The organism is Aneurinibacillus uraniidurans (genome assembly GCF_028471905.1).
Taxonomy (GTDB): domain Bacteria; phylum Bacillota; class Bacilli; order Aneurinibacillales; family Aneurinibacillaceae; genus Aneurinibacillus; species Aneurinibacillus uraniidurans.
Genome location: NZ_CP116902.1, coordinates 237,844 through 295,514 on the forward strand (window position 1 = coordinate 237,844; position 57,671 = coordinate 295,514).

Sequence of the window (57,671 nt, forward strand, 5' to 3'; positions counted from 1 at the left end):
GCGGTCATTATGATCTCGTCTGGTGTTCTGATTAAGATCGGTGGCTATGCACTGATCCGTCTAAATGCGGGCTTCTTCCCACAGTGGATGAATGAATTGGCCGCATTCATTGCGGTGCTTGGTGTCATTAATATTTTGTATGGGGCTGTGCTCGCACTTGCACAGGATGAACTGAAACAAATGCTGGCGTACTCCAGCGTAAGCCATATGGGGATTGTGCTTTTGGGGATTGCAGCAGTCAATGCCCAGGGATTCCAGGGAGCAATCTTCCAGATGATCTCGCATGGTCTGATTGCTGCCCTTATGTTTTATCTTGTCTCGCTTGTTCATGAACGTGCAGGTACAAGCAACATTCGTGAGCTTGGTGGTCTGGCAAAATCTATGCCGATTATTAGTGGGATTTTCTTGACTGCTATGATGGCATCAGCTGGTCTGCCAGGAATGTCCGGGTTTATTAGTGAGTTCATGGCATTTGTCGGTTTGTTCGGTTCCGAACCAGCAATCGCAGCAGTTGGTGCGCTCGGGATTATTCTGACAGCTGTCTACTTGCTTCGGGCTACACTTGCGACAACGTTTGGTCCAACTCGCGCAGAGCATGAGAATCTAGCAGATGCACAGGCGATTGAAGTTGTTCCAATGGTCGTTTTGCTTAGTTTAATCATTCTGATCGGTGTTTATCCGGCTGTATTGAGTGAACCACTGCAGGCGACATTGCAAACTATTGCGTCAGGGATTGGAGGTTTCAGCCGATGAATAGTAAATGGGGGGTTCTGGCCGAATATGACTGGTCAGTGATGAGTCCTGAGTTTACCATACTTGGTGTTGCTACACTCCTGTCGCTGATTGATTTACTCATGGGCAAAAAAGCGGATCGTCGCATTCTCGCCTGGATTGGACTTGCGGGTGTCATTCTCGCCGGGTATTTTGTAATACGAAATACAGGGCATGATGTCGTATCGATTATGAATGATATGTACCGTCTGGATGGGTTTGCGAATGCATTTAAGCTGATTTTCTTGAGTGGCGTGGCATTCGTACTGCTGATTTCGATTAGCTACATTGATGAAGCACGGAATGTACCGTATTCTGGGGAGTATTATTATTTGCTGTTATCTGCCCTGCTTGGTGCTATGATTATGGCTTCATCGGCAGATCTGATTACGTTATTTGTCGGTTTAGAGCTGCTTTCGATTTCTTCTTATATACTAGTAGGAACGCGCAAGCATAATATTCAGACGAATGAATCAGCGTTTAAGTACGTTGTATCCGGTGGAATTGCAGCTGCGATTACGCTGTATGGTATGTCATTTATTTATGGGGTCACAGGCTCGACGAATCTGTACACCATTGCAGAACGCCTGCCGGATAAGTTTTCCGGTGGCTTTGATCTTCTAATCTATCTCGCATTCTTCCTGATGATTGTCGGTCTAGCTTTTAAAGTCTCTGCTGTGCCGTTTCACATGTGGGCACCGGATGTGTATCAGGGAGCGCCGACACCGATTACTGCGTTCTTATCTGTTGTATCCAAAGCAGCAGGGTTTGCGATTATTCTGCGTGTGTTTATCGTGATCTTTATCAACATTGTTACAGTGGATGCTGAACTGGGCATGTATCAGCGGCTTATTGCTGGGAAGCTGGCGATCTATATCTCGATTATTGCAGCAGCTTCCATGATTATTGGGAATACGCTGGCGCTTCGTCAGGTCAATGTGAAGCGGATGATGGCATATTCGGGAATTGCGCAGGCTGGTTATTTACTTGTACCTCTGGCATCTCTGACTGACCTTTTGCTGGATCAAACTGTATTTTATCTGGTTGCTTATTTGCTGGCGAATATGGGTGCCTTTGCTGTGATTATGATCGTAAATCGTGATCAGCAAACGGAAGAGCTAGCAGGATTTGCAGGCTTGTACCATCGAGCACCGTGGTTGTCGATTGCGATGACATTCTTCCTGTTGTCACTGGCAGGGATCCCGATTTCTGCGGGTTTCTTCGGGAAGTTCTATATCTTTATAAGCGCTGTTGGTTTAATGAAATACTGGCTGGCAGGGATTATGCTGGCAACCAGTGTAGTTTCGTACTACTACTATTTTGGTATCATTCGCCAGATGTATATGCGTCCGGGGACGACAGAATCGCCGTTGCGTGTACCAGCACCGATCGCAGTTGTTGTCTTGCTTACATGTATCGGAACGGTAGTCATTGGTGTGATGCCAGACCCGGTTATTCAGTACATCCATACGAATTTCCCGTTCCAGCAAATTCTTGAATCAGGTTCGAAGATGTAGGATAGCATAGTATGATTTCCAAAGAATGCCCCGTGCTTGTACGTATGGTACAATAAGCCGAGGCATTCTTTTTTCGAGAAAAGGAAGTGAAAGAGATGGCGATAGAGGGCGTGATTAATATTATGCTGTCGCTTGTGTTTATTGGGTTGAGTTTTTGGGCGCTGCAGGCGTTTCGCTTTGACCTGTTTTTGTCTGAGGCTAAGGGGGGCAGAGCCCGTCTGCTGCAGGTTTTTCTTGCGATTTTTATTGGGCATGGGGTAGCTAGATTTTTCACTGATTATTATGGCTGGACCCAGATGCTTCGCCAATTTTTTGTGTAGCATAAGCCGTATATAAAGCAGCGTGATGAGATGACGCTGCTTTTTTCATTGTATAAGAGCCTCCCATTCCGTAAACACTGAAGTAAAAAGAGAATTGGGAGAGGAAAGCAATGAAAATATATAAAATCTGGAAGATGACTCTGCTTGTTTTGCTGGGAATTTCTGCTCTATTGGTGTATCCTGTTATTGCCAGCATGAAGGAACTGTCTGACACAGATACAGCTATTACACATGCACGGGCTGATCTTGAACATTTAATACAGGCAACCAGAAAGACGGATGCGCAGGTTGAAACCGTTAGCCTGCGGGTCAAGGCTAGCCTTCCTGCTCTGAATACGGAAGAGAAGCAGCAGAAGTTTTTACGAACATTTGATATACCTGTATGGCAGCACGATGTAGGGAACTCGATTCATTCGTATGCAGGCGAGAAAAAGGTCGGGAACATTGGGGTGAAAATTAACGTCTCTTTTTCGGATAGTCAGGAAGGAAAGGAAAACAGCTGCCATTTATCTATGGAAGTGACGGGTGAAGCAAAGTATGTTGCAGAAATGGAGCAAGTGCTTCATACGCATTTGAAAAACAATGGAATTGGGTCTGAACTCCTGCAAATTATATCTTGTGTCAGAGGATTTTATAGTGGTAAACTGAAAAATGACTTGCAAATCGAGAGAACAAGTCAGATACTGGCCGAACTAAATGGAAAAATAGTGGAAAGTCTTACTGAGGAAACGATTCAGAGCACTTCAGCTTATTCACCCCTACTACACACCATGATTCGCACCAATCATCAGCCTATGAATGTACAGGTAGCGACACATTATAGCCAGTATCGAAACAGAACAACAATTACAGTAGGAACACCGATTATTACTACGGAATATTACTAGAGCAGGACGCGGGGGGAAGTAGTGTGGATAAGATCATCATCCGCGGTGGGCGACGTTTGTCGGGGAACGTTCGTGTACACGGCGCAAAAAATGCAGTACTGCCAATCATTGCAGCATCAATTCTGGCAGAAGACGGTGCTAGTACCATTCATGAAGTCCCTGGATTGGACGATGTGTATGCCATCAGCGAAGTTATTAAAGCACTTAATGTAGAAATCACATATGACGACCAGGGAGAAACCCTTTTGGTTAATGCGCAGGGCTTATCGGCGGTCGAGGCACCTTATGAATGGGTAAGGAAAATGCGGGCATCGTTTTTAGTAATGGGCCCTTTACTTGCGCGCAAAGGTCAGGCAAAAATTCCGCTTCCAGGCGGTTGTGCAATCGGATCACGCGGCATTGACCAGCACCTTAAAGGATTTGAAGCCATGGGTGCAAAAGTGGAGATCGGGCAGGGATATATTTTTGCTAGCGTAGCAGGCCGATTGAAAGGGGCAAAAATTTACCTGGATCTTCCGAGTGTGGGCGCAACGGAAAACATCATGATGGCTGCCAGTATGGCAGATGGTATGACCATTATCGAAAATGCAGCACAGGAACCAGAGATCGTAGACTTGGCTAATTACTTGAATGCTATGGGGGCACGTGTCCGTGGAGCCGGAACCGATACGATTCGTATCGAAGGTGTAGAACGGATGCATGGAGCTGTACATAACGTAATTCCGGATCGGATTGAGGCAGGAACCTTCATGGTTGCGGCGGCGATTACACGTGGCGACGTGACGATTGAGAATGCGATCATTGATCATCTGAAGCCGGTTGTAGCAAAGTTGCGAGAGGCGGGCGTAGAGATCGAAGAGGTGGAGAACGGTGTACGTGTATGCTGTAAGAATCCACTTAAAACGATTGATGTGAAGACTCTTCCACATCCAGGATTCCCGACAGATATGCAGGCACAGTTCATGGCGATGATGCTGTCGGTACCAGGCACAAGCTTAATTACGGAGACAGTGTTTGAGAACCGTTTTATGCATGTAGATGAGTTTAAACGAATGGGATCGGTCATCAAAATTGAGGGTCGGACTTCTTTTGTAACAGGTGGTATACGGTTAACAGGAGCGAAGGTAAAAGCAACAGACCTTCGTGCCGGAGCTGCCCTTATTCTAGCTGGCTTGATTTGCGAAGGGGAAACGGAAATCACAGAGCTTCACCACATTGATCGTGGATACGTGCGCATTGTTGAGAAGTTTAAAGCACTTGGTGCTGATGTCGAACGCCACAATACACCGGTTGTACAACTTGTCAAAGACGAGTTAGAACCGGAAGCAGTGGTATCTTCAACAGAAGCGTCGTTGGCCTAATTGTATAGAAATTTATAGCGGAGTCTGTGAATGTAATGTTCACAGACTCTTTTTCATTCATAACGTTTTTTTCTTCGGCATATTCTTCTGAAGAGGAAGTTGTCCAACAGGCATCTGGGAGGAGAATATAATGAAGACTATTTTGTATTTCGTCGTTGCTTTTATCGCGATTTTGCTTGCTGTTCCATCTATTCTTGTGCTACTTCATACAGAGCCTGAATCAGTGCCAGAAAAAGCTGCATCGATGCAGAAACCATCTACTGCTTCATCTTCACAAGTTGGAAAACAGAGTCAGCCCATCACATTTCCGATTAAAGTTCTTCGTGTGGAAACGGGAAAAGTAGAATCGGTTCCGCTCGAACAATATGTCGCAGGGGTCGTAGCCGGTGAGATGCCCGCTGAATTTGAAATGGAGGCATTAAAAGCACAGGCGTTAGCCGCCCGAACGTATATTACGCTTCGTATTTCTCAAAAAGATTTTTCTGATGTGCCTAAGCAGGGATACGTGACGGATACCGTAAAGCACCAAGTGTATCTTGATGATAAACAGCGCCGCGCACGCTGGGGCAGTACGTATGCCTGGAAGAATGAACGGATTGTACGAGCTGTACAGGAAACAGCAGGTCAGGTTCTAACGTATGAAAATCAGCCGATTAATGCGACATTTTTTTCTACGAGTAATGGGTATACAGAAAATGCAGAGGATTATTGGGGGAGCAAAATTCCGTACCTTCGCAGTGTCAAAGTACCGTGGGACACCGCTTCTCCACGATATGAGGAAACAGTCACCATTCCGATTGAACAAGTTGAGAAACGATTGAAAACCAAATTAACGATTCCAGCGGGTGGGGGCCCATCTTCCTGGCAGAAAGTGTTGTCTTACACTGCCGGTCAACGTGTGAAAGAAATCAAAATCGGCGATAAAGTATACACCGGGCGCAGCGTACGAGAGCTGCTTGACTTAAATTCCTCGCAGTTTACGCTTGCGATTGATAAGAAAAACGTTGTCGTGCATACACGCGGCTACGGCCACGGTGTCGGCATGAGTCAGTGGGGTGCGAACGGCATGGCAAAGGAAGGAAAGAAGGCTGAGGAGATTGTGGCGTACTTTTATCAGGGGGTGCAGATTCAAAGCGCCGGGAAGTGGCTGAAGTAAGGTTGGTGGTGGAGCGGGGGAATGAGGAATTTGTTTGCCTTTCCTTTTCGCAAGGAAGAGTATACTGTCCGTTCCGGAAGTGAAAAAGGGAAGGTGCAAAACATCTGGGTGATTCAGTGAGGGAGACAATTGCACCTTCAGATCCTTTTTCACTTCCTCCACTAAGCAACGAAAAGCCGGACAGCACAAATTCTCTCATTCTCCCGCTCCAAACCAGCTTCCTTGCCCTCCCTTTCATACAACATCACCAAGACTTTCAAAAATATTTTTGATAGGCGGAAGCTTTGTGGGTTGGGAGGAGGGAAGCGAGAAGATGACGCCGTCCGGCCCTCTTAACCCAGCGGAGCAGAAAAACGGCGGAAACAGGAGCGTAATTGTCTCCCTCATCGAGTAAGCCTAGATATTTTGCGCTCCCCGTCGTTTTTCTGCGGAGCGGACAGTCGATGCTTCTCAGGCAGAGGGGAAAGGCAAGGAATCTTTCGATTCCCTCCTCCCAACCCCCACTAAGCTATCGTTACACATCTCAGAAAGAAAATTTTGAAAATCATGTTTATCCCCTCTTTTTCCTGTCAAAGCTGGGTGATGAGGTGATAAACAATGAATGAAGATAAAAACAACCAACATGGTTCTTCTCCGATTAAAAAAGTGCAAACTAGCGGATGGAGACGAATGGCGAGTAAAAAGTGGATTTTTCCCGCTGCCTACATGGGAATTGCGGCTATCATACTGGCGGGAGTAATGTGGTACCAGAACAGCAAAGACTTCTCTTTCACGAAAGAAACACCAAATGCGGCTCCGCAGTCTGTTGAGCCGGATAGCGGAGCTGCTCGAACAGCCCAACTCCCAGAGGAACAAAAGGCTGTCCCAGTAAATGGAGATGCACCGTTTGTCTGGCCAGCAAAATCAGAAGCGAATACGCATAAAGTGATGAGCTTCTTCGATGATGCGGCTGACAAAAAAGAGAAGGAAGCTGCCTTAATTAAATTTGACAATTCCTACTGGCCAAACACAGGAATTTCCATTGCAGCGAAAGACAAAAAATCGTTTGAAGTAACAGCAGCTCTTGACGGGAAAGTAACGAAGGCAGAACGTGATCCAATGCTTGGCTATCAGGTCGAAGTGAAGCATGATAACGGGATGTCTACTGTATATGCGAGTCTTGATGAAATGAACGTCAAAGCAGGCGATCAGCTAAAACAGGGCGCGGTTGTTGGTATGGCGGGCCGTAACGTATTCGAGAAAGATCTCGGCATTCACCTGCATTTTGAAGTACACAAAGACGGTCATGCGGTAGCACCAGATCAATACTTGCCACCAACTCAATCTGCTGCTTCAGCAAAATAACAAGAAAATAGAAGAAAATGAAGAAAAAAGGCTGATTAGTACATGCTATCAGCCTTTTTTCGCATATATACGGCCTTGCCTCAATATACTGTATCAGACCAACGACCATAAGGTTTAGGAGGCGAGAGGAGTGCACGATTACATCAAGGAGCGAACGATGAAAATCGGTCACTACATTGTCGAAACCCGCAATACCGTTCGCAAGATTGCCAAAGAGTTTGGCGTGTCGAAAAGCACGGTGCACAAAGACTTAACAGAACGACTCCCGGAAATTAATCCTGAGCTGGCTAACGAAGTGAAAGAAATCCTCGAATATCATAAGTCTGTTCGTCACCTGCGCGGAGGAGAAGCAACGAAGATCAAGTACAAACGTAAAAGCAGAAGCTATCGGAAGGAGGAAGCAGAAGAATTGGCATGATGTAAAATCTCCTTGTTACAGTACAATATGCGTAGTACAATATTCTGATGATAGAACTGTTAATTACAGGGAGGCTCTTGTCATGTTAGGCAAAGATATAGGAATTGATTTAGGAACGGCCAACGTCGTCATTTATGTCCGGGGGCGCGGCGTTGTGCTTGATGAACCTTCAGTCGTAGCCATTGACAGTGTTACGAAGCGGGTGCTTGCTGTAGGGGAAGAAGCACGCCGTATGGTTGGACGTACGCCAGGCAACATTGTAGCGATTCGTCCGCTTCGAGATGGGGTAATTGCGGATTTTGACATTACAGAAGCAATGCTGAATCATTTTATTAAAAAAATCGGGATCAAAGGATTCATGGCTCGGCCGCGTATCTTGATCTGTACACCTACGAATATCACATCAGTAGAGCAAAAAGCAATTCGGGAAGCAGCGCAGCGATGCGGAGCAAGAGAAGTGTTCCTCGAAGAAGAACCAAAAGTAGCCGCTGTGGGAGCCGGTATGGATATTTTTCAACCGTATGGAAACATGGTAGTAGATATGGGCGGTGGAACAACCGATGTTGCTGTACTCTCTATGGGAGACATCGTCACCGCCTCTTCCATTAAAGCGGCCGGGGACAAATGTGACCTTGCTATTATGAAATACATTAAAGAGAAGTACAAGCTTCTCATCGGCGAACGCACAGCTGAAGATATTAAAATTCAGATCGGAACGGTATTTCCGGGATTGCGTACGGACTCGATCGATATACGCGGCCGCGACATGGTATCAGGTCTGCCACAGACTGTTACAATTACGTCAGAAGAAGTATGTACGGCGCTACAAGAAATTGCACAGGCTATTGTCCTCGCATCCAAAGGCGTGCTAGAACGCACACCACCAGAACTCTCGGCAGATATCATTGATCATGGAATCATGCTGACAGGTGGAGGCGCACAGCTGCACGGACTTGATCGTCTGCTAGCAGAAGAGTTGAAAGTGCCGGTAATGATCGCCGAACAACCGATGGCCTGCGTAGCAGTAGGAACGGGCCTTATGCTGGAAAATCTGGACAAGTCTCCCCAGAATAGGAGAAAGAAAAAGATTTTTTCATAGAGTTTAGTCTGCTATAATAAATACAAATAGAACCACTTCCTTTTTTTGCCTAACATGTATCTTATGAAAGTAAGGTGAGAGCTATGTTGCGCGGTTTAGACGCTGCAGCGTCCGGGATGATTGCGAATCAGGCGCGTCAGGACGCATTAACGAACAATCTTGCGAACGTGAATACGCCAGGTTACAAAACAGATAACGCAGCATTTCGCTCGTTTCCGGAAGTGTTAATTGAGCGCATTCGGGATACGGGTGGTGGTGCGATGGAAGGGCTTGGTGCCAAACAGGTTCTTGGTCAGATTACACATGGGGTGTACAATCAAGAACTCGTGCCGAATTTTGCGCAGGGCGATGCGTACGAAACGGAAGACCCACTGAATTTTTCACTGGAAGACGGGATGCTTGCTCCGCAGGTGATTGATGGTCGAAGCGTCCAGCCGCGTACATTTTTTAAGGTACAGAAGCCAGGTGAGAACGGTGGAGCACCAGAAATTTTCTACACGCGAAGCGGGAACTGGAAGATGAATGCGGCCGGATATTTGGCTACACCGGAAGGATACCAGGTGCTTGACGCCAATAACCAGCCGATTAATGTGCGGGCACTACTTGGTACGCAGCCGCTGTCGAAGAAGACGCTTGTTGTCACCCCTCAGGGTCAGCTAACAGCACCGCTCAGTCCAGGATCACAGCCGGTGCAGCTTGGGCTTGTACGGGTGGATAATCCAGCGCTTACCATGGTGAAAGAGGCGGATACCACGTTCCGTTACACAGGAGCAGGCCAGCCAGTCGCATTTAATCCGGTGCGTGATACTGCTGTTTCCATCAGACAGGGTTATCTGGAGCGTTCCAATGTGGATGCGGGTCGTACAATGATGGATATGATGAATGTGATTCGCAGCTATGAGGCGAATCAGAAAGTGCTGAGTGCCTATGATACAACACTGCAGAAGCTGGCTGAAGTGGCACGAGTATAAGGGCTGGAGGAGTAAACGATGAATCACGCGATGATCAATTCTGCATCCGGCGTGCGGGCGATGCAACTGCGCGTCGATACGATTGCGAACAATCTGGCGAATTCAGATACGGTGGGCTTCAAGTCGAGTGATACCACGTTCGCTGCGATGTTGACACGTAATTTGAATAATCAGCCGTATACAGAGTATGAGCAGGGGCGTCAGACCCCGTACGGAATTCGTCCTGGATTTGGTGCCAAAGAAGCGCTTCAGGTTGTGGATTATAAACAGGGCGCGATGAAGCAGACGGATTCTCCGACAGATTTGTTTCTACAGGGAGAAGAAGCGTTTTTCCGTGTGCAGCGAGCTGGTGTAAACGGGCGTCCGAATGAGACATATTTTACGAGAGCAGGTAATTTCTCGACGCTGCCGACAGCGAATGGGCAGCTTGCTCTGCTGACGGCTCAGGGAGATGCTGTAATGGATACAGCGGGTCGGCCAGTTCAGATCCCGTCTAATGCCACTAACTTTACAGTGAATAAAGATGGACAGATTGTATATCGATTGAATGGTGTGGAGACACAAGGTCAGCGTATCGGCATTTATACGGTCCAGAACTTGAATATTTTGAATCCGGCTGGTGAAAATTACTACCGTATACCGGTTGAGCAAATAGGTGGCAATGCACAGTGGACAGATTATGCTCGATTGGCGAACGGTGGGGCCACCCTGCCAGATGGTGTAGGGATTCAGCAGAAAGCGTTGGAAGCTTCTAATGTCGATCTACGCAAAGAGATGACGATGCTGATTGAAGCACAGCGCAGCTTACAGTTTAATGCCCGGGCCATTTCTTACAATGACCAAATGTCAGATATTACAAATCGGATTTATAAGGGTTGATATGATGCCAGAACAAAGCAGGCCATCAGGAGCTTCGACAGCGCAGGCCCGGCAAGCAAGTGCGGCACCGCAGCGTAAGAAACGTCGGGACTACGCTCCGCTGCTCGCACGAATTATGCTCATTCCCTTTTTGTTGCTTATTGCACTGGTTGCGGGAGCGATTACGGGCTATAGCATTTTGGGAAAAGGGTCTGCAGTAGATGTATTTGATCTGCACACCTGGAAACATATGTATGATTTAGTGTTCAGTTAAGCTGGAACACTTTTCTTTTTTTTTACTTATATCTTTCTAAATATTTCTATAAGGACTTTTACCAGAAGGGTTGGATGAAAATGGAGAGAGAGAAACAGCGCGAACTGCTCCATATTCTGGAGGAAAATGGGCGGCGTTCCGCAGAAACAATTGCAACAATGCTTGGTACATCGATTGAAGAAGTGAAGGAAACGATCGAAAAGCTGGAGAAGGAAAAAATTATTATTAAGTATCCAGCGATTGTGAACTGGGAGAAAGTTGACGAAAATGATCTCGTAACAGCTATGATTGATGTGAAAGTAACACCGAAGCGTGAAGTAGGTTTCGACGAAATTGCCGAACGCATCTACCGTTTTCCAGAAGTACAATCGGTATATTTAATGTCTGGTGCGTATGACTTATCGGTTGTAATCGAAGGGAAAACAATGCGCCAGGTTGCTCAGTTCGTATCCGAGAAGCTGTCAGCTCTTGATTCCGTTATTTCCACAACAACACACTTCATTCTCAAAAAATACAAACACGATGGTGTAATTCTTGAGAAGCCAGAAGATGACAAAAGGATGGTTGTAACCCCATGAGTATGCAGCAGATGACGACCAACCAGAGATTATCCCGTACCATTCAGCAGATCCCGCCGTCTGGTATTCGCCGCTTTTTCGAGCTGGCATCTTCCATGGAAGGGGTCGTGTCACTTGGTGTAGGGGAGCCGGATTTTGTAACCCCATGGCACATGCGGGAAGCTGCGATTACGTCGCTTGAACGCGGCTATACTGCTTATACGTCGAATAGCGGGATGTATGAGCTGCGCGAAGAAATCTGTCGGTATTTGTCCTCTTCATTCGGTGTCGGCTACAATCCGAATAACGAAGTATTGATTACCGTCGGAGCAAGTGAAGGCATCGATATCGCGTTGCGTGCCTTGCTTGACCCGGGTGATGAAGTACTCGTTGTAGAGCCGTGTTACGTATCGTATGATCCGGTCGTTCGCCTTGCAGGGGGCGTGCCGGTAGCGGTCCGCACCTCGCTTGAGGATCAGTTCAAGCTAACACCAGAGCAGCTCGAAGCACAGATTACAGACCGGACTAAGGCGATCATTTTCTGCTTCCCGAACAACCCAACTGGCTCAATTATGACAAAAGAAGAGCTGAACGCATTAGCGCGGGTAATTGAGAAGCATGATCTGATTGTGATTTCAGATGAAATTTATGCAGAACTCACGTATGACACAGATCATACAAGCTTCGCTTCACTTCCGGGGATGAAAGATCGGACGATTCTATTGTCCGGTTTCTCTAAAGCTTTCGCAATGACCGGCTGGCGTATCGGGTACGCAGCAGGGCCAGAAGATATTATTCAGGCGATGGTCAAAATTCACCAGTATACGATGCTATGCGCACCGATTATGGGGCAGGTAGCGGCTCTTGAAGCATTGCGCCATGGAATGGATGAGAAAGATCGCATGGTAGAAAGCTACCGTCAGCGTCGCAACTACATTGTCAAAGCATTCGAGCAGATCGGATTGACCTGTCACAAGCCGGAAGGGGCATTTTATGCGTTCCCATCGATTGCGTCATCCGGTATGACGGCAGAAGACTTCGCAGAGAAGCTGATTCTGGAGCAAAAAGTGGCGGTTGTGCCAGGAGGCGTATTCGGGGATGGCGGTGCGCTGCACATCCGTTGTTCATATGCGACATCGATGGAGAATTTAGAGATTGCGATTGAGCGGATCGATCAGTTTTTACAGAAGCATAAATAAGCGAGACGAATGAACGCGATTTTGCATTTATGTTTGTACTTTTGGGTAATCTGATATAAAATGAAGGCGGTACAGATTGTTCTGTGCCGTCTTATTTTGTATGTGAAGCGTGAAGCAAAGAATGGATGATTCAATCATGACTATACAGAAGCGGGTACGAATTCTGCAGGTGCCGTTCCTTTCGATGACGCGTCAGGAAACCGCAGACTATCTGGCCCAACGCATTCAGCAGGAAGACCGAATGCAGGTTGTAACAGCGAACCCGGAGATTGTGATGCTCGGGCGCGAGAATCCGTCTTATATGAACCTACTGCAGCAGGCAGATGTGATTACACCAGACGGGATTGGAGTGGTACTGGCCTCCCGCTGGATCGGGGAGCCACTTCCCGAGCGCGTGGCAGGCTATGAATTGCTGCATACGTTGATGGAGCATGCCAATGAGCATGGCTGGAGGTATGTACTCGTCGGGGCGTCTCCTGCATCGTGCACAGGAGCAGCGGAAACACTACAAAGAATGTATCCACAGGCGCACTGTGCAGGTCATTTTGACGGGTATTTCACACCGGAGCAGGAAGCCGATATTCTCGCAAGCATTCGAGAGGCCAGACCGGAGCTTCTGTTTGTAGGGTTAGGAGCGCCGCGTCAGGAAGAATGGATTGCTCGCCATCTCGCAACATTGCCGGTTAATCTCGCAATGGGTGTCGGGGGGAGTCTGGACGTGCTGTCCGGTACAGTAGCACGTGCACCAGAGATATGGCAGAAGCTGAATTTGGAATGGTTATACCGCCTGCTTTCTCAGCCGAAGCGGTGGAGAAGACAGCTGTTGCTGCCGAAGTTCGCTTTATCGGTGCTGTGGAATCAGGTCATACTACGCAAGAAATAAACGTAGAAATTTAAATAGTACAAGGAGAGGGACCATGGAGAGTTACATGGATTATCTGAACGGACTGTACGGGTTTATTGCCGCGCTTGTCGTGACGGTTGTTGCAACTCCGCTTGTGAAAGCTTTTGCGATCCGTATCGGCGCCGTAGATAAACCCAATCATCGCAAAGTTCACCAGCGATTGATGCCGCGCCTTGGTGGTCTGGCGATCTATATTGGTTTTGCACTAGCCTATATGTTTTTCATCCCTTCATCTAAAGAAACATTTGGCATCTTTCTGGGCGGCAGTATTATCGTCCTCGTCGGTGCTTTGGATGATCGGTTTGAATTGTCTCCGAAGGTAAAATTATTAGGACAAATTATCGCCGCACTTGTCGTTGTATGGTACGGGCTGCGGATTGAATTTATTAACTTGCCGTTTGAAGGCACACTTAATTTTGACTGGATTGCGATTCCGATCACGATTCTCTGGATGATTGGGATTACGAACGCGGTTAACTTGATTGATGGTCTAGATGGTTTGGCTGCCGGTGTATCCGGTATTGCGACGGCTGCAATGATGATCATGGCCCTGATTATGGGCAACACGATCGTTGCGATTTACTGTATGATTCTACTGGGTGGGATTATCGGCTTCCTGTTCTATAATTTCCATCCGGCGAAGATTTTTATGGGTGATACCGGGGCGTTGTTTCTTGGCTTTAACCTGGCGGCGCTTTCGATTATGGGCTTTAAGTATGTGACGCTGTTCTCGATTATCCCAATTTTGATTCTTGGGGTTCCGCTTTCTGATACGGCATTTGCGATGCTGCGACGCTTCTTGAACAAGAAGCCGATCTCGGTTGCGGATAAGGAGCACCTGCATCACTGCTTGCTTGCCCTTGGCTTGTCGCACCGCAATACGGTGCTTGTCATTTATGGCATCAGCATTATGTTTGCAACAGCGGCCATTGTTTTCTCGCAGTCAACGCTGTGGGGGGCGGGCCTGCTTATTGCGACGCTGCTGTTTGTACTGCAACTTGGGGCCGAGTTGATCGGCTGGCTGGGTGAGAAGAAGAAGCCGCTGCTGAATACGGCGCGGAGAATCCGGCAGATGAGAGCGGGTAAGTAAATATGCAAAAAAACACCGTGCACTTTTTGCAGGGTGTTTTTTTTGTGCAAGGGAGACGGATAAGATGAGAAAACGATGGATTGTAGTGGGGGTGGCGGTGATGATTGCTGTTATTTTTGTGTCATCGTCTATTCCGTATGATAAGCAAAACATTCAACCGCTGCTGGCACGCTTAGTGAATCAAGATCTGGTGACGCGCTGGTTTGGCTGGGTGAATTTTATGTATGGAACGAGAGAGATTAGTATTGCGCATGTAGGGGTTCCGGCTTTTTTGGAGTTTTTTATCCGCAAGGCGGCACATCTGATCTCGTATGCGTTTCTTGGTTATCTGGTCAGTCGTTTGCTGGGAGTGGTACGAGTATACGGATGGAAGAATGTGCTCTGTGCGATTGGGCTAGCTGTCCTGTATGCGGCATCGGATGAGATTCACCAGATGTTTACCCCTCATCGTCAGGGGACGCCGATTGATGTGTGTCTGGATGCGTGTGGGGCGGCTGTTGGGGTGTGGCTGGCATGGAAGCGGGTAAATCACAGGTAGAGATTCTTCTGCTAGAATGCCTCGCTTCGTGCTGTACAAAAAGAAATAGACACCCCTGAATTTTAGAGGGACAGAAGGAGATCTATTTCCCATAAGTAAATCCAATGAGTTAACCCCTTGAGGGTGGTTTGTTTGTAAATTGACCGTCTGGTGTTGGCGCATCAGGTGGTCAATTTTATTTTGTCGGTTTACAACATTAGTACCCACATTCCGCATGTCTAAAATTGCGGAAAAATCTTTTCTGCCTTTTACAACACTTTCTAAATAAATGGGCAACTCAAAGCTAGCTCATCGAACCATATCATAGGCTTGTGGATGTGTAGGTTCGGGAAGAATCCGGTTCCCGTCCACGATCAAAAGACAGATCGTATATAATACTTCAAAAATGGTTTGAAGTGTGGGAACTTTTGTTTTCTTTTTCCTAGGTAAATGTAATGATTTATCATGTTTTGTAAGTGTCCTTGAACACGATATTCCAGATACGATCCTAGTAATAGTACAAGGGAAAATACATAATGTAAACCTTATTTTTATGTGGCTAAGCTAATTTTAATTTGTTTCAAATCTCGTTGTTTATCTTTACTATAACCGTAGACGGCTGGGTATATCTAGTTTTTGTTCATAGGTACCCTGTACAGATTTTGATGTTGTATCTAAATGAACATGTAAAATCGTCAGATAGTGCGCACGTAATAATTCTAATGAAATCAAGCTGATGATTTTCTAAAGAATTTTAGCGGTGTGACATAATGAAAAAGCAAGAGGAACTGCACCAACACGAACAATATGAGAGATCTTAGAGCGAGTAGACATAAATCAACCCTCCACAAAAATAATCTTGTGTAAAGAAGATTCGTTGTTCATAAATGAATCCCTTTTCACCTTTGGTGAAATATAATTATCCATTAATTAATATGTGGAATGCGAGTTCTAATTCCATTTTATCTACTTTAAATACTCAACGTGCGTTCCCATAAGCAACGCAAAAAAGAGTGGAGTATAGTCACTCACCCTCATAATTACTAAATATTAAAATACCTTAATTTGCAAAAAAAATGATACATAAGGTTTCATGTTTCTAAAATTTGCATCAAAGAACAGTTGTATTAGGACATAGAAAATAGTGCTTTAGTAGTTTTTGAATGTTGTGTATTTTCTTACTACTGTGTAGCATAATATTCATTTTGTAATCTAATAAATAATTTGTTATAGTGGAAATTGATACTAAAAAAGGAGTGATATTTATAAAAAACAAACGTATTGAATGGATAGACATTGCGAAAGGTATCGCAATTATTCTTGTGGTAATTGGACATTCCCCAGCCACGAACGGTATAAAAACATTCATATATGGCTTTCACATACCACTATTTTTTTTCTTGTCTGGTTTCGTATTTAACCCACAAAAATTTAGTAATTCAACAGAATTTTTCAAAAACAAAATCAAGACAATAGTAATGCCTTATTTGATATTTTCATTAATAGAGTATTTAATATATGTCTTATGGGAAAATAGTATTTACAATACTAATTACTATGCTTACTCTATTTTCAAAGGCATATTATATGCGTCTGCCGATACACTTAAAATGTACCCAGTACTATGGTTTTTGCCATGCTTGTTTGTAGTTCAATGTGCCTTTTTCTTGCTCGTTAAGATTAATGGAAAAAAAACTTACTTAATCATAAGTCTTATCACGTTTTCAATTGTCGGGTTCCTTTATAGCCAATATTCTACAGTTAGATTGCCTTGGTTTATTGACTCCTCGTTAACAGCAGTGGTGTTTTATGGTATTGGTTTTATATACAAAACATATGATTTCTACCTCGAATCAAAATTATCAGCGTATTATACAGAACTGCTGATAGGATCCTTTGCATTGCTTTATTTTTGTACGTTTATGAACACTACTGTAGACATGTTCGGATTGGTCTATAATAATTATTTCTTTTACTACACATCCGCTATATCTGGAATTTTATTTTGCATAGTACTATCAAAGCTAATAAATCACTCAAAAACGCTAACTTACCTTGGTAAAAACACTATGTTAATATTTGTATTCCATGTAAATATGTTTAATATTGTTAATTATATATTGGGTTACATAAGAAACACTTACAGCATACAGTTTACAGTTGTACTTTCAGCAAAATGGTCGTTATTTTATACATCTCTTAGTATAATTTTATTGATACCTGTAATTATTATAACTAGTAAGTTATCACGTGCGCTCAAAAATTCTCGTACTACAAAACACGTTAAAGATATGGTCAGATTCTAGACTTTTAACTCCACAATATTTATTTTTACTCTTCATCAAATAAAGGCTCCGAATTGGTATAGATGAACTGTAACCTGAATAATGGACACTTCGAAAAAAGTCCATTATTCAGGTTTTTTTTGTATGCGGAAGTGACGGAGGCATATGGAGAGAAGTGCAGACAGAGATTGAGAAGCTGGCTGTGGATGATTCGGTGATTTGGGGATTAGTACTAAAATTAACAATAGAGCCAGCATGAGAAAGTGTGCAGGTGTTCATCTGAGAGTAGTATGGAGCGTCCGCAGAAGATCAGAAGTTGCAGTAACAAACCAAAGGGGAGGGGATTGCTTAGGTAGATCCTCTCCCTTTTGCTGTCGATAGACAAGAAATAACATGGATGGAAGATATCGCTAGTATATCATCCCTCCTCTTGGGAATTATGGTATACTAGCGATATCCAAATCACATCATAGAACATAAAGGTAGGCATAGAATGGTTTTCTTCGAGGGGAGAAAAAGTGTTGGACAAAAAAATCACATTTGATTACAGCGGTGCTATACCGTTTTTTTCACAACATGAATTAGATTTTTCACTGCCACAAGTCAAGCAAGCGCATGAGATGATCCACAATCGCACAGGGCCTGGTAGTGACTATCTAGACTGGGTAGAATGGCCGCTTACATATGATTGGGAAGAATACGAGCGTATCAAGCAGATCAGCACAGTAATTCGCGAACAAGCGGAGGTACTGTTGATTGTTGGCGTAGGAGGCTCGTATCTGGGCGCACGCGCTGCGATTGAAATGCTGTGCCCGGCTTTTTATAATCAACTTCCACGGGAAAAACGAAAGGGGCCAGAAGTTTATTTTATAGGCCATCATCTAAGCTCTCATTATCTCGCGCAACTGCTAGAAGTCATTCAAGATAAAAATGTATATGTAAACGTCATCTCCAAATCGGGAACCACGCTGGAACCAGCGCTTGCTTTCCGCTTGCTACGTGACTTCATGGAGAAGAAGTACGGGAAAGCAGGTGCACGTATGCGTATTATTGCAACCACAGATCGAAAGAAAGGTGTACTTAAGCAACTTGCTGACTTGGAAGGATATGAAACGCTCACGGTACCGGATGGAATTGGTGGACGGTATTCGGTTCTTACATCAGTCGGACTTCTTCCGATGGCGGTAGCCGGGATTGATATTGATGAAGTGATGCGTGGAGCTGCGGATGGGGTAGAGTCCTATCGGGAGGCAGATCTCACCTATAACCCAGCTTATCAGTATGCTGCGCTTCGTCAGCTTTTGTATCGTAAAGGAAAAACGATTGAACTTCTGGCCAGCTATACGCCTTCCCTGCAGTATGTAGCGGAATGGTGGAAGCAGTTGTTCGGGGAAAGTGAAGGGAAAGATGGGAAAGGAATGTTTCCGGCTAGCATTCAGTTCACCACCGATCTTCACTCGATCGGTCAGTATGTACAGGAGGGGCATCGTCACTTAATAGAGACTACGCTCTGGATAGAGAAGTCTGCTACACAAGTGACGATCCCTAGCTTAGGAGATAATCTAGACAATTTACATTATCTTTCAGGTACGACGTTTCATGAAGTGAATGAAAAAGCGTGTAAGGCGACGATTCAAGCACATGTCGCAGGCGGTGTGCCGAATCTGAAAGTGAGCCTTCCGGAAGCCTCGCCGTATTATTTTGGGCAGATGGTCTATTTCTTTCAGAAAGCATGTGCGATGAGTGGATATATGCTGGGTGTAAACCCATTTGACCAGCCGGGTGTGGAAGTGTATAAGGAAGAGATGAGGAATCTACTAAATAAGAATCAGGCCACTCTAAATAGGTAGTATTAAAGGGAGAGGAGTACCTCTCCCTTTAGTATGTCATTGACGTATATAGAACTAATGAGTAAAATTATTACTCGTAGATATAAAATATTGTGGTTTCGTGTCGATTGATCACGATACTGTTGGGGTGGAGAAATGGTTGTTAGAGTATCTAATCACATCAAAGACGCGTGTTAAGCTATTATTAAAATTTTTCTTAAACCCAGAGATGCGGGCTTACTTGCGTTCGCTTGCAGAAGAGTTTGGCGAGTCAACGAATGCTGTGCGTGTGGAGTTGAATCGTTTGACAGAAGCGGGATTGCTAGAATCAGAGAATGAAGGGCGAACTAAACTGTATCAAGCTAACCGCAAGCATGCATTATTTGATGAGTTACATAGTATTGTCAAGAAGTACATAGGGATTGACTGTGTGATTGAAGAGGTATTACGGAAGCTTGGAAATGTCGAGTTGGCATTAATTATCGGTGATTATGCACGTGGCATTGATTCAGGCGTTATTGAGTTAGTGCTTGCGGGCGAAATTGATACAGAATATTTAACAGCGTTAGTAAAAAAGGCAGAGAGTTTAATTAATCGGCACATTCATGTGCATATATCGACACTCCCTGACGTGAGGCACACATATTTGAAGTGTATGAAAGACAAAATACTTATTATTTGGGATCAGACAAGAGAGGGCTAGAATATGACACAGATGCTTTCATTTGGACGAGCGCTACTGCAGAGCCGTCGCTTGATTTGGGAATTGGCGAAGAAAGATTTTCAATCGCGTTACCTTGGTTCGTATTTAGGGATTATTTGGGCTTTTGTACAGCCAACGATTATGATACTGATTTTCTGGTTTGTATTTCAAGTTGGGTTCAAATCGATGCCGGTAGATAATTTTCCGTTCATCCTCTGGTTAATTTGTGGGATGGTACCGTGGTTCTTTTTTTCAGATGCGTTGAACAGTGCTACTAATTCTATTGTTGAAAATAGTTATCTCGTTAAAAAAGTAGTCTTTCGTGTAGGGATTTTACCATTTGTTAAGCTTACATCAGGTTTGTTTATTCACCTGTTTTTTATTTGTTTTTTGTTTATTATGTTTGCTGCGTATGGATACTATCCAAATTTATATAGTCTTCAAGTTTTTTATTATTCATTTGCTATGATTATGCTTGTACTGGGGTTATCCTGGATTACTTCTTCACTTGTTGTTTTTCTGAAAGATGTTGGGCAGGTTATTGCTATGATTCTTCAATTTGGATTTTGGTTAACGCCGATTTTTTATTCGCTAAAAATAGTTCCGGAAAAATATCATGCTTTACTGAAGTTAAATCCTTTATATTACATTGTTGAAGGATATCGGGATACATTTATCTATCATATCGGATTTTGGCATCATTATAAGTTGACAGCGTATTACTGGGGGGTTACAGGTATTTGTCTGGTAATTGGTGCTATTGTGTTTAAAAAATTACGGCCGCATTTTGCTGATGTATTATAGGAGGCTATGAGGTATGAGTACAGACAATGTGGCGATTCGTGTTGAGAATTTGACAAAAGTATATAAGCTGTATGATAAGCCTGTAGACAGGTTAAAAGAGTCTCTCCATCCACTTCGTAAAACGTATCATCAAGACTTTTATGCTTTGAATAAGGTCTCGTTTGAAATCAAAAAAGGAGAAACGGTTGGAATTATTGGGAAAAATGGTTCGGGTAAATCTACGCTACTTAAAATTATTACAGGGGTTTTACAGCCGACATTGGGAACGGCCCGAGTAAATGGCAAAATTTCAGCGTTATTAGAACTGGGTGCAGGCTTTAATCCAGAGATGACTGGAATTGAGAACATTTATTTGAACGGAACCATCATGGGATATACAAAGGAAGAAATGGATGAAAAGCTGTATGATATTTTAGCTTTTGCGGATATCGGCGATTTTGTGTATCAGCTTGTTAAAACGTATTCTAGTGGAATGTTTGCGCGCCTAGCTTTTGCGGTAGCCATTAATGTAGATCCAGAAATATTAATTGTAGATGAGGCATTATCTGTTGGTGATGTTTTTTTTCAACAAAAATGTTTTAACAGACTAAAGGAACTAAAAGAAGAAGGAAAAACCATTTTGTTTGTTAGCCATGATGTCGTGAGTGTAAGTACTTTATGTGATAAGTGTTTATTGATAAGTGAGGGTAGATTACTTTCCGAAGGACAACCAAGAAAAGTAATTAATGAATACATTCGAATTATTTCATCTGATGAAAGTAAAAGAACTACAAATAGTAATATTGCGTTGATGGAAAATGAAGCAAAAAGTGAAGATGTAGGGATTGAAGAGTATAGATATGGTAGCGGGGGAGCAATTATTAAGGGGATTAAGTTTTTTGGAAGTAATGATAGTGAGTCTTTAGTTTACACTTTAGATTATTTTTCAATTGAAGTCGATGTAGAATTTAGAGAAAGTTTTATGAATCCTGTGATAGGTTTTTATATAAAAAACAAACGAGGAGTAGAATTATATAGTGGAAATACCTATTATTTAAATCATAATATTGGACTTGTACAAGAAGGAGAAAAAGTAAAAGTAATTTTCAAGCAAAAAATGGTGTTATCTCCTGATGAATATATTCTCTCGTTCGGCTTATCTGATTATATAAATGGGATTAGCACACCTTTAGATAGAAGGTATGATTATATGAAAATAACGGTTAAATCGGATAGAACAATTATAGGTATTGTAGATATGGATGCAGAAGTAAATGTAGTTAAAGGGAAGTGAACAAATGCGTATAGCGCAGATAGGAACCTTCAATGTTGATAATCTAGGTGATTTGTTATTTCCAATTATGTTAGATTGCTTGTTAAAGGACATTGGAAGAAAAGAAAAATTAGATTTTGAAATTGATTTTTTTAGCCCTAATAATCAGGGGGTATCATCTTTTTATGATGATCAACTTACTATTAAAGATTTAGGTAGATTTGAGACTTTATATAATGATAAAAACCACGATTTAATATTTGTAGGTGGTGGAGACTTAGTACGTTTTGATGATTGGTCTATTAATAATATCTACAAAAAAAGCGAATTGAGTTTTACTCAGATTTTATCTCCTTTCAATATATCTGTAAGTAAGTTTTTTTCTATTGGTATAGGTGTACCTTTTGAAATAAGGGAAGCTGAAGGTCTTTTTTTGCAAAATACGTTCACTCGCTATAAAAAAATTTCAGTTAGAGATGAAATTTCCAAAAATGAATTGTTGAAAATAGGAATTGAAAGTGAGATTGTTCCAGATATAGTTATAACTATATCGAGATATTTTACAAAGGAACAAATGGGGAAAAGAAAAGAGAAGAAATTTTCGCATAGATTCCCAGGTAAATATTTGGTGTTTCAGGCTAGTTCTTATAATATAAAAGATGACGAAATTAGAATGGTAGTTCAATTTTTAGAAGAAATATCCAGAAAATTAGAATTGACCATTGTTCTTTTATCTATCGGTGAATGTTTAGGTGATAACGAACTATTAGAAAAGATAAATGAATTACTACCTAGGTCCATTCTTGTAAATAGAAAAGAATTCGATATAGAACTACTAGATAAAGTAGCTGTAATCGCAGGAGCAGATTTATTTATAGGATCAAGCTTACATGGTAATATTATATCTTTTTCATATAATATTCCTCATATCACTTTTGTTGGAGAGTATTCTCGAAAAATACAAGGGTTCTTTAGCTTAGTTGGAAATTCAATGTGTTTCTATACCTTAAGAGACTTAGTGAGTCAAAAAGATAAAGTGATTAATTATACTATTAAAAAATGTGATAATACTGTTTTGTTAACAGACTTGTTTGATAGTGTGAAAAGATTTGTTATGAGTGCAATTTGTGAAGTGAAAAAAGGTAAATATGAAGATATTCACTTTTCATTTTCGAGTGAAATAGATATGTTATTTAAACTTTCGCATAAACAGTTAGTTGATAGTGCTATGGAAAAAACAAATTTGTGGCAAAGGGTTCATAACGATGAGATGCTTTTAGAGGAATATAAGCGATCAAATGATGAATTGTGGCAAAGGGTTCATAACGATGAGATGCTTTTAGGGGAATATAAGCGATCAAATGATGAATTGTGGCAAAGGGTTCATAACGATGAGGTGCTTTTAGAGGAATATAAACAAATTAACGAGCAGTTGACTAGTGTTTTAAATAAAAAAGAAAATGAAATAAATAATCTATTGAAGGAAATAAATATGATTTCCTCTAGCTTTCTATATTATTTAAAAAAGAAAATTAAAAAAGGATAGGTTTTTATGGGAGAAGAAAAAGAAAAAATTAAATGTTCAGTCATTATCCCTACGAAAAATGGAGGTGGAATTTTTCAACAGGTTCTGAACAAAGTATTAGATCAAGAAATTGATGGTATTTTTGAAGTTGTTATTATTGATTCAGGATCAAAAGATGGCACGGTCGAATTTATTGAAAGTATAAGAAAGGAAAATAAAAAAGTTATTTTACGAAAAATTGCTCCAAATGATTTTGGTCATGGTAAAACAAGAAACCTTGGAGCTTCTTATGCGAATGGAGAATATTTAGTATTTATAACACAGGATGCCTTACCATTTGATAATGCTTGGTTAAAGAATCTTATTTCCATATTTGATGAGGATTCTGAAGTTGTAGGTGTGTTTGGGAAACATATTCCGTATGATGATTGTGATATATTTGAAAAAGATAATATAAATAGGCATTTTCTTAACTTTGGATTAGATACCACAATATTCTATTTAGATGACAAAGAAAGATATGAAAGAGATGAAGGGTATAGACACCTTTTATGTTTTTATTCGGATAATTCTTCTGCTATGAGGAAAAGTATATGGGAAAAAACACCTTATCCAGATGTAGATTTCGCAGAAGATCAATTATGGGCAAAAAAGATTATCGAACAGGGATATAAGAAGGCATATGCACCTCATTCTATTGTTTATCATTCTCATAAATATAGTTTGAAAGAGCAATTTCGTAGGTACTATGATGAATATAAAGGTCTCAATAAAATATACAACTATGTACCAGTGAAAAGTATTTTCTTACTTCCAGCCTATATTTTTAGGCATTGGAAAAGTGATATTCAGTTCATAAAAGAAAGTAAAAGTTTGACTTTAAAAGAAAAAAAATACTGGAGGCGCTTTTCGCTTGCTAAAAATATAGTTAGATATCTGGGAGCATATTTAGGGGTGAAAGGGAATTTATTCCCTTGGTTAAATATGGTCTTTTCTAGAGAGCATAAATTAATAAATAAGGATGGATAATAAAAGAATGGTTTATCAAATAGTAAAGAAGTTGAAAATATGTAAGGAGTTAATAAAAGCAGAAGGTTTCAGTAGAGGGATAAGAATTATATATCATAAGGCTAGAAGTATAAATAGAATGAAAGGAGTGATTAAAAGGGATATTTGTAAGTTTTATTCTTTTATGAATTTATCTGATAAGGAATGTAGAATAGAATATAAAAAAAGAAAAGATGGAATTATAAAATTAGCCTGGTTTATACCTGACTTTGGCATAGGATCGGGTGGTCATTTAAATATTTTTAGAACTATTAAGCTTTTGGAAAGCTATAATGTAGAGTCGGATGTTTATATTTGTGGAAATTCTCAATGGGGTGATGCTAGACAAGCTAAAAAGATAGTCGATAATTACTTTTTTAATTTAAATTCATCCTTTTTTATAATTGATGAAGAGGAAATTGAGAGTATAGGGAAGCAATATGATGGGGCATTAGCTACGTCTTGGCAAACAGCTTATTATGTGCGAGCATTCTATCAGTGTGCCAAAAAATTTTATTTCGTACAAGACTTTGAACCATACTTTTATGCACATGGTAGTTTATTTGCATTTGCGGAAGAAACATATAACTTTGGTTTTTATGGAATTACGGCTGGGAGTTGGCTAGAAAATAAGCTTTCTAGAGAATATAAAATGAAATGTAAAAGTTTTAGTTTCTCATATGAGAAGGACTTATACTATATTACAGAAAATAGAGAGCATGAGGTTAAAAAGTTGTTTTTTTATTCAAGACCACCGACAGAAAGACGTGGTTTTGAATTAGGTGTTTTAGCTTTAGAGAAATTCTGCGAAAAAAATCCTGATGTAGTAGTAATAATGGCTGGCTGGGATGTTTCAGAATATCATTTGCCATTTAAGCATTTTAATGCAGGTGTAGTAAAGTTGGAGGAACTTCCTGATTTATACAATCAATGCGACGCTGCCTTGATTTTATCTTGTACAAATCTATCTTTGTTGCCATTAGAGTTAGCAGCATGTGGTTGCCCTGTTATTCTTAATGAAGGTGAGAATAATTCATGGATTGATCCAGATAAAGAATTATTTTTATATGTTAAACCTACCATTGAAGACATATCTAAGCAGCTAGAAGTAGTTATGAATAATCGAATGAAAACAAAGGAAAGCTTTGTTTCAAGAACACGAGAATTTCTTTTGGATTCTTCCTGGGAAAAAGAAGCTAAGAAAGTTTATGGTTATATTACAGAATTTTTGGAGGGGAAATGAACGAGTTTCTAATTTTAGGATGTGGGTATCTAGGTTTTCATCTAGCCAATTATCTTTCTTCAAAGAATCATAGTGTGTTAGTAGCTGGAAGATATTCAGGATACATAGAGAAATTAAATGAAAAAGTATCTTTTTACTCATTAGATATTAGGGAAGTTGAGAAAATCCGACCCTTATTAAAATCGAATACAATTGTAGTATATGCAGCTAATACAATTAATGCTACACATAATTTTGGGTACCTAAAAGATGACATAGAACAAAATTATTTATCATTTATTGCCTTGCTCAATTTATGTTCTAGTGAAGGAATTGAAAAATTTATTTTTCTTTCATCTGCTGGAACAGTTTATGGAGATAATGAGGGACCTCATAAAGAAAATGATGTTTTAAGCCCTATTAATATATATGGATTACAAAAAGTATACTTTGAGTATTTATTGCAAGTTAAAGCTGCAGAAGACGATTCTTTTAAATATTTAGTTTTAAGAATCTCAAATCCTTATGGTGGATATCAAATTACAAATAAAAAACAAGGAATCATTCCAATATTAGTTGAGAAGGCAATAAAAAATGATGTATTTGAACTTTGGGTAGATGAAAATACATCTAGAGATTATATATATATAGATGACTTTCTAGAAGTAACCCATAGGATTATTGCCAAGTCTGAGAACATAAATGAAATTATTAATATTAGTAGCGGAATTAGTTGTTCTATTAAAGAATTGATAAGTATTGTAGAATCTGTGGTAGGAAAAAAAATAAAGATCATCAAAAAGGGTATAAGTGTTCCAACTATTAGATCGAACGATATTGACAATAAAAAGATGTTAATGTTGACTAATTACACTTTGCAAACAAGCCTTTATCAAGGTATAGAAAAACAATTTTCTATGTTGATGAAATAAGTGAGGATAGTATGTTCTGTTGAAATAAACCTTCATGGCTTTTCAGCCGTAACCCTGACATGAAAATTAGGGTTTTTCACAGAAAATAAAAGACTTTTGACAAGTAGAGAATATAAAAATAAAGCTGTTTACCTTGAATAAGTTTTTTATATTTAGAAGTTAAGTTATTCACTAAGAGGTACTGGTTACTGTGGCAGGTTTCCTAGCAAAGGTTTAGGTTGTTTACTAGATATTTATACGTTCGTTAAGTTTGGAACTTGGCTGGCTTTAATTTTTTGAGGAAACAGTTCAGGCAAATATAAAGGCAGACCACTTATTATCAAAAGAGGTCGTCTTAAATTGTATACTCTCCTTCTCCTATTTAAGAGTGTAATTTTCATTCGGCATCCCTGATTAAACATGTAGAATAATATTCATTTATTAGTGTTGTTATTGCTGATGCTGAAGGAATTGCGTTGTCATGCTAGCTGACATGTAGGATGACTAAACTCTATAAGTGAAACCTTTATATATAAATATAGAACAATTGAAAAAATTCGTGAGAGTATGGAGCAAACTGTTTGGAATAATTGGGCGGTCTTGTCTTAGGAACGCTCATCAGTTATACGTTGAGTTTTATCTAAAATTATTTTTGAAAAGGATGAATCATTATGAAAGGCATTATCTTAGCAGGAGGAAGCGGTACACGTCTTTATCCCCTAACTCGATCTGTGTCAAAACAACTGCTTCCTATTTACGACAAGCCAATGATTTATTACCCATTATCAGTCTTAATGCTTTCAGGAATTCGTGATATTTTAATTATCTCTACACCAGAGGATACACCGCGCTATGAGCAGCTTCTTGGTGATGGAAGCGAACTGGGTATTTCACTTTCTTACACTGTTCAACTTTCCCCAGATGGACTGGCGCAAGCCTTTATTCTTGGAGAAGAATTTATTGGGAACGACAGTGTTGCGCTCGTTCTCGGAGACAATATCTTCTATGGAGATGGCTTTACCCGCATGCTACAGCGCTCAGCTAAGCGTGAATCAGGAGCAACAGTCTTTGGCTATAACGTAAAAGATCCAGAACGCTTTGGTGTAGTAGAGTTTGACGAGAACGGTAAAGCAATCTCAATTGAAGAAAAGCCTACAGAGCCGAAGTCTATGTATGCGGTAACGGGTCTCTATTTCTATGATAACCGCGTGATCGAAATTGCGAAAAACATCAAGCCGTCTGCTCGTGGTGAACTTGAGATTACAGATGTAAATAAAGTATACCTGGAAATGGGCGAGCTAAATGTTGAACTGTTGGGTCGTGGGTTTGCTTGGCTGGATACAGGAACGCATGAATCGCTGCTTCAAGCTTCACAGTTCATCGAGACTGTCGAAAAACGTCAAAGCTTGAAAGTTGCTTGTTTGGAAGAGATTTCATATCGTATGGGATACATCTCAAAAGAACAACTTCTGACTTTGGCAGAACCATTAATGAAGAATGAATATGGTCAGTATTTAGTACGGTTAGCTAAACAGTTGTAGAGTATTAGCGAGGAGATTCGGCAATGAAAATTACAAAAAGTTGTTTAGAGGGTGTGCATTTACTAGAGCCAAAAGTTTTTGGAGACGCTCGAGGTTATTTCATGGAAAGCTATAACCAAAAAGTTTTGGATGAAGCAGGTATTTCCCTTTCCTTTATTCAGGATAACCAGTCGCTCTCCCGAGAAACGGGTGTACTGCGAGGACTTCATTATCAGCTTAACCCTAAAGCACAGACAAAGTTGATTCGTGTGCTTTCAGGTGCAATTTATGATGTAGTCGTAGATATTCGCAAGGGTTCCCCGACTTTCGGGCAGTGGGAAAGCTTTATTTTAAGCGAAGATAACAAGCGACAATTGCTCGTACCAAAAGGCTTTGCTCATGGCTTCTGTACACTTGTGCCGGATACACAGGTATTCTATAAAGTAGATGAATATTACTCACCTGAACATGACCGTGGCATTGCCTGGGATGATCCTGCATTAGGAATTCCGTGGCCGACATCCAATCCGATTCTGTCTGAGAAGGACAAGCATCATCCTGTGCTTGCAGAAGCGGAAATAAATTTTGAATAGGGGAAGAAAACTTGTGAAAATGCTTGTAACAGGCGGAGCGGGCTTTATCGGAAGCAACTTCGTCAACTATATGGTGAAGAAGTATCCTGATTACCAATTTGTAAACTTCGACGCTCTTACATACGCGGGGAATCTTGAGAATCTGGTAGAAGCGGAAAAAATGCCAAACTACCGTTTTGTAAAAGGTGATATTTGTAACCGTGAACTTGTTAATTCTCTTGTCGCAGATGGTGCAGATGTCATTGTAAACTTCGCAGCGGAATCACACGTAGACCGCAGCATTACAGAGCCGGATATTTTTGTGAAGACAAACGTAATGGGTACGCAAGTTTTACTTGATGCTGCGAAAAAGTATAGCATCAAAAAATATGTGCAAGTTTCTACGGATGAGGTATATGGAACGCTTGGGGATACTGGATTTTTCACAGAAGAAACACCGCTTGCACCAAACAGTCCATATTCAGCAAGTAAAGCAAGTGCGGATCTTCTTGTACGTGCGTACCATGAAACGTACGGATTGCCAGTGAACATTACACGCTGCTCTAACAACTATGGGCCGTATCATTTTCCGGAAAAGCTCATCCCGCTTATGATTATTAATGCGCTTCATGACAAGGAGCTACCAGTATACGGTGACGGAATGAATGTACGTGACTGGCTGTATGTTGAAGATCACTGTGCTGCCATTGATCTGGTTATTCATGAGGGAAAAAGCGGAGAAGTGTACAATGTTGGTGGCAATAACGAGCATCCAAACATTGAGATTGTGAAGTGTGTGCTAAAAGAATTGGGTAAATCAGAAGAGTTGATTCGCTATGTACAGGACCGCCCTGGACATGATCGGCGGTATGCAATCGATGCGACCAAGCTTATGACCGAACTGGGCTGGAAGCCGAAGCATACATTTGAGACAGGAATTGTGGAAACCATTCACTGGTACTTGAACAACCGTGAATGGTGGGAACGAATCATCAGTGGTGACTACCAGCAATACTATGACAAGCAGTACAAGCAGCGTCTGGAAGAGGTGTAAGATGGTCAAGGTTCTTGTAACAGGCGGAAATGGTCAGCTTGGTACAGATGTGGCACTCTTGCTTAAGAGACATAGCTATGACGTATATGCATATGGGCGCGACAGACTGGATATTACAAACCAAAGTCAGGTTCAGGATGTAGTTCGACAGATTCAACCAGATGTTATCATTCATACGGCTGCCTATACAAAGGTTGATCAGGCCGAAACCGATTCGGATATGGCTTATCTGGTTAATGCGGTTGGGACGCGTAACATAGCGGTTGAAGCGGAGCGTTATCAGGCAAAGCTCATCTATATTAGTACGGACTATGTGTTTGACGGAACGGCAGATACGCCATACTCTGAATTTGCGTCGGTAAACCCTGTCAGTATGTATGGGAAATCTAAGTGGGCAGGAGAGGAGTTTGTTCGGCAGCTCTGCTCGCGATTTTTTATTGTGCGAACTTCATGGGTATACGGGAAGCATGGTCATAACTTTGTGAAAACAATGCTTAGGCTGGCAGAGACACGGAATGAACTGCGTGTTGTGCATGACCAGATTGGTTCTCCAACGTATACAGTGGATCTTGCTTTGTTTTTGCTTCAACTTCTGCAAACAGAGGCGTATGGAACATATCATGCTTCGAATAGTGGGGTGTGCTCCTGGTATGAGTTTGCTTGTGCGATTTTCGAAGAAGCAGGGCTGAGTCATATTCAGGTGCATCCGATCCCGACTGCGGAGTATCCGCTGCCTGCGCCACGTCCGGCATATTCTGTGCTTGATCATATGATGATTCGCCTTCAAAACATGAGCGATTTGCGGCACTGGAGAGAGGGACTGCAAAGTTTTCTGAAGGAATTATAAAAGACCGGGTCAACTCCCGGTCTTTTTTGTTATCATAGAAAAAGGCAGGTGAAACTAGAGTGAAGGCTGTACAAATTTTATTATCAACATACAATGGCGAGGCTTTCCTTAGGGAACAGCTGGATAGCTTGCTGCTACAAACATATAAACCGGTTCATATTTTTGTTCGTGATGATGGGTCTACGGATCAAACAAGAGAGATCCTTGAACAGTATCGAGAACAGCACGAAAATATTGAGGTGGTATTTGAAAAAAATATCGGTGTAATCCCGAGTTTTTTAGAACTGCTACAGCAAGCTTCTGATCAGGCAGGCTATCTAGCATTTTGTGATCAGGACGATTACTGGCACGCTGATAAAATAGAGAAAGCTGTTCAAAAGTTGGATACTGTCGATTCTGCTATACCTGCGATGTATTGCAGCCGTGTAGAATTGGTGAATGGGGAACTCGCTCATATCGGAATGTACCCCTTGCATAAAAGAGGGCCCGCGTTTGAAAATGCGGTTGTACAAAATATCGCAACAGGCTGCACCATCGTCATGAATCAGGCGGCTAGGCGGTTACTTTTGCAGCATGTACCGGATGCGAGTAAAGTGATTATGCATGACTGGTGGTTTTATCTTGTCGTGTCAGCATTCGGCACTGTGATATATGATCCGGAATCGAGCATGCTGTATCGGCAGCATGCAGCTAATACAGTAGGTGCGGATCATACGCTAATCGGAAGATGGGTTACGCGCTTTCAGCGTTATATTAAAAAGAAGCAGTATAAATTTATTACCAATCAAAATAAAGAGTTCATGAGATTATATGGGGATAAGCTTGATCAAGAAAAGAAGGGAGTATTAACTCGTTTCTTACAGAGCAGAAGCTCACTATGGGGAAGAATTCAATACTTCATGTTTTCAGATACATATCGGCAATCGTGGAATGAGAATATAATTTGCCGTTTGGTTTTATTATTGAATATGGTCTAAAAAGATATTGGGGTAGATACATGGGAAGAAACATTTTTGTAAAACTATCAAAGGTGCTATTTGCCTGCTTTGACCTGCTGATTGTTAACATCGGGATTCTTCTGGCGTTTCGTGTGAAGTTTGGTCATAACATTCCAGAGTATAACTGGAATTCATATGAGAGTGTATGGCTCGGGCTTTCGCTTGTTTCTCTCGTCGTCTTTTATATGTTTGATCTCTACTCTAACTGGCGCCGGAAGAGTATTTATAATCTCATTTATGCGATTGTGCTTTCAGTTGGTACGCTAAGCTTATTTACGATGGCCCTTACGTTCTGGTATCGTGGCTTTTCATTTCCACGAAGTGTTATTGTTCTATCGTTCTTAATCCAAGTTGTTCTTTTTATTAGCATACGTTCGCTTGTATGGTGGGCGGCTAAGCGGAAATATGGTCGCCGCAGAGTGCTTATTATCGATGAAAAAAGAGAACAGGCATTTCTTTTTGCAAAGAAGTTCTTGCAGCATACGACCGGATGGTTTGTAATCCATGATGTACTGGAAGCAGAACGTTGGAAAAAAATGATCCACACCATTCATGAAGTGGATGTAGTGCTTCTAAGTCCAATGCTTTCCCGGGAAGAGCGGGCCGAGATTCTCAGCTATTGTTCGCGGTACGGGAAAGAGGTTTTGCTTGTTCCCGAACTGTTCGAGCTATTCATTCTCGATGCCGAGCCACAGCAAATCGACGACATGCTTGTCCTGTCTGTACAGCCACCGGGTTTAAGCGCAGCACAGCTGTTCCTTAAACGCCTGTTTGATATTGTAGCATCACTAGCGTTAATTACGCTACTTAGTCCAGCTATGCTTATTTTGTTCATCCTCGTTCCGGCAACATCCAGAGGACCTGCCATCTTCAAGCAGGAGCGTATGGGTCGTAATGGGAAAGAGTACATGATCTATAAATTTCGCAGCATGGTACAGGATGCAGAAAAGTATACCGGTCCCATGCTGGCGGTAGAAAAAGATTCGCGTATTACACCGCTTGGTCATTTCATCCGCGCCACAAGACTGGATGAAATTCCTCAATTGTTTAACGTTCTCAAAGGAGACATGAGTCTGGTCGGTCCGCGCCCGGAACGAGCTTTTTTTATTGAGCAGTTCAGTGAGATGCTGCCGGATTATACATACCGCATGTCAGTTAAGCCAGGGATTACAGGGATGGCGCAGGTGATGGCACGTTACAGCACGACTGCTGAAGATAAGCTACGCTTCGATCTGATGTATGTCCGTAACTATTCGCTGGCACTCGATATCAAAATTCTCCTTCAAACCATTCGGGTCGTGTTCCAGTGGGGGCAGTCAAAAGGCGTACAGCATAGTGAAGAAGCTTGTCACGATGAGGTACTAAATCAGCTTGGAAATTATGAGGCCGCTGCAGGACGTGACACGATAACAAGGGAGAAATAAGGCAAAGCGGAGCATAGCGTAGCTCCGTTTTTTGCGTTCAGATAAAGGACTGAGAGTATTCTTGTCGAATACAAGTTGTCGAAAAAGAAAAATTCAGGAGGATTGATGGAGGCATGGAGGAAAAAAACTCCGAAAAAAAACGAAACATAGTGGTTTATGCGATGGTTGGATTAGCGATAGCAGCGATTGCTGTCTCCAGTATAGCAGGAAGCGAGCAGGATGCAGCATATAAGCAAGGAGCACAGCAATTTCAGTCTGCTATCCAGAAGATGAATCAGAAGGATTATTCGGGTGCAGAGAAGGATTTGCAGAACGTCATTACCCAATATCCAGATAGTTTTGTCGTTCAGTGGCAATACGGTGCAAGCCTGGCCGGACAGAAAAAATATCAGGAAGCGAATGAATGGTATGTGAAGGCAAGAAAACAGCGACCGTTTCTTGTGCAGAATCAGAAATATGCACTGCAATATGGAGAATTACTGATTCATCTGCAAGATTATAAGAAAGCAGAGCGCTACTTGCAGGAGGTACAAAAGCTGAATAAGGACCCGCAATTGTCTGCACAGGCGACAGTGCTGCTTCAGGAAGTTGCAGCAAAAACAAAATAATTAAAAGGGGAAAGGATACGTGAGTACAAAACAAAAATTAAGTATCGATCAAATGCTCAATCTGGAAGGACAGAAGAGTGTCGATCGTATGTTAACCGGATTGTTATTTTTTATGCTTATATTTGTTCCGCTATTGACTCGGGTAGCTGTGATTGATTTTGCTTCTCCTGTTATTAGTGGAACAGCTTTAGATTCAGGGATGAAGGCAGATGTTTTTACGTACTATAAATTCATTTGGCTGCAAATTGTAACAGGGCTTTTGTTACTTGGCTTTTTGTATAAAATGATCGCAAAAGGATATGTAATTCCAGCGAGCTACATTAACATTCCACTTTTGCTCATGTTCGTTTTTACATCGCTTTCTGGGATGCTCGCAGAAAATAAGATGATTGCAATGTTTGGTCAATATAATCGACATGAAGGTACACTTACATATCTCATCTATTTTACATTGTTTTTTATTGCCGCTAACATCCTGTACACAGAGAAACGCGTTCAGATGCTGGTGTATGCTACTTACTCTCTTTTACTTGTGAACGTTTGTCTGGGAATTGCATATTTTTATGGGGCGAATCTTTTAGACAATGCATTTGTTAGAGGACTTTTACTGCCTTCCGGTATAGATCAGCAATCGATAAACGGCTTTTTTAATAGCACTATTAACAACCCCAACTATGTAAGTGGGATTGGTGGCACGCTTACGGTCTTATTTTTGGCTAAAGCTATGTTTTCTCATAGTGTAAAAGAAAAAGTGTTTGATCTGTTAGGGGCATGTTTCGGTTTTACTTTGGTATTAACATCGCTTTCGACAAGTGGTTTTTTCACGACTGTAGTTATGATTCCTGTTTTAATCCTGTTGCTTGCATTTGGTCGTCGGAAAAAAGAAGGGATTATAGTACTGGCAGTAGCAGCTCTTCTGTTTTCTAGTATTTTTTCTATTCTTGCGAAACATAATCCTCGAGTATGGAATGAAAGTCTTGGATTTTTCCTTGGTTCATCTGAGAAGAAAATTAGTATGGAGCTATATAAAGAGGGGACAGAAGAGGGTAATCGAGTTAATTTGGAGCAGTCACTTTTTGGCGTTCAGGTAGCATCGGCAGCAGCTGATGCCAATACAGAAGATGAATTTAATCTTCCGCCACAGCAATGGTCGGCCGGAACAGGGCGTACGTATATTTGGTCAAAAACACTGGAACTTGTAAAGCAACATCCGATTCTTGGACTCGGAATGGATACGCTAGCGTATCATTTTCCGCAGGATGATCCGTATAAAAATTCTGGACTTAATGATGCAAATACCATTGTAGACAAGCCACACAATATGTACATCGGAATGGCCTACGGTTCCGGAGGAATTGTGTTGCTAGCCTTTTTATTTATGGGGCTTCAACATATTTGGCGCAATCTTGTACTGATCAAGAATAAAATTGACACAGAGCGTACCGGCTTACTAGCTGCTCTATTTGCCGGATGGTGCGCATATCTTGTTCAGGCACTATTTAATGACTCGATTATTGGTACAGGATTTATTTTCTGGACTCTGTTTGGTGTGGGAGTAGCGTTGATGCGTCAGGAAGAAAGGGAAAAAGAATCTGTCTAAAAAATTTGAGAGTAGCTGCAACTTTTTAGAAATAACATCGTCTAATTATGTGTAAGTTAGAAAAGAGATCAGAAGATAAGGGATTCGGCCTGAGAATTTTCTTGAAGAAAAAATTTTCGAGACTGTGCAACCTTTTCGATTCTACCTCGTCTAACAAGTATAGAAGGAAGCACAATGGTGTCTTCTATTCTAAAAAGCAATGAGCTAGAACTGTAAAATTCGGTATTTACTTCATAGAGAAAGCAATGTATACTTTCCTATGTGAGAATCGAATCTAGTAGATTCTGGCAAATGCAATTCTTCATCTTATTCTGGTTCATAGCCACTCGCAAGCAGAAACAGATAAAGAGCTCTACTCCAGCGGGAGAGATGAAGATACATATGGAGGCGGGCTCAAAAGATAGACAATACTCTCAACCGAAAATAGCGAAATATGTCCTTCAGGTGAAGGAATGCACGGAAGCACGTATTTCGTAAATCATATTTTAGGAGGAAAAGCGAAATGAACAAAATGTTAAAAGTTCTTTCCACAACAGCGTTATTAGCTTCTGTTGCAGCTCCGTTTGCTGCACCAGTAAGCGCGAAAAGTGTAAATGGTATCGACCGTATTGCTGCGGTAGATAAAGATTTTAATTTCCACGGAGCATCAACTGTTCCAAACCTCAGCGTTAAGGAAGATAGCGATTTTGCTGGTGACTTCGCTTCTGGCGATACTTTCCGTCTTGCTCTTTCTACAGGAGCTGAGTGGAATTACTCTGACAGTGCTTGGACTCCTGTTGCCGGTGGTAAAGCACAAGTAAAGAAAATCAGTGATTCTACGTTAGAAGTTCAAGTAACGGCTACTGGTGCAACAGCAGGTGTTGATGCGCTTCAAATCCCTATGGATGTTAAATTAGATGGTGCATCTGGTGAGCTGACAGTTAAAGTTGATGGACGCGATAGTGCTGTAACTGGTGGAAGTTACACATACGCTGTTGCTTCTAATGGCAAAACAGTTGCTGTAGCTGAAGATGTTAAAACTATCGGTAAAAACGGTACCCTTGGTACTATTCGTATCGATGAAACAGCTATCGGTGCTGTATCTGGTAACCACACTATCAAATTGAAAGCTCCGTCTGGCTATATCTTCACGGGTGCTACTGCATCTTTCGGTGGTGATTATACAGGTTCTGGATTAGGAACTATTACTGCTAGTGATCGCGAGATTACTATCCCTGTTAATTTGAACGTTTCTACAGCAAATCGTGGTTCTATCTACATCGTACCAACTATCAAAGTAGACACAGCTAATCCTGGCGATATCGTAGTATCTGTAAGTGGTACAGCTGGATCTGGTTCTAAGGGATCTATTTCCGATGCTGATGTAACTCCAGGTAAATATGCAGATTGGGACGGAAACCTGAAAATTGATGAAGTGAAGGAAATCGTTTCAGGTAAAGTTGATGACATCAAAACTGGTGAAATCACACTTAAAGAAAATGTTCCAGGTTCTTTCCTTGCTAACCGTGACATTGATGTAGAACTGCCAAGCTGGGTAAAAGTTGTTGGCGTAACAGGTTTCGATAATACTAATGCTCCTGGAACAAAAGCTGCTTTTACTTCAATTGACGGTAAAAAATCTAAGCTTACTATTACAATGGGAGATAAAACTTCCACTACTAGCAAGCAAGAGATTAAATTCAAACTTCAATTGAGTGTTCAAGCAGATAAAGCAGGCGATATCGAAGCTGAATTCAAAGGTGCAGGTCTTTCTGGTCAAAAATTAGTTATTGCTAAAGCAGTAGCTCCAGTTTCAGCATCTGTTGAAAAAGTGGAAAATGTAAAAATCGGTACACAAGCACAATCAGTTGGCGATCTTGTAATTACAGAAAACAAAAAAGAAGCTATTGAGAAGAGTGCAGAATCTTTCAAAACAACTTTAAGTGGAGCTGCTGGAACTAGCTCACAGACACTTGATGTAGATACTCCAACTACTGGGGTTGTCACTGTTTCCCTTCCAGCTGGCGTAAGTTTTGCTAAATTGCCGACAGTTGAAGTTGTAGATGGAAATGGTGAAATTGAAAAAGATGGTGTGTCTCGTAAAGATAACAACGGTACACCGAATGGTAAACTCGTACTTCAGGTTAAATCAGAAAGTACTAAACCTATGAAAATCAAACTTTCTGGCATTCAATTGACTGTAGACCGTACAGTTCCAGAAGGTGACATCGAAGCGAAAATCGGTGGTAGCGCAATCGTGGAGAATGCTGCAACTGATACAGTAAAAGCAGGTCAATTTGATACTGGCACAGCTGCTAAAGTTGTTCTGGCTAAAACTGTAACTCCAGCTCCAGCTGATACTACAGCTTCTAACATTGTATTCAAACTGAACAGCAAAACATTCACTATTGATGGCAAGGAAGTTACAATGGATGCTGCTCCGCTTGTAGCTTGGGACCGTGCATTCCTGCCAGTTCGTTTTGCTGCTAACGCGTTGAACGTATCTGATGACAACATCATCTGGGATGATAAAACAAGCACAGCTACAATCTTCAAAGGCGATCGCGTAGTTGTTGCTAAAGTTGGCGACAAGTTCCTGACTGTAAACGGCGCGAAAGTTCCGATGGATGTACCAGTATACCGTAGCAAAGCTACAAACGATCGTGTTATGATTCCAGTTCGTTACCTGTCTAATGCTCTGGGTGCGGATATTCAATGGAATCAAGAAACTAACGAAATTACAATCAAAACTGCAAAGTAAGATTGATAATTTTATAAAAAGAACTCCCATTAAGGGAGTTCTTTTTCCTTATAAATAATTTTTAAGGGGAATTGGGATATGAAAAAAATACCTGCATTTGTATTATCAAGTGCATTCCTATTGGCATTAACTGCACCTGTTTATGCTGATCAATCTCAAATAAATAAAGACCAAATTTCTTCTGTACAGCAACAACAGACACTTACGTATGAACAAGCAGTTGATAAGGCCTTTAAAGCAAGTAACGTATTGAAGAACTCTGAGATGGATATTGATCGTTCATATGAGATTCGTGAAAAGGTAGGCGATTCAGTTAAATATACTCCTACAGGTCCTGGGAATGGGGCTGGGGATGCATATGGTATTGGTGCTTTGAAGGGACTGGCACAAGCGGATATGGCTTGGGATTTAAATAAAAAAAATTATGAGCTTACTAAAGACCATATCGCATATACTGTAAAGCAAGCATATAATAATGTTTTACAAGGACAAAAACAATTAGAATTAGCTAAAGCTTCTTTAGATAATCAAGCATTGCAGACAACGATTATTCGAACTAAAGTAGAGTATGGAACGGCAAGTAGTTTTGATTTAACTCAGGAAGAAAATAAATTACAAGCAGCTGAAGAACGGGTAAAGTTAGCAACAAAAGCGTTACAAGATTCTTATGAAAAATTTAACAACTTACTTAATTTGCCTAAGGATACACGTCTTGTACTCACGGATGAACCTAAGTTCACAACTTTTGCACAAACTGAAGAACAGATGGAGCAACATGTACGTGATATTATAACAAGTAGTACAGCCGTATGGGCTGCTGAGCAACAGGTCAAGCTGAAACAGTTAGATATAGATCTATATACGTACAATGTTCAGGGCTCAACCCCGTATAAGGCGGCAGAGATCGATGTACAGAAAGCTTCTAATAACGCAGAAGATACAAAGAAGAATCTTGCTAATGGAATCAGGAGTATATATTTAAATATTAAACAGCTTGAAAATCGCTACCAAGAATTAAATGTTGATTTAGCTAATGCGCAGAAAACACAACAAATGGCACAAATACGTTATAATCTAGGAATAGGAATCAAAGCAGATGTGTTGAATGCGGATCTTGCTGTAAAGAGTAAACAAAAAGATATTACTGATGTACTTTCACAGTTAGATGTACTGAAAGTAGCATATGATAAACCATGGGTAGCAACAGGAGCTAGTACTTCATCCTAAAATTAAATGTAATTTATATACTTGACCTCATTTTGAGGTCTTGTTTTATAATAAAGATAAAAAGGGAGGGATTTTTTTGTTGGTTAGATATAGACAGTTAGTTAGCGGAATTATTATTGGAGCTGTTACGGCAACGTGTGTAAGTGTTTTTGGGGCATCTGTTGACCTCCCTATAATTAACGAAGTGATTAAATTCGAGTTCAATGAGAAACAAAAAGAACTTCCAGAGGGATATAGCGTACTACAATACCAGGGCCATACATATGTACCAGCAAGGTTTATAGCAGAGGAATTAGGGGCGAAAGTAGATTGGGATGAAAATAAAAAAACTGTGAAAATAACAAAATCAACGATTCAACCACCTGTAGATTCTGGGGTTCAATATGAAAAAATTCCAGTTACGTATACGAAAGACGGCATCAGGATAGAGATATATAGTATGGTATTAGAAAAAAACCGTACAATGTTTTATTTAAACGTAAAAAATACACTTGAACAACCTATACAATTGCAGCAAAGCAAAGTATCTCTAGTGACTGAAGGGAATGAAAAGTACACGTCCGACAAAGTAGATACAAATATTTTATTTCCAAAAGATATGACATGGTATAATGACGTCTTAAAAGATGAATTGAAGTCAGGATTTATTTTACTTCCTCCTTTAAAAAATGAAGAGAAAAAAGGGATCGTACACCTTGAGTTTATTGAAAATGACGGAAGTGGAAAAAGTTTCTCGTTTGATATTCCTATTACTTGGTGAAGAAAAAAAGCAGGTTCTATGAGAACTTGCTTTTTTCTTGCTATAAATTAGGTAATTAAGGTATAATACAGAAGTATTTATTTCGCATTCGAAATACTTATTTTATAAATATATCCAGAAAGGAGATCGTCATGAGAAATGCATCCCGGGAGATTCATCTACTGCTGCGCCAGATTAACCAGCGTTTCTTTGAACTCGTCGCCCGTGAACTCTGCGAAGTCGGCATCACAGCTCCGCAGCTAATCGTCCTGCGCTGCTTCAAAGGCGGAAAACGTCTGCGGATGTCGGATCTCAGTAAGCAGGTAGGCCTATCGAACAGCACCGTCTGTGGAATCGTTGACCGACTTGAAGAAAGGGGATACGTCCGTCGTTCCCGTGATGAAGAAGATCGCCGTGTCGTCTGGGTACAGGCGCAGCCGAAAGCAGCGGAGCTAAAAGAACATGTTCCGATTTTACAGGATGAATACAGCGAATTTTTTCTCTCTGGGATGACAGAAGAAGATACGGAACGTTTAATTCACACGCTCACACTATTTTCTAATCATTTACTAGAAAAGCTCGAACATAAAAAATAGGTGTTTTTTGCCCACTTATTTCGTGTTCAAACTATTTGTTTTGGAATGAATTTGATCCATACATATCACAGATAAAAACTAGAGGTGAAACAATGAAACGAAAAGCAGTCCTTACGATTCTGCTTGCGCTTATGGTTGTCAGCGGCGGCGGAATTGGTTATTACTACTGGTACCAGGGAGCGCACTATGTGAAGACAGAAGATGCGCGTATTCAGGGCGATCAGTATCGAATTATGCCGCAAATTACCGGGGAAATAACGCGAATTCCTGTCGAAGAAGGGCAGGTTGTGCAGCAAAATCAGGAAATCGCGGAGCAGGATACGTCCAATATCGATGCCAGCATGATTGATAAAACCATTCTCCGTGCGCCGATTTCCGGAACGGTAACGAAAATATTTAATAAAGAACATGAGATTGGCTCACCAAGTCAGCCGGTTGCGCTGATGGTCGATACACACGCGTTATACGTGTCGGCTAATATCGAGGAAACATACATTACCCGTGTGAAAGCAGGCCAGCCAGTTGAGGTAACGATTGATACGCTCGGTGGCAAGAAGCTGATGGGAAAAGTGCGCAAGGTGGGTACGGCATCGAATTCTACGTTCTCGCTCGTACCGGCTGTGAATACAAGTGGGAACTTCAATAAAGTCACACAGCGGATTCCGATTGAAATCGCGATTCAACAACCATCTGATGTTCAGTTAATTCCGGGGACGAACGTAGAAGTCAAAATTCGCGTGTCGTAGAGAGGAGGAGAAGCTATGGCAGCAGCAACAGTAAGTGCTCCTCCTAAAGAGTCAGCCGGGTCTCCCTGGCTGGCGCTGCTGGCGATTATTGCCGGGGCGTTCGTCGCAATTCTGAACAATAGTCTCATTAACGTCGCGCTTCCGAAGCTGGTGAATGTATTCGGCTCGACAACGGAACGGATTCAGTGGGTTCTGACCGGGTACATGCTTGCATCAGGGGTCATTATTCCGATTAGCGGCTTTATGGGAGATAAGTTAGGCTATAAGAAATTTATGATTATCGCACTCGGGGTGTTTACGGGCGGTACGGCGCTTTGTGCAGTGGCATGGAGTGATACGTCACTCATTATCGCGCGGGTTATTGCCGGACTGGGTGGCGGGGTAATTATGCCCCTCAGTATGACATTGGTGTATAAGATTATGCCGCGTGAACAGATCGGTACGGCACTCGGTCTCTGGGGGATCTCCGCGATGGTAGCGCCTGCGGTCGGTCCGACGTTGAGCGGGTATTTGATTGAATGGTTTAATTGGCGATTTTTGTTTATTATTACTATTCCCGTCGCTTTGTTTGCGATTTTGATGACGTGGGTGCTTTTGAAGGAGACAGAGCGTCAGGAAAATATGCAGTTTGACTGGAGCGGATTTATTCTAACATCCTTATCAGCAGGTACATTGCTGTATGCACTGAGTAACGGGAAGACAGCAGGCTGGACATCATTTGAGATTATCGCCTTATTTTTTATTTCATTCTGGTCGCTTGTGTTTCTTATCTATGTGGAGACAGGCAAAGACAACCCGCTCATTAATTTAAGCTTGCTTAAGAATTTTCGTTATACGTTGAGCATTATTACGGGGAGTCTTGTGATGATCGGCATGTATGGCGGGGTATTTCTTACACCGCTATTCTTGCAGAACATTCAGGGGGTGTCGCCGATTGATACGGGGATTCTCCTGATGCCGCAGGCGATTGCGATGGCGATTATGATGCCGATCTCTGGTAAGCTGTTCGATAAGGTTGGGGTTGTGCCGATTGGGCTTGTGGGCATTGCGCTCACGAGTGTCATGTCGTATGAGCTACATCGGTTGACGGCAGTGACCTCACATGAATGGTTGAATCTGATTTTGACGATTCGAGGCATTGGAATCGGGCTTTGTATGATGCCGCTCTCCACAGTGGGGATGAATGCGATTGCGGCGACGGCACCGCAGGAGATGGGGAATGCGTCTTCTTTATCCAATCTTATCCGTCAGGTAGCGGCGTCGTTCGGGATTGCGGTGCTGACGACGATTATGCAGAATCGTGCGTCTCTGCATTTTGATCATATGCGTGAGTTGGTTACACTCGATGCAGCCTCAACCGTACAGGCTTATTACGGAACAAGCGGGATTAGTACGTTAGCAGGAATGATGCAGCTCGATGCGACAGCGCGGGCGATAGGAGATACGTTCCTTGTCTCGTCCATTCCATTATTTATTTCGATTCCGCTTGTATTGTTATTCATTCAAAGAAAGAAAGCGGCACCGCCGCAACCAGAAATCGGGAAAGAAAGGGAAGAAGCATGAGGAAATTCAAGATGAGAGCAGCGGTACAGATGGTGGCGCTAAGCGCACTTGTAGCAGCAACAGCGGGATGCAGCACGAATGCAAAGGAAGCATCGCAGCAGATGACAGTCGTTCCGGTGAAAACGGTGAATGCGCAACAAGGAATGATCGGAACGGGTAAAGTGTATACAGGAAGCGTTATGCCTTTGCAAACAGTAAAGGTAGTACCGAAGACAGCGGGGAAAATTGAGCAAATGGCTGTCGATGTCGGTACACCCGTGAAGCAAGGCCAGGTGTTGTTTAAACTCGAAGATAAAGATCTGCGCAATACTCTAGAGAAAGCAAATGCGGCGGTAGCAGCAGCGGAAGCGGGTGTGGATTCAGCACGAGCGGCGCAGGAATCGGGTGTCGTTCAGGCGACAAGCGGCGTGGTTCAATCGAAGAATGGCATGATTCAGGCGAAGAACGGCATGGTGCAGGCACAAGGTGCGATCACACAGGCACAGAGCGGTTTGGAGCAAGCGCAGAATGCAGTGACAGATGCACAGAATGGGCTGAAAAAAGCGAAGCAAAGCCTGACGGATGCAACGACGCAGCTGAATCGTACAAAGCAGCTGTATGAGAGTGGTGCGGCATCGAAAGCACAGCTGGAGCAGGCACAGACAGCGCTTGTGACGGCACAAACAGGCTATAGCAGTGCAGAAATCGCACGCAAGGGAGCGGCAGAACGACTGAGTGCGGCGAAGAAAAGTTTGGATGTAGCACAGAAATCATATGCGAATGCAAGTGCTACATATGCGAACTCGACAAGCGGTTATAGCAATGCCCAAAGACAAGTAGGGGTAGCAAGCGGCACAGCAGGTATTAAGGCGAGCGAGCAGTCGGTTCGTCAGGCGCAAGTAGCGGCGTCCATCGCGGCTGATGCGCTTAATGATGCGACTGTTACGTCTCCGATTGATGGGATTGTAGCTGTGAAGAACAATGAAATAGGCGAGCTTGTGTCGCCACAGTCACCGAATCCAGTGCTTGTGGTAACGAACTTGAATACGGTGAATGTGCTGTTCTATGCATCGAGCGCGGATCTAGCGAATCTTCACCCGGGTATGAAGATGAATGTGAAAGTGGATGCCATGAAGGTCTCTGCGATCGGAACGGTGAAGAGTGTGAGTCCGGTTGATGAGAAGGGGAAAGGCTATCCGGTTCAGGTGAGTGTGCCAAATCCAGGGCTGAAGCTGCGTGCCGGTCTGGTCACTGAGCTAACGGCGATCGCAGATGGCGCGAAGCAAGGCGTAGTTGTTCCGTCTTCGGCACTGGTGAAAGAGCAGAACAAAGCATACGTGTATGTGGTGAACGGCGATCGTGCGAAACGCAAAGAGGTACAGATCGGAGAAGAGAAATCCGGTAATGCTTTAATTACGGGCGGATTGAATGCAAACGATGCAGTCATTACGGATAACGTGGTGCTGCTATCGGATAATGCGAAAATACAGGTACAGCAATAAGAGAAGAATCCGAAACAAAGATAAGAGAGAGAAAATATAAGGATGATCAGAGGATGGAAAGGGCATGAGCCTTTTCTCACTTTTAGATCGTTCTCGTATTTTCTCTCTTATTTTTTGTAGAATAACGGTAATTTTTGTAGAAACAATGCGAAACTTGCGATGAATACGCTCTCTTTTTCTGCAGCATTTTCCTTTATAATGTTTATATATTCAAAATTTGATATTTTTTTCAAATGAAGGGAGGCGTACAATGTTTGAAATGGTCGACTTGAAACGAGCCGTGGAAAGGTTTGCGCGGGAGGGTCATGTGTTCTATCCAGATCAGGCAGAGGGGATCGGCGAGGTAACGGTTCTTTGTATGGGGGAAGAGAAGGTGTATGTTCCGTGTACGACGACACAGTTCCGCCGGAAGCTGAGCCGGGAGTTCTTCAAGGATGAGCGCTTGCTGCGTGATTTCGCATATGAGACGCTTGGGAAGCGTAAGCATCCTCCGTTCGTGCTGCATGAAAGTCTGGTGCTAGTCCCATTCTGGTACCCGTGTTTTGATAATCCTGCGCATCGTACGTTGTACGCATGTCTTTCCTCGATTAGATTGTACGCAACCCATGAAGAGCAGCGGCTAAGTTGTATAGTGATGTTCAAAGATCGGCATACCATTACTCTTCCGTATTCGATTGGAACGGTGAAGCAGCAGATGCGCTGTGCCGAGCACTTGCTGATGAAGTACAAATTGAAAGGTAGAGCCTCGTATTGAAATTGATACCAATCAGGAGATGGGACCACTTTTTTTGATGGCTATCGAAGGGATAGCGTGTAGATTTATATGTGAAAAAAAGAACATGATCGTTTCTATCGTTCCATAGCGCCCGGCAGGATCTGTGGTCAGCACGTATGATGAAGGTGCGCACATAATTGGCAGGGCCGGCCCTCCTCGGGAGGGAACTTGGATGGATGAGAAGAAATGGACATGTTTTTTTGCAGAGGTAGAACCGCTTGTCGATCGAATAACAGCGCGGTATGCACCTGGTTTCTGGCGGGAAGAGGCGAAGCAGGTAGCTCGTATTGCCTGCTGGCAGCAGGTACATCGGTATGATGCGGGGCGTGGGGCGAAGTTATCTACCTTTTTGTTTGTGATTATAAGGCGTGCGCTGGCTGATTTTTATGAGCGGGAAGCGTTGTGGCGCAGTCGTCATGTGTTTCCGGGGTCCGGGGATGAGGAGGAAGTGAACTGGGAGGAAACACTGGTAGCTGTAGAAGAGCCGATGGACGAAGCACTCGTCTGGGAGAGCTGGATGGGGCTTGTATCAGAAGCGGAAGCTGCCTGCTTAACCCTTCACATTCGGGATGGATTGTCGCTGAAGGAGGTGGCTGTGCGCCTTGGGATGACGTATGAGGCGGTTAAAAAGCAGAAGCAGCGTGCGCTAGCACGGTTGCGTACTCGTTCCCAATTTCCTGTCCCTTCTTCTTTCGTAGCAAAAGAGATATAATAAGCATGAGTCCAGAAGGAGGAGTATGTGTCATGTTATCATTTTTTAAGAAGCTTCGCTCCAATGAGCCTAAACAGGAAACAGAAAACGAATCTGTAATAGAAGAAACGAATGATACACCTGTAGAAGAAGCGGCGCCAGCTGTTCTGCCTCTGCATTTTCCAGAGGATGTAGATACAGGAATCTCAATGGAGGAGCGGTATGTTTTGCAGTTCTTCGTCGGTGAGCTGCCGGAGATGGCGAAAGATGAACTTGCCATTGATGGATACAAGCTGGTTCAGGATGAAGCGGGTATGATGCTGCAGGCGATTCTCCGCAATAACATGGATGCTGATATCGAGATTGGTACCGTGCCGATGGTGCTGATTGATGCGCATCATAACATGGTAGCACGCACCGTGTTTGATCTGACAAGCTTTGGTGAGATTCCGGCACGTACGGCGATGCCGTGCCGCTTCTTCCTGCCGTATAGTGATTTTCGTGTCGAGCAGGCAGATTTCTCGAATTGGATGGTCGGGTTCCATATGGAAGATGGCCGCGTGATGCGGGCCGTGACGGAACTTGATTTTGAACAGAGCGGGGATTTCTCGCAGGATCAGTATGTAGAAGCGCAGGATCAACAGGTGCTTGATGCGATCGAGCGGGCGATTCATGAGACAGAAGGCCAGGTCAATATGTTCGGTACGTCACTCGGTCAGGGTGAGCATGGCGAGCTGGTGGTAGAGCTTCTGCTGCGTAACGGCAAGGATGAGGTTGTAGAGCTGACGGATGGCATGGTGTTTACGGTGCTGGATGCAGCCCGTGATGTGGTGGCGTCACAGGCGTTTGATTTCTCGGCTGTGAAGGTGGAGCCGAAGTCGGTACAGCGTCTTGTGCTGGAGTATGATGCGGCGGCTTTACAGAAGGCAGAGCCTGATTTTAGTGAGTGGTCAGTTGATGTTAAATAAGTGATTTTGTACTACCTGCATCTTTTTGAATAAGATACAGGTAGTATTTTTTTGTTAAATATTCATAAATTTCCGACTATATGCTATGATTAGATCATACAAAAAATAAGTAGGTAGTATTGCAAGCGTGTTGATTGTCCACGGTTACCCATTAACTTTTCCTCAGTAAGTCCGATATTTCGTAAAAAACGATGCCTCCCGCAGACAGAGTTCCCTTCTTTAGTTTTCACTTGAACGTAATAAACGTCAAACGAATGCTTTTCCACTTTAAGGTCTCTCGATACATCCAGCGAAGAAGAATATACGTGATTACAGCACAACAAAGCTGACCATCCACCGCATTTTGTGTGGTCTCAAATCGTCCAGTTACATTGAATTGTTGCTTAATTTGGCGAAAAAATGTTTCTACGCCCAACGAGACTGTTGCATCTTTGCAGCGGATTTTTTTCGGTACATATCTATTAGGAGGGGTACGATGAAGATGTATAAAAAAATATTCAAAGTGTGCTCAAGTACATTCCTGGCCAGCACGCTTGTTTTATCAGTCGGAACAGCCGCATTTGCTCAGGCTAAAGACGTAGAAAACCACTGGGCGAAAAATCAAATTACGAAATGGGTAGACGCTGGTTATGTGACGGGTTATGAGGATGGAACCTTCAAGCCGGATAATAGCATCACCCGTGCGGAATTCATCCGACTGGTTAATCAATCATTTGATTTTACAGAAGTGGCGACGATTGCCTACACGGATGTTTCTCCGAGCCAATGGTTCTATAGCGAAGTAGCAAAGGCGAAAGCGGCAGGCTACATCAGTGGCTATGAAGATGGGACGATGAAACCGAATGACAAGATTAGCCGTCAGGAAGCCGCCGCTATTATTCAGCGCTTATTGAATCTTCCAGGAACAGAAGCGAGCTCTTTCCAGGATGGGCAGACAATTGCTTCATGGGCTAAAGGGGCAGTTGGCAGTGTTGCAGCCAATAAAATTATGAATGGGTACCCGGATGGAACATTCAAACCGGCTAACGACATTACACGTGCAGAGTCTATTGTAACACTCGATAAAGCGGTGGGGGATAAAGGAACAGATTCGCCGGTAACACCACAAGCGCCAAGCAAAACGTACGATAAGGCTGGTACATATGGGGCAGCTGCAGGTAAAACAGATACGATTCAAGGTGATGTGATCATCAGTGCGGCTGATGTGAGGCTTCAGAATATGGTGATCGATGGCAACCTGTTCATCGCGGAATCGGTCGGTAGCGGCAATGTATATCTGAATAATGTGACGATTAAGGGCGCAACAACGGTTAAAGGTGGAGGATCGAACTCTATCTATGCCGCAGATTCTACACTGAACAAAGTTGTTGTGAATAAGAACGATGTGCATCTAGTAGCATCCGGTACGACGGTAGCAAGCTCAGTTGTCGTTCAATCAGGTGCGAAGATCGAACAGGGCAGCCTGTCTTCCTCTGCGAAAGGATTCGGTACGGTTTCGATTGATACGGTATCTAGCGGAACTGTGAAGCTGGTTGGTAGCTTTGCCAGTGTAACAGTAGATGGCAAAGCATCGATTGAGCTTTCGAACGGAAAAGTAGAAAGTCTGGATGTAAACAAGGGTGCAGAAGGTGCTTCTCTTACAGTATTGTCTGACGCGAGCGTGAAAAATCTTACTGTAAATGGTGCTGTTAAGGTATACGGTTCCGGCAAGATCGAGAATGCCAAGGTAAATGTAAATGGCGTATCATTTGCGAACCGTCCGACTAATTTACAAATCGCTACAGGTGTGACAGTTTCCACTTCATCCTCAGGTGGCGGTGGCTCTAGCAGCGGTGGAAGCTCTACTACTAAAAAATCATATGCTAACGGGGAAAAGATTAATGTAAACGATCTGTCCGGTATTACAAGTATAGAGATTACGAGTGGAATGGTTACTTTGGATGGAACGATCCCAACTGGTAAGACGGTTACGGTAAAAGCAGGCGCTACGCTTACGGGTACGGGTACGATCAATGGTGATTTAATCTTGGAAAATACAGGGACAACGCTTCGAGGGATTACTGTTAACGGTACAACAACGATTAAATAAAAAATAATTGAATAAGAAGAGGAGAAATGATGCGATGAGTAAGAAGAAACAGGGAAAACTTCCTGCTTTAGCAGTTCTGTCTACAATGGCATTTGCTGGGCTGGTCATGTCGCCTGCACAAGCTACAACGATTGTGAATTCAACATTGAAAGATGTAACGATTGCACCTACAGCTAGTAACGAAGCGATTAGTTTTAATGGAACAACATCTGTAACTGGAAATGTACAGGTAAATGCACCAGTAACGTTAGATGGGGATAGTACTAATGCGCTCCAGAATGCTAATGTTGTGCTAAATACACCAAGCCTGACGACGAATATTCCACTTGGAAGTAATGTAACAGCTACGCAAACTGTTGCAGTCGGTGGAACTCAGGGAGGATCGCACGTTACAATTAAAACCGCAGCACCAGCTGCAGACAAGATTACAGTTACAAATAACAACTACCCAGTTAGTGATAAAGTAGTGGTTACAGGATTAAGCAGCGGCGACACAATCACCGTTTATTATAAGGATGCCACAGCAGTAATTACAACTCAAACAGCTCAGGCTGAAAGTAATGGCATTGCAACCGTAACGATTCCGCAGCTTGGAACTGATGCAGGTACAGTGTGGGTAACATGTACACGCGGCAGCTATACTGAGAGTGACCGAGTAGAAAAAGCGTATAGTGCTGAGAGTAATCTTACTAATTCAATTGAAGTTACTACAGCGTTTGCTAACAACGGGGTTATTCCTGATAAGTATAGTATGGACGGTGGAAATACAAGCTTACCAGTTTCATGGAAGGCAGTTGAAAATGCTCAATCCTATGCCTTAATCATGTATGATCCAGATGCAAATAATTTTGTTCATTGGATGGTGAAAGATATTGATAAGGCAGTAACTAGTATTGGGGAAGGAAAATCTCGGACAACGGCTATACCTGGTTTTGAGTTAACTAATTATTTCGGCGAAAAGGGCTACGGAGGCCCTCAGCCTCCTATAACACATAATTATAAAATTGTTGTTTACGCTTTAAATACAGCAACTATCAACCTGGATGATGTGGGTTTTGGAGTATCAAAAGGTGCGTTTGATGCTGCTATAAGCGGTAAGGTAATTGCTAAGGGTGAAATTACAGGTAAGTTTATACCTCCTTTAAAAGCCCCGGATTACTTAAGTGAGATGGTAAATTTGAAAGGTACCAATACAATAACCTTGAGTTTTAGTCCTGCTTTTGGTGCGGAATCTGTATGGGTTCAACAATCAATTGATAATGGGGTAACTTGGAGAAATTCTACTGTAAAAGAACAATTAACTGCAGAGTCATGGCAAGCAACAGTACAGGATTTAACTGCAGATACGGAATATAATTTTAAAGTATCGGCAAGAAAAGGAAATCAAACGCTAGAATCTGGGGTGTTCACTGCTAGAACAGCACGTAACCTTGCTAATACAGATGCGACGGTAACATCGATTGACTACACAGTAGACGATACAGCAGAAACCATTGAAGGTGTAGCAGCCAATACCGACTTGGCTACCTTTACAGGAAGTCTGACTCCAGCAACAGGAGCAGGCTTGAAAGTATACGAAGCTGATGGTACAACGGAAGTGACTACTGGTAACCTGGCTACAGGCATGGTGGTAATCGTAACTGCCGAAGATGGTACAACGAAGAAAATGTATACTGTAACGGTTTCGGCTCCTTAGAGTAATCAAGTATTAGCAGGAGTTCTCTGGAGATTGGGATTCGTAGAGAACTCCTCTTCTTTGTTAATTATAGCTACTGCATTTTTTATATACTGCCGTGAGTACTATGTGGGCAAAGTCCTTGATAAATGAGGACTTTGCCCTTTTCACATTTATGGCATCACACGTACAATCTCTTTCGCTCCACGCTCATTCACATGATTCGCATCTCGGAAATAGGCATCCTCAAGCGTCGGTGGAATCACAGTGAATAAAGCACCAATCTTTGTTGCCTCCGTTTGCATACGTGTCCGAAAAGCTGCTTGCTGCTGTCCGTACGTTGCTTTCATCACCTGCTCAAAAGCTTGCGTACGTGGCAGTTGAACGATCGTTACCTGTACCCCTCGTTTCGCCAGCTTTTCCATCAGATGATGAAAAGCATTCGCCTGCGGTCCATCCAGACGATAGTCCTTCATCCAGCGGTCAGCTACAATCTTGGCATATGCAGGACCAAGGTGAGCGGGCTCTCGTCCAGGAACCGGCGGCAGGCCCCAGCGGTACTCGTATTTGTCACGTGGCTCCTGTGGCAGTTTTCCGTCCCACCACTGCTTTGCAAGCTGCGTCCACACATCACGCAGCCCGTATGCATACAACAGCTGCCCAAATACAAGATCGGCTTTATCCGCCATACGTGGCGTCTCCATTCGCTCAGACAAGGTAGCGAAGTAGCGGAACTTCGCATCGGATTTTATATCGGTGCTGCTTACCTGATGCTCGTTAACCGCCACGATCACGCGTTGCAGATTAGGCAGCTTGTCTGCTGCCTCTTCATACAGATGCAGCATATCAATGGCTTTTCCGCCGCTTACACTCAGATTGAAAATCTCATCGGGCGCTAGCCCATAGTGCGCCGCAAGCAGTGGCGGGCGGAGTGCATCCATGCTTTGCGAGTCGCCAAGGATCAGCACCTTGATGCGCTCCGGGTTTTGCCGAGCAAGTCGCTCCTGCACATTCGCAATCTGACCGAGGAAGCTGGCCGGACTTACGCCATATAGCGCCGGATTGCGGAATAAGAAAAGCTCAGCTAGCAACAAGAACACAAATCCCCATAAGAAGCCGCGTACAGCCCAGCGTTTTCGAATTGGCTGATTAGAACTGGAAATAGATGAAGTCATGTTTTTCCCCTTTAATCATAGCGATGATAAGCAGGACAATTCCTGCATACACAAGCCCGCGTATCGGGGCAGGAACGAAGCGATGCCAAGTTGCTGCGATTCTGCCTTCATATTTGCGAACCCCATATTCAAGCAGGTGCACCCCGTATAAGATTGCAGCAAGCGTGAGTGGAGCAGACTGAGCGCTTGCCTGTGTGAGCAGACCGGATAATCCGCCAGAAGGTGTGAACATCGTTTTTACGTAGGCGAGTGCGCTTGTTACACTCTCTGCTCGGAAGAATACCCAAGTAATCATAGTGAGATGAAAAAAGACAAAGACAGCTCCCACATGATATAGAGCAGAGATAAGACGCTCGACTGCAGTCGGCGCAGCAGGCAGATAGGCCAGCAGCCGGCGTCGTGCATTCGCATACCATTTATGGGCAATGGACAGCAAGCCGTGCAGCGCCCCCCAGATAACAAATGTCCACATCGCTCCATGCCAGAGTCCAGAGATGAGCATCGCGGCGAGCAGATTTACATCCTGGCGAACACGTCCTTTGCGCGAACCGCCAAGTGGAATGTAAATGTAATCGCGTATCCAGCCTGACAGCGTAATATGCCAGCGCCGCCAAAACTCGGTAGCACTTGCACTAATGTACGGGCTCATGAAGTTCATCGGCAGCCGATAGCCGAACAAATAGCCGAATCCGACCGCCATATCGCTATAAGCGGAGAAGTCCGCATAGATTTGGAACCCGAACAGGTATGCTCCAGTCCAGGCTTCCATCGTTGTTAACGTCCCTGGATTGTGGAAGTACGGCAGTACCATCGGAGCAAGTTGGTCAGCGATCATAATTTTTTTGGCAAGCCCCCATATAATGAGGTAGACGCCGTATTTGAAATCAGCTGGGCTTACCATCAGAGAGGTTGTACGCTCGACTTGCGGCATGAATTCCTGCCCGCGCATAATCGGTCCCGCAAGCTGATGCGGAAAGAACGAAATGAACACCCAGAACCTTAGGAACGAGTGAGCCGGTTCGGTACGTTTCTTATATACATCCACCAGATAAGCGATGAGCTGGAACGTATAGAAGGAAATCCCGATGGGGAGCACGATGTGTGTCCAGAAGCTGTTCGGGGTGACAAACGTCAGGCCGGACAGAGTTTCCAGGTTATGAATGATGAACAGCGAGTATTTAAAAAACGCCAGGTTCATGACGTTCAGGCTGATGCCTAGGACAAGCCAGAGCCGTGCTTGACCCGAACGGATACGGATCTGGCGTGCTAGTAAGTAGGACAAGAACGACACGCTTAGGAACAGGGCTAGAAATCCCCAGCTGGTGGCCCCATAAAACAGGCAGCTGGCGACGGCGAGTATCGTAAGCCGCGCCGGACGAAACAAATGGTAAGCGAGAAACGTAAGTGCGAATAAGAAGAAAAATTCTGGTGTATGAAAAAGCATAATGGTCCTTCCTTTTATAAACGATCATCTGTCATTTCAAACACAAGTATTGTATCATACTGTGCGCAGGAGCATATAGGAGTGCGCCCGGAAAAAGGATAGGACACTTCGTTGTCGAACTAGTATAGAGGGAGAGTTTAAGCCTAGAGAGGAAGTTGACGATTACGTGATAAAGAAACAAGTCGCTACGACGGCGCTAGCAGGTACAATCATATGGACAGCAGCATTTGGTGCAGCTCCCGTATGGGCACAAGAAACACCTGCGAGCGCTTATACCGAGCAGGAAGCGCGCATTCATGAAGTGCTTCAGAAAGTACTGAATGGTCACGTTAACAATAATTTGGATATAAAGAAACTGACAGATGGGGCGATTCGGGGCATCGTGGCTGAAACAGGCGACCCGTACACCGCATACTTTACAGAGGATGAGTTTACGAATTTCATCGGAGAAGTGGAAGGTCAATTCTCCGGGATCGGGATTTATGTGGAGCAGCGTAAGCAGTCATTTTTTGTGGATAGTGTGATCGCAGACTCCCCGGCCAGCAAAGCCGACTTGCGTTCCGGTGATGAAATTGTCGTCATAAATGGAGAGAAGATTGCTGGGAAGACAATTGATGAAGTAACTGAAGAGATGAAAGGGCAGGCGGGTACTCCGGTGGAACTACAAATTCGCCGCCATAATCAGTTGCTTACGAAAATCGTGAAGCGAGAAGATATGCAGACATCTCCGGTAGATAGCATCATGCTCGATGGCAAGATCGGGTACATGACGCTCTATACGTTTTCGTATAATATCGCCGATGTGTTCAAAGAGCAGCTGGCGCGTCTGCAGAAAGACGGCATGAAGAGCCTGATTATTGATCTGCGCGACAATCCTGGCGGTCATATTGAAGGGGCCATCGATATTGCAGATTTGTTCGTTGAGCATGGAACGCTTGTCAATATGGTCAATCGCGATGGGAAGAAACTTTCGATTCCAGCTACCGGAAAAGGGACAGCGATCCCTATGGTTGTCCTGGTGAATGGCAATAGTGCCAGTGCATCCGAGATTTTGACGGGGGCTCTTCAAGATCATCATGCGGCTCGTATTATGGGGACCAAAACATTCGGGAAAGGTACCGTGCAAGAGATTACGCCGCTTGATAAGGGTGGGGTATTGAAGATGACGGTGGAAGAATACTTCTCTCCGAACATGCACAAGATCAATGGCGTTGGCATCGTACCAGACGATGTGGTGCAGAATCCGAATGAGCAGGTCGTAAAAGCCGTCACGTATTTGACAGGTGCTACCTCGCTGCATCTGTTTGCAGATGGCAAAGTTAGCTTCAACGGATTTCCTCCTGCCGTCACGCCATTGGCTAAAAAAGTCAATGGTCGCTGGTACATCGCGCTTCGTCCGTTCGCGCAGGCGTACGGTTATCGGATTAGCTGGGATGGTGCAAAACAGCAGGCAGCACTCCGCATTGGGGAAACCGAGCGTAAATACGCGGTGTCGGGCAACCCGCATGTGCGCAGTGAGAATGGAGCGACATGGGTCGCACTTGATCAACTAGACCGGGATTTTGATGCGATCAGCGTAGAGAAAAAAGAAGCGGAATGGCTTGTTCATATAAAATAGGTAAAAAACCACGACCTTTGTAAGAAATAAACGTATAAGTTAACAGAAAAACACAAAGGGAGGAAGAAGTTGTGAATAAATGGGGATACGGAATCACCGGCGCGGCGTTAGCCTTTACGGTCGGACTCGTATCAGTCGGGACAGCGGCCCCAACTGAGCCAGGAACAGAAGGGGACCCGGTTGTAACGCGCAGTTATGTGGATCAGGTGCGCCAAGAGCTGGTCAAGCTCATTCAGTCATCATCGCAGCCGACAGCCCCGAATAATTCCACAGGTGGTACGGCATCTTACACGGTCGAGAAAGTGACGGCAGGCCAAACCATTACGGGGATGGAAGGGACAGAATTCATTGTACGCACCGGACAAGTTAAAGCGGTGACGCCGGGTGTGGACTATACGATCCCGGATCTGACGAGTGGAACAAGTATGCCAGATGGCGAAGCCGTGCCGCATGACCACCTGCTGCTCATTCCGCGTGCGGATGGACGCGGGCTTACTGTGACAAGTGGCAAAGCAGATATTATCGTGCGCGGCGACTACAAGGTCCAATAGAATGATTGACAGTTAAACAGAAATAAGATATATTCGTCTAGAATGAAGACCCTATATCCCGAGAAGGTGGAGGGACTGGCCCGATGAAACCCGGCAACCTCATGGCCGCATATGGCGGTGAACGGTGCTAACCAGCAGAAGGCATAATTTTTTATGCTGTTTCTGGAAGATAAAGGGCAAAGATTGAGTAAAAATCAACCCTTTTCCAGGTGTGATGCATTTGGAAAAGGTTTTTTACTGCTTTGCAAAATGGGTTCGGGAAGGGACCATCAAATAAATAACAGCAACTAAAAGGAGGTCGTGAATATGGCGCCTAAAAAAGGTCGTTATCTCTTCACATCTGAATCCGTAACAGAAGGACATCCGGATAAGATTTGTGACCAGGTTTCTGATGCAATTCTTGATGCAATTCTTGAAAAAGACGCAAATGCCCGCGTAGCGGCTGAAACATCTGTTACGACAGGTATGGTACTCGTAGCAGGCGAGATCACAACAAGCTGCTATGTAGACATCCCGAAAGTCGTGCGTGAGACGATCCGTGAGATCGGTTACACCCGTGCGAAATACGGCTTTGATGCTGACACATGTGCCGTGCTTACATCTATTGACGAACAGTCTCCAGACATCGCTCAAGGGGTTGACCAGGCACTTGAAGCGCGTGAAGGTCAGATGACAGATGAACAAATCGAAGCAATCGGTGCAGGAGATCAGGGCCTGATGTTCGGGTTCGCGTGCAATGAAACACCTGAACTCATGCCGCTTCCGATCTCGTTGTCTCATCAACTTTCTCGCCGCTTAGCGGAAGTCCGCAAGAACGGTACACTCGCGTACCTTCGCCCGGATGGTAAAACACAAGTAACGGTGGAATACGAAGGAGATAAGCCGGTTCGTGTTGACACAATCGTTATCTCTACGCAGCATGATCCATCTGTAACGCTGGAACAGATCCAAAAAGATCTGAAAGAGCACGTAATTGCTCCGATTGTTCCGGCAAGCCTGCTCGATGAGAGCACAAAATACTTCATCAACCCGACAGGCCGTTTCGTAATTGGCGGACCACAGGGAGATGCAGGTCTTACAGGCCGTAAAATCATCGTAGACACATACGGTGGATATGCTCGCCATGGCGGTGGTGCATTCTCCGGTAAAGATCCGACGAAGGTTGACCGTTCTGGCGCGTATGCAGCGCGCTATGTAGCGAAAAACATCGTAGCAGCGGGTCTTGCAGACAAATGTGAAGTACAAGTAGCGTATGCAATCGGGGTTGCACAGCCTGTATCTATCAATGTTGATACATTTGGCACAGGTAAAGTGGAAGAGGAAGTTCTGGTTGAGCTTGTTCGTAAAAACTTTGACCTCCGCCCGGCTGGCATCATTAAGGAACTCGACCTTCGCCGTCCGATCTACCGCAATACAGCGGCATATGGACACTTCGGTCGAAATGACCTGAATGTACCGTGGGAGAATACAGACAAGGCTGAAGTTCTTAAAAAAGAAGCAGCTGCGTTTATGACAAACTAAAACAAACGAACCAAAAGACCCATCACTGTAATAGTGTATGGGTCTTGTTTTGTTTGCGTGGGATGAATGGTACAATGTATGGAAGGATTTTGCCCGTATCCTGTTGAAACAGTGAGAGCAGGAGGGACCTAATGGCTAGTGAGGTGGAAAGGGGATTTCAATGAGCGAGGCAAATATCGACATTCAGCTTTTGGACGAGGTGATGAATAAGACGGTATCTTCCGTGGAGGAAAGCAAAGAGAAAATCTTTGAAATCGCGGAAAATGCCCATAAAGAAAATAACTTCATTACCCTCGAACTTGAAACGCTGCGTAACGAAATTGATCTTGTCATTACGCAGACGGACGAGCTGGAATGGAAGGCGAAGCAAGCCCGGCAGCGCCTGGCTAACATCAGTCGCGGCTTCAAACGGTATAGTGAGCTTGAGATCCGCGAAGCGTATGAGATGGCTAGCCAGATGCAGATCCAGCTCTCTCTTTCCCGTGATAAGGAAAAACACCTTCGCGAGCGGCGGGACGAGCTTGAGCGCCGCCATCGCAATATTTTAAACACCATTGAGAAATCAGAAAACTTGATTTCCCAGATGGGGATTGTGCTAAACTACCTGCAGGGCGACTTACGCAAGGTA

The 57,671-nt window shown here is 43.3% G+C and carries 52 protein-coding genes and 1 riboswitch (2 of these 53 only partly in view); of the genes, 50 read left to right on the top strand and 2 right to left on the bottom strand.

Annotated features, from left to right (window positions below; translation table 11 throughout):
* From PO771_RS01205 to PO771_RS01425, 46 genes are all read left to right on the top strand, one after another.
* Positions 1–753, top strand: the end of a protein-coding gene (locus PO771_RS01205; RefSeq protein ID WP_272561499.1) for a complex I subunit 4 family protein. 780 nt of this gene lie to the left of the window's left edge; the window shows 753 of its 1,533 coding nt (coding positions 781–1,533); its start codon lies beyond the left edge, outside the window; its stop codon occupies positions 751–753.
* The gene (gene nuoN / locus PO771_RS01210) at positions 750–2,288 is read left to right on the top strand and encodes an NADH-quinone oxidoreductase subunit NuoN (RefSeq protein ID WP_272561500.1); all 1,539 of its coding nucleotides are present in this window, start codon (positions 750–752) and stop codon (positions 2,286–2,288) included. Before PO771_RS01205 ends, nuoN begins: the two co-directional genes overlap by 4 nt.
* A 95-nt stretch (positions 2,289–2,383) precedes the next feature.
* On the top strand, positions 2,384–2,608 hold the full coding sequence (locus PO771_RS01215; RefSeq protein WP_272561501.1) for a DUF1146 family protein: 225 nt from the start codon (positions 2,384–2,386) through the stop codon (positions 2,606–2,608).
* Positions 2,609–2,718: 110 nt separating this feature from the next.
* The gene (locus tag PO771_RS01220) at positions 2,719–3,495 is read left to right on the top strand and encodes a YwmB family TATA-box binding protein (RefSeq protein ID WP_272561502.1); all 777 of its coding nucleotides are present in this window, start codon (positions 2,719–2,721) and stop codon (positions 3,493–3,495) included.
* A 23-nt stretch (positions 3,496–3,518) separates the two neighbouring features.
* Positions 3,519–4,856 (top strand): UDP-N-acetylglucosamine 1-carboxyvinyltransferase, encoded by a 1,338-nt coding sequence (murA, locus tag PO771_RS01225; protein WP_272561503.1) that lies wholly within the window; start codon positions 3,519–3,521, stop codon positions 4,854–4,856.
* 130 nt (positions 4,857–4,986) lie between these two features.
* Positions 4,987–6,012: a stage II sporulation protein D gene (gene spoIID, locus PO771_RS01230; protein WP_272561504.1), complete on the top strand. Its 1,026-nt coding sequence runs from the start codon at positions 4,987–4,989 to the stop codon at positions 6,010–6,012.
* Between the two features lie 597 nt (positions 6,013–6,609).
* Complete coding sequence (locus tag PO771_RS01235) at positions 6,610–7,356, top strand: M23 family metallopeptidase (protein ID WP_272561505.1); 747 nt, start codon at positions 6,610–6,612, stop codon at positions 7,354–7,356.
* 130 nt (positions 7,357–7,486) lie between these two features.
* Positions 7,487–7,774 carry a sporulation transcriptional regulator SpoIIID gene (spoIIID, locus tag PO771_RS01240; RefSeq protein ID WP_096463535.1) on the top strand — a complete coding sequence of 96 codons (288 nt, stop codon included), beginning with the start codon at positions 7,487–7,489 and terminating at the stop codon, positions 7,772–7,774.
* Between the two features lie 82 nt (positions 7,775–7,856).
* Positions 7,857–8,873: a rod shape-determining protein gene (gene mreB / locus PO771_RS01245; protein ID WP_272561506.1), complete on the top strand. Its 1,017-nt coding sequence runs from the start codon at positions 7,857–7,859 to the stop codon at positions 8,871–8,873.
* Between the two features lie 83 nt (positions 8,874–8,956).
* Positions 8,957–9,844, top strand: coding sequence for a flagellar hook-basal body protein (locus PO771_RS01250; protein ID WP_272561507.1), 888 nt, complete (start codon positions 8,957–8,959; stop codon positions 9,842–9,844).
* Between the two features lie 18 nt (positions 9,845–9,862).
* Positions 9,863–10,723 (top strand): flagellar hook-basal body protein, encoded by an 861-nt coding sequence (locus PO771_RS01255; protein WP_272561508.1) that lies wholly within the window; start codon positions 9,863–9,865, stop codon positions 10,721–10,723.
* 1 nt (position 10,724) lies between these two features.
* Positions 10,725–10,976, top strand: a complete 252-nt coding sequence (locus tag PO771_RS01260) for a DNA-directed RNA polymerase subunit beta (RefSeq protein WP_272561509.1) — start codon at positions 10,725–10,727, stop codon at positions 10,974–10,976.
* An 80-nt stretch (positions 10,977–11,056) separates the two neighbouring features.
* Positions 11,057–11,554, top strand: a complete 498-nt coding sequence (locus PO771_RS01265; RefSeq protein ID WP_096467608.1) for an Lrp/AsnC family transcriptional regulator — start codon at positions 11,057–11,059, stop codon at positions 11,552–11,554.
* Entirely contained in the window at positions 11,551–12,732 is a 1,182-nt protein-coding gene (locus PO771_RS01270; protein ID WP_422664971.1) for an aminotransferase, read from the top strand. The genes PO771_RS01265 and PO771_RS01270 overlap by 4 nt, the downstream gene beginning before the upstream one ends.
* Positions 12,733–12,868: 136 nt before the next feature.
* Complete coding sequence (locus PO771_RS01275) at positions 12,869–13,615, top strand: WecB/TagA/CpsF family glycosyltransferase (RefSeq protein WP_272561510.1); 747 nt, start codon at positions 12,869–12,871, stop codon at positions 13,613–13,615.
* A gap of 34 nt (positions 13,616–13,649) precedes the next feature.
* Complete coding sequence (locus tag PO771_RS01280) at positions 13,650–14,726, top strand: glycosyltransferase family 4 protein (protein WP_422664972.1); 1,077 nt, start codon at positions 13,650–13,652, stop codon at positions 14,724–14,726.
* A 64-nt stretch (positions 14,727–14,790) separates the two neighbouring features.
* Positions 14,791–15,264 carry a VanZ family protein gene (locus tag PO771_RS01285; protein ID WP_272561511.1) on the top strand — a complete coding sequence of 158 codons (474 nt, stop codon included), beginning with the start codon at positions 14,791–14,793 and terminating at the stop codon, positions 15,262–15,264.
* A gap of 1,235 nt (positions 15,265–16,499) precedes the next feature.
* The gene (locus tag PO771_RS19425; protein ID WP_422664997.1) at positions 16,500–17,549 is read left to right on the top strand and encodes an acyltransferase family protein; all 1,050 of its coding nucleotides are present in this window, start codon (positions 16,500–16,502) and stop codon (positions 17,547–17,549) included.
* Between the two features lie 500 nt (positions 17,550–18,049).
* Positions 18,050–19,378 (top strand): glucose-6-phosphate isomerase, encoded by a 1,329-nt coding sequence (locus PO771_RS01290; protein WP_272563079.1) that lies wholly within the window; start codon positions 18,050–18,052, stop codon positions 19,376–19,378.
* A 139-nt stretch (positions 19,379–19,517) separates the two neighbouring features.
* Positions 19,518–20,060 carry a winged helix-turn-helix domain-containing protein gene (locus PO771_RS01295; protein ID WP_272561512.1) on the top strand — a complete coding sequence of 181 codons (543 nt, stop codon included), beginning with the start codon at positions 19,518–19,520 and terminating at the stop codon, positions 20,058–20,060.
* A 3-nt stretch (positions 20,061–20,063) separates the two neighbouring features.
* Positions 20,064–20,864, top strand: a complete 801-nt coding sequence (locus PO771_RS01300; RefSeq protein ID WP_272561513.1) for an ABC transporter permease — start codon at positions 20,064–20,066, stop codon at positions 20,862–20,864.
* Between the two features lie 13 nt (positions 20,865–20,877).
* Positions 20,878–22,137, top strand: coding sequence for an ABC transporter ATP-binding protein (locus tag PO771_RS01305; RefSeq protein ID WP_272561514.1), 1,260 nt, complete (start codon positions 20,878–20,880; stop codon positions 22,135–22,137).
* A 4-nt stretch (positions 22,138–22,141) separates the two neighbouring features.
* Complete coding sequence (locus PO771_RS01310) at positions 22,142–23,662, top strand: polysaccharide pyruvyl transferase family protein (RefSeq protein ID WP_272561515.1); 1,521 nt, start codon at positions 22,142–22,144, stop codon at positions 23,660–23,662.
* Positions 23,663–23,668: 6 nt separating this feature from the next.
* Complete coding sequence (locus tag PO771_RS01315) at positions 23,669–24,670, top strand: glycosyltransferase family 2 protein (RefSeq protein ID WP_272561516.1); 1,002 nt, start codon at positions 23,669–23,671, stop codon at positions 24,668–24,670.
* A 7-nt stretch (positions 24,671–24,677) separates the two neighbouring features.
* Positions 24,678–25,931: a rhamnosyltransferase WsaF family glycosyltransferase gene (locus PO771_RS01320; protein WP_272561517.1), complete on the top strand. Its 1,254-nt coding sequence runs from the start codon at positions 24,678–24,680 to the stop codon at positions 25,929–25,931.
* Positions 25,928–26,842, top strand: coding sequence for an NAD-dependent epimerase/dehydratase family protein (locus PO771_RS01325; RefSeq protein WP_272561518.1), 915 nt, complete (start codon positions 25,928–25,930; stop codon positions 26,840–26,842). Before PO771_RS01320 ends, PO771_RS01325 begins: the two co-directional genes overlap by 4 nt.
* 650 nt (positions 26,843–27,492) lie before the next feature.
* The gene (gene rmlA / locus PO771_RS01330; protein ID WP_272561519.1) at positions 27,493–28,362 is read left to right on the top strand and encodes a glucose-1-phosphate thymidyltransferase RmlA; all 870 of its coding nucleotides are present in this window, start codon (positions 27,493–27,495) and stop codon (positions 28,360–28,362) included.
* Between the two features lie 23 nt (positions 28,363–28,385).
* Positions 28,386–28,934: a dTDP-4-dehydrorhamnose 3,5-epimerase gene (gene rfbC, locus PO771_RS01335; protein WP_272561520.1), complete on the top strand. Its 549-nt coding sequence runs from the start codon at positions 28,386–28,388 to the stop codon at positions 28,932–28,934.
* Positions 28,935–28,947: 13 nt separating this feature from the next.
* Complete coding sequence (rmlB, locus tag PO771_RS01340) at positions 28,948–29,967, top strand: dTDP-D-glucose-4,6-dehydratase RmlB (RefSeq protein ID WP_272561521.1); 1,020 nt, start codon at positions 28,948–28,950, stop codon at positions 29,965–29,967.
* Between the two features lies 1 nt (position 29,968).
* Positions 29,969–30,814 (top strand): dTDP-4-dehydrorhamnose reductase, encoded by an 846-nt coding sequence (rfbD, locus tag PO771_RS01345; protein WP_272561522.1) that lies wholly within the window; start codon positions 29,969–29,971, stop codon positions 30,812–30,814.
* Positions 30,815–30,873: 59 nt separating this feature from the next.
* Positions 30,874–31,791, top strand: coding sequence for a glycosyltransferase family 2 protein (locus PO771_RS01350; RefSeq protein WP_272561523.1), 918 nt, complete (start codon positions 30,874–30,876; stop codon positions 31,789–31,791).
* A gap of 20 nt (positions 31,792–31,811) precedes the next feature.
* Positions 31,812–33,236: a sugar transferase gene (locus PO771_RS01355; protein ID WP_272561524.1), complete on the top strand. Its 1,425-nt coding sequence runs from the start codon at positions 31,812–31,814 to the stop codon at positions 33,234–33,236.
* Positions 33,237–33,349: 113 nt separating this feature from the next.
* Positions 33,350–33,844 carry a tetratricopeptide repeat protein gene (locus tag PO771_RS01360; RefSeq protein WP_272561525.1) on the top strand — a complete coding sequence of 165 codons (495 nt, stop codon included), beginning with the start codon at positions 33,350–33,352 and terminating at the stop codon, positions 33,842–33,844.
* Between the two features lie 19 nt (positions 33,845–33,863).
* Positions 33,864–35,444 (top strand): O-antigen ligase family protein, encoded by a 1,581-nt coding sequence (locus PO771_RS01365; protein WP_272561526.1) that lies wholly within the window; start codon positions 33,864–33,866, stop codon positions 35,442–35,444.
* Positions 35,445–35,946: 502 nt separating this feature from the next.
* Complete coding sequence (locus PO771_RS01370) at positions 35,947–38,184, top strand: copper amine oxidase N-terminal domain-containing protein (RefSeq protein ID WP_272561527.1); 2,238 nt, start codon at positions 35,947–35,949, stop codon at positions 38,182–38,184.
* Between the two features lie 78 nt (positions 38,185–38,262).
* Positions 38,263–39,411, top strand: coding sequence for a TolC family protein (locus PO771_RS01375; RefSeq protein WP_272561528.1), 1,149 nt, complete (start codon positions 38,263–38,265; stop codon positions 39,409–39,411).
* A gap of 76 nt (positions 39,412–39,487) precedes the next feature.
* On the top strand, positions 39,488–40,171 hold the full coding sequence (locus PO771_RS01380) for a copper amine oxidase N-terminal domain-containing protein (RefSeq protein ID WP_272561529.1): 684 nt from the start codon (positions 39,488–39,490) through the stop codon (positions 40,169–40,171).
* Positions 40,172–40,302: 131 nt separating this feature from the next.
* Positions 40,303–40,746 (top strand): MarR family winged helix-turn-helix transcriptional regulator, encoded by a 444-nt coding sequence (locus PO771_RS01385; protein WP_272561530.1) that lies wholly within the window; start codon positions 40,303–40,305, stop codon positions 40,744–40,746.
* Between the two features lie 92 nt (positions 40,747–40,838).
* Positions 40,839–41,492 carry an HlyD family secretion protein gene (locus tag PO771_RS01390; RefSeq protein WP_272561531.1) on the top strand — a complete coding sequence of 218 codons (654 nt, stop codon included), beginning with the start codon at positions 40,839–40,841 and terminating at the stop codon, positions 41,490–41,492.
* Between the two features lie 15 nt (positions 41,493–41,507).
* Positions 41,508–43,055 (top strand): DHA2 family efflux MFS transporter permease subunit, encoded by a 1,548-nt coding sequence (locus PO771_RS01395; RefSeq protein ID WP_272561532.1) that lies wholly within the window; start codon positions 41,508–41,510, stop codon positions 43,053–43,055.
* A gap of 11 nt (positions 43,056–43,066) precedes the next feature.
* Positions 43,067–44,536, top strand: coding sequence for an efflux RND transporter periplasmic adaptor subunit (locus PO771_RS01400; protein WP_272561533.1), 1,470 nt, complete (start codon positions 43,067–43,069; stop codon positions 44,534–44,536).
* 250 nt (positions 44,537–44,786) lie between these two features.
* A complete protein-coding gene (locus tag PO771_RS01405) occupies positions 44,787–45,290 on the top strand; it encodes a competence protein ComK (protein ID WP_272561534.1) in 504 nt (167 codons plus the stop codon).
* A 193-nt stretch (positions 45,291–45,483) separates the two neighbouring features.
* Entirely contained in the window at positions 45,484–46,023 is a 540-nt protein-coding gene (locus PO771_RS01410) for a sigma-70 family RNA polymerase sigma factor (protein ID WP_272561535.1), read from the top strand.
* Between the two features lie 32 nt (positions 46,024–46,055).
* The gene (locus tag PO771_RS01415) at positions 46,056–46,970 is read left to right on the top strand and encodes an SLAP domain-containing protein (protein WP_272561536.1); all 915 of its coding nucleotides are present in this window, start codon (positions 46,056–46,058) and stop codon (positions 46,968–46,970) included.
* Positions 46,971–47,445: 475 nt separating this feature from the next.
* Positions 47,446–49,059 (top strand): S-layer homology domain-containing protein, encoded by a 1,614-nt coding sequence (locus PO771_RS01420; protein ID WP_272561537.1) that lies wholly within the window; start codon positions 47,446–47,448, stop codon positions 49,057–49,059.
* A gap of 34 nt (positions 49,060–49,093) precedes the next feature.
* Positions 49,094–50,755 (top strand): YbhB/YbcL family Raf kinase inhibitor-like protein, encoded by a 1,662-nt coding sequence (locus tag PO771_RS01425; protein WP_272561538.1) that lies wholly within the window; start codon positions 49,094–49,096, stop codon positions 50,753–50,755.
* A 152-nt stretch (positions 50,756–50,907) separates the two neighbouring features.
* On the opposite strand, the gene PO771_RS01430 is transcribed toward PO771_RS01425, so the two are convergent.
* A complete protein-coding gene (locus tag PO771_RS01430; protein WP_272561539.1) occupies positions 50,908–51,909 on the bottom strand; it encodes a hypothetical protein in 1,002 nt (333 codons plus the stop codon).
* A complete protein-coding gene (locus PO771_RS01435; RefSeq protein WP_272561540.1) occupies positions 51,884–53,353 on the bottom strand; it encodes an MBOAT family O-acyltransferase in 1,470 nt (489 codons plus the stop codon). The genes PO771_RS01430 and PO771_RS01435 overlap by 26 nt, the downstream gene beginning before the upstream one ends.
* A gap of 166 nt (positions 53,354–53,519) precedes the next feature.
* Here PO771_RS01435 and PO771_RS01440 point away from each other — a divergent pair, with 166 nt between their 5' ends.
* The 4 genes from PO771_RS01440 to PO771_RS01455 all read left to right on the top strand — a co-directional run.
* On the top strand, positions 53,520–54,971 hold the full coding sequence (locus PO771_RS01440) for a S41 family peptidase (RefSeq protein WP_272561541.1): 1,452 nt from the start codon (positions 53,520–53,522) through the stop codon (positions 54,969–54,971).
* A gap of 71 nt (positions 54,972–55,042) precedes the next feature.
* Complete coding sequence (locus PO771_RS01445) at positions 55,043–55,522, top strand: hypothetical protein (RefSeq protein ID WP_272561542.1); 480 nt, start codon at positions 55,043–55,045, stop codon at positions 55,520–55,522.
* A gap of 50 nt (positions 55,523–55,572) precedes the next feature.
* Positions 55,573–55,698: riboswitch (SAM riboswitch) on the top strand.
* Between the two features lie 130 nt (positions 55,699–55,828).
* Positions 55,829–57,043 (top strand): methionine adenosyltransferase, encoded by a 1,215-nt coding sequence (metK, locus tag PO771_RS01450; protein ID WP_272561543.1) that lies wholly within the window; start codon positions 55,829–55,831, stop codon positions 57,041–57,043.
* Positions 57,044–57,203: 160 nt separating this feature from the next.
* A protein-coding gene (locus PO771_RS01455; protein WP_272561544.1) for a sensor histidine kinase crosses the window boundary here: on the top strand, positions 57,204–57,671 show its 5' end (the start). Its footprint extends 708 nt past the window's final position; only the first 468 of its 1,176 coding nucleotides appear in the window; its start codon is at positions 57,204–57,206; its stop codon lies beyond the right edge, outside the window.

What these genes read in the sequence shown, in the direction of transcription:
- nuoN (WP_272561500.1), top strand. Translation starts at nt 750, where the DNA reads ATGAATAGTAAATGGGGGGTTCTGGCCGAATATGACTGGTCAGTGATG.
- PO771_RS01215 (WP_272561501.1), top strand. Translation starts at nt 2,384, where the DNA reads ATGGCGATAGAGGGCGTGATTAATATTATGCTGTCGCTTGTGTTTATT.
- PO771_RS01220 (WP_272561502.1), top strand. Translation starts at nt 2,719, where the DNA reads ATGAAAATATATAAAATCTGGAAGATGACTCTGCTTGTTTTGCTGGGA.
- spoIID (WP_272561504.1), top strand. Translation starts at nt 4,987, where the DNA reads ATGAAGACTATTTTGTATTTCGTCGTTGCTTTTATCGCGATTTTGCTT.
- PO771_RS01235 (WP_272561505.1), top strand. Translation starts at nt 6,610, where the DNA reads ATGAATGAAGATAAAAACAACCAACATGGTTCTTCTCCGATTAAAAAA.
- mreB (WP_272561506.1), top strand. Translation starts at nt 7,857, where the DNA reads ATGTTAGGCAAAGATATAGGAATTGATTTAGGAACGGCCAACGTCGTC.
- PO771_RS01250 (WP_272561507.1), top strand. Translation starts at nt 8,957, where the DNA reads ATGTTGCGCGGTTTAGACGCTGCAGCGTCCGGGATGATTGCGAATCAG.
- PO771_RS01255 (WP_272561508.1), top strand. Translation starts at nt 9,863, where the DNA reads ATGAATCACGCGATGATCAATTCTGCATCCGGCGTGCGGGCGATGCAA.
- PO771_RS01260 (WP_272561509.1), top strand. Translation starts at nt 10,725, where the DNA reads ATGATGCCAGAACAAAGCAGGCCATCAGGAGCTTCGACAGCGCAGGCC.
- PO771_RS01265 (WP_096467608.1), top strand. Translation starts at nt 11,057, where the DNA reads ATGGAGAGAGAGAAACAGCGCGAACTGCTCCATATTCTGGAGGAAAAT.
- PO771_RS01270 (WP_422664971.1), top strand. Translation starts at nt 11,551, where the DNA reads ATGAGTATGCAGCAGATGACGACCAACCAGAGATTATCCCGTACCATT.
- PO771_RS01275 (WP_272561510.1), top strand. Translation starts at nt 12,869, where the DNA reads ATGACTATACAGAAGCGGGTACGAATTCTGCAGGTGCCGTTCCTTTCG.
- PO771_RS01280 (WP_422664972.1), top strand. Translation starts at nt 13,650, where the DNA reads ATGGAGAGTTACATGGATTATCTGAACGGACTGTACGGGTTTATTGCC.
- PO771_RS01285 (WP_272561511.1), top strand. Translation starts at nt 14,791, where the DNA reads ATGAGAAAACGATGGATTGTAGTGGGGGTGGCGGTGATGATTGCTGTT.
- PO771_RS01300 (WP_272561513.1), top strand. Translation starts at nt 20,064, where the DNA reads ATGACACAGATGCTTTCATTTGGACGAGCGCTACTGCAGAGCCGTCGC.
- PO771_RS01305 (WP_272561514.1), top strand. Translation starts at nt 20,878, where the DNA reads ATGAGTACAGACAATGTGGCGATTCGTGTTGAGAATTTGACAAAAGTA.
- PO771_RS01310 (WP_272561515.1), top strand. Translation starts at nt 22,142, where the DNA reads ATGCGTATAGCGCAGATAGGAACCTTCAATGTTGATAATCTAGGTGAT.
- PO771_RS01315 (WP_272561516.1), top strand. Translation starts at nt 23,669, where the DNA reads ATGGGAGAAGAAAAAGAAAAAATTAAATGTTCAGTCATTATCCCTACG.
- PO771_RS01320 (WP_272561517.1), top strand. Translation starts at nt 24,678, where the DNA reads ATGGTTTATCAAATAGTAAAGAAGTTGAAAATATGTAAGGAGTTAATA.
- PO771_RS01325 (WP_272561518.1), top strand. Translation starts at nt 25,928, where the DNA reads ATGAACGAGTTTCTAATTTTAGGATGTGGGTATCTAGGTTTTCATCTA.
- rmlA (WP_272561519.1), top strand. Translation starts at nt 27,493, where the DNA reads ATGAAAGGCATTATCTTAGCAGGAGGAAGCGGTACACGTCTTTATCCC.
- rfbC (WP_272561520.1), top strand. Translation starts at nt 28,386, where the DNA reads ATGAAAATTACAAAAAGTTGTTTAGAGGGTGTGCATTTACTAGAGCCA.
- rfbD (WP_272561522.1), top strand. Translation starts at nt 29,969, where the DNA reads ATGGTCAAGGTTCTTGTAACAGGCGGAAATGGTCAGCTTGGTACAGAT.
- PO771_RS01355 (WP_272561524.1), top strand. Translation starts at nt 31,812, where the DNA reads ATGGGAAGAAACATTTTTGTAAAACTATCAAAGGTGCTATTTGCCTGC.
- PO771_RS01360 (WP_272561525.1), top strand. Translation starts at nt 33,350, where the DNA reads ATGGAGGAAAAAAACTCCGAAAAAAAACGAAACATAGTGGTTTATGCG.
- PO771_RS01370 (WP_272561527.1), top strand. Translation starts at nt 35,947, where the DNA reads ATGAACAAAATGTTAAAAGTTCTTTCCACAACAGCGTTATTAGCTTCT.
- PO771_RS01375 (WP_272561528.1), top strand. Translation starts at nt 38,263, where the DNA reads ATGAAAAAAATACCTGCATTTGTATTATCAAGTGCATTCCTATTGGCA.
- PO771_RS01385 (WP_272561530.1), top strand. Translation starts at nt 40,303, where the DNA reads ATGAGAAATGCATCCCGGGAGATTCATCTACTGCTGCGCCAGATTAAC.
- PO771_RS01390 (WP_272561531.1), top strand. Translation starts at nt 40,839, where the DNA reads ATGAAACGAAAAGCAGTCCTTACGATTCTGCTTGCGCTTATGGTTGTC.
- PO771_RS01395 (WP_272561532.1), top strand. Translation starts at nt 41,508, where the DNA reads ATGGCAGCAGCAACAGTAAGTGCTCCTCCTAAAGAGTCAGCCGGGTCT.
- PO771_RS01400 (WP_272561533.1), top strand. Translation starts at nt 43,067, where the DNA reads ATGAGAGCAGCGGTACAGATGGTGGCGCTAAGCGCACTTGTAGCAGCA.
- PO771_RS01405 (WP_272561534.1), top strand. Translation starts at nt 44,787, where the DNA reads ATGTTTGAAATGGTCGACTTGAAACGAGCCGTGGAAAGGTTTGCGCGG.
- PO771_RS01410 (WP_272561535.1), top strand. Translation starts at nt 45,484, where the DNA reads ATGGATGAGAAGAAATGGACATGTTTTTTTGCAGAGGTAGAACCGCTT.
- PO771_RS01415 (WP_272561536.1), top strand. Translation starts at nt 46,056, where the DNA reads ATGTTATCATTTTTTAAGAAGCTTCGCTCCAATGAGCCTAAACAGGAA.
- PO771_RS01420 (WP_272561537.1), top strand. Translation starts at nt 47,446, where the DNA reads ATGAAGATGTATAAAAAAATATTCAAAGTGTGCTCAAGTACATTCCTG.
- PO771_RS01425 (WP_272561538.1), top strand. Translation starts at nt 49,094, where the DNA reads ATGAGTAAGAAGAAACAGGGAAAACTTCCTGCTTTAGCAGTTCTGTCT.
- PO771_RS01430 (WP_272561539.1), bottom strand. Translation starts at nt 51,909, where the DNA reads ATGACTTCATCTATTTCCAGTTCTAATCAGCCAATTCGAAAACGCTGG.
- PO771_RS01435 (WP_272561540.1), bottom strand. Translation starts at nt 53,353, where the DNA reads ATGCTTTTTCATACACCAGAATTTTTCTTCTTATTCGCACTTACGTTT.
- metK (WP_272561543.1), top strand. Translation starts at nt 55,829, where the DNA reads ATGGCGCCTAAAAAAGGTCGTTATCTCTTCACATCTGAATCCGTAACA.